At 70.6% G+C, this 57671-nt stretch carries 52 protein-coding genes (1 of these 52 running past the window's edge); 33 read left to right on the top strand and 19 right to left on the bottom strand.

Going from position 1 to position 57671, the window contains the following annotated elements; all coding sequences use genetic code 11:
• Positions 1-290, bottom strand: the start of a protein-coding gene (locus tag UG56_RS12840; protein WP_045548952.1) for a hypothetical protein. It extends 310 nt beyond the left edge of the window; only the first 290 of its 600 coding nucleotides appear in the window; it begins with the start codon at positions 288-290; its stop codon lies off the left edge, out of view.
• 116 nt (positions 291-406) lie between these two features.
• Positions 407-1306 (bottom strand): NADP-dependent oxidoreductase, encoded by a 900-nt coding sequence (locus UG56_RS12835; protein WP_218145209.1) that lies wholly within the window; start codon positions 1304-1306, stop codon positions 407-409.
• A 158-nt stretch (positions 1307-1464) separates the two neighbouring features.
• On the opposite strand from UG56_RS12835, the gene UG56_RS12830 reads away from it, so the two are divergent.
• Together UG56_RS12830 and UG56_RS28370 are read left to right on the top strand one after the other, a co-directional pair.
• Entirely contained in the window at positions 1465-1878 is a 414-nt protein-coding gene (locus tag UG56_RS12830) for a winged helix-turn-helix transcriptional regulator (protein ID WP_045548953.1), read from the top strand.
• On the top strand, positions 1875-2048 hold the full coding sequence (locus tag UG56_RS28370) for a hypothetical protein (RefSeq protein WP_177191474.1): 174 nt from the start codon (positions 1875-1877) through the stop codon (positions 2046-2048). The genes UG56_RS12830 and UG56_RS28370 overlap by 4 nt, the downstream gene beginning before the upstream one ends.
• Before the next feature lie 25 nt (positions 2049-2073).
• On the opposite strand, the gene UG56_RS28365 is transcribed toward UG56_RS28370, so the two are convergent.
• Positions 2074-2586, bottom strand: coding sequence for a hypothetical protein (locus UG56_RS28365; RefSeq protein WP_177191473.1), 513 nt, complete (start codon positions 2584-2586; stop codon positions 2074-2076).
• 517 nt (positions 2587-3103) lie between these two features.
• The gene (gene glnA, locus UG56_RS12820; RefSeq protein ID WP_045548954.1) at positions 3104-4525 is read right to left on the bottom strand and encodes a type I glutamate--ammonia ligase; all 1422 of its coding nucleotides are present in this window, start codon (positions 4523-4525) and stop codon (positions 3104-3106) included.
• A 212-nt stretch (positions 4526-4737) separates the two neighbouring features.
• On the opposite strand from glnA, the gene UG56_RS12815 reads away from it, so the two are divergent.
• Positions 4738-5211: an RDD family protein gene (locus UG56_RS12815; RefSeq protein ID WP_256206600.1), complete on the top strand. Its 474-nt coding sequence runs from the start codon at positions 4738-4740 to the stop codon at positions 5209-5211.
• A gap of 64 nt (positions 5212-5275) precedes the next feature.
• Positions 5276-6058 (top strand): DUF6612 family protein, encoded by a 783-nt coding sequence (locus UG56_RS12810; RefSeq protein WP_071327052.1) that lies wholly within the window; start codon positions 5276-5278, stop codon positions 6056-6058.
• 68 nt (positions 6059-6126) lie between these two features.
• Here the strand turns inward: UG56_RS12810 and UG56_RS12805 are convergent, their stop codons facing one another.
• The 3 genes from UG56_RS12805 to lipB all read right to left on the bottom strand — a co-directional run bounded on the left by UG56_RS12805 (position 6127) and on the right by lipB (position 8630).
• Positions 6127-6837 (bottom strand): DUF4191 domain-containing protein, encoded by a 711-nt coding sequence (locus UG56_RS12805; protein ID WP_045548957.1) that lies wholly within the window; start codon positions 6835-6837, stop codon positions 6127-6129.
• Between the two features lie 30 nt (positions 6838-6867).
• Positions 6868-7812, bottom strand: coding sequence for a lipoyl synthase (gene lipA, locus UG56_RS12800; protein ID WP_045548958.1), 945 nt, complete (start codon positions 7810-7812; stop codon positions 6868-6870).
• Between the two features lie 80 nt (positions 7813-7892).
• On the bottom strand, positions 7893-8630 hold the full coding sequence (gene lipB / locus UG56_RS12795) for a lipoyl(octanoyl) transferase LipB (protein ID WP_045548959.1): 738 nt from the start codon (positions 8628-8630) through the stop codon (positions 7893-7895).
• A 148-nt stretch (positions 8631-8778) separates the two neighbouring features.
• Between lipB and UG56_RS12790 the strand changes: the two genes are divergently transcribed.
• Positions 8779-9522 carry a hypothetical protein gene (locus UG56_RS12790; protein WP_045548960.1) on the top strand — a complete coding sequence of 248 codons (744 nt, stop codon included), beginning with the start codon at positions 8779-8781 and terminating at the stop codon, positions 9520-9522.
• A 61-nt stretch (positions 9523-9583) separates the two neighbouring features.
• Here UG56_RS12790 and sucB read toward each other — a convergent pair whose 3' ends face one another.
• Together sucB and UG56_RS12780 are read right to left on the bottom strand one after the other, a co-directional pair.
• Positions 9584-11404: a 2-oxoglutarate dehydrogenase, E2 component, dihydrolipoamide succinyltransferase gene (gene sucB, locus UG56_RS12785; RefSeq protein ID WP_071327051.1), complete on the bottom strand. Its 1821-nt coding sequence runs from the start codon at positions 11402-11404 to the stop codon at positions 9584-9586.
• A gap of 216 nt (positions 11405-11620) precedes the next feature.
• On the bottom strand, positions 11621-13147 hold the full coding sequence (locus tag UG56_RS12780; RefSeq protein WP_084101007.1) for a leucyl aminopeptidase: 1527 nt from the start codon (positions 13145-13147) through the stop codon (positions 11621-11623).
• A 77-nt stretch (positions 13148-13224) separates the two neighbouring features.
• Between UG56_RS12780 and gcvT the strand changes: the two genes are divergently transcribed.
• The 10 genes from gcvT (at position 13225) to UG56_RS12730 (ending at position 21796) form a co-directional block, all read left to right on the top strand.
• A complete protein-coding gene (gene gcvT, locus UG56_RS12775) occupies positions 13225-14367 on the top strand; it encodes a glycine cleavage system aminomethyltransferase GcvT (RefSeq protein ID WP_045548539.1) in 1143 nt (380 codons plus the stop codon).
• Between the two features lie 5 nt (positions 14368-14372).
• Positions 14373-14630 (top strand): hypothetical protein, encoded by a 258-nt coding sequence (locus tag UG56_RS12770; RefSeq protein ID WP_143055018.1) that lies wholly within the window; start codon positions 14373-14375, stop codon positions 14628-14630.
• Positions 14631-14660: 30 nt separating this feature from the next.
• The gene (locus UG56_RS12765; protein WP_256206599.1) at positions 14661-15494 is read left to right on the top strand and encodes a PhzF family phenazine biosynthesis protein; all 834 of its coding nucleotides are present in this window, start codon (positions 14661-14663) and stop codon (positions 15492-15494) included.
• A gap of 14 nt (positions 15495-15508) precedes the next feature.
• The gene (locus tag UG56_RS12760; protein WP_045548542.1) at positions 15509-16303 is read left to right on the top strand and encodes a thymidylate synthase; all 795 of its coding nucleotides are present in this window, start codon (positions 15509-15511) and stop codon (positions 16301-16303) included.
• Between the two features lie 22 nt (positions 16304-16325).
• Entirely contained in the window at positions 16326-16784 is a 459-nt protein-coding gene (locus tag UG56_RS12755; protein ID WP_045548543.1) for a dihydrofolate reductase, read from the top strand.
• Positions 16785-16955: 171 nt separating this feature from the next.
• A complete protein-coding gene (locus UG56_RS12750; protein ID WP_052693494.1) occupies positions 16956-17600 on the top strand; it encodes an HAD family hydrolase in 645 nt (214 codons plus the stop codon).
• Between the two features lie 9 nt (positions 17601-17609).
• Positions 17610-18251: a hypothetical protein gene (locus UG56_RS12745; RefSeq protein WP_045548545.1), complete on the top strand. Its 642-nt coding sequence runs from the start codon at positions 17610-17612 to the stop codon at positions 18249-18251.
• Between the two features lie 5 nt (positions 18252-18256).
• A complete protein-coding gene (locus UG56_RS12740; RefSeq protein WP_045548562.1) occupies positions 18257-19195 on the top strand; it encodes an LLM class F420-dependent oxidoreductase in 939 nt (312 codons plus the stop codon).
• A 16-nt stretch (positions 19196-19211) separates the two neighbouring features.
• Positions 19212-20099: a 4-hydroxy-tetrahydrodipicolinate synthase gene (gene dapA / locus UG56_RS12735; protein WP_045548546.1), complete on the top strand. Its 888-nt coding sequence runs from the start codon at positions 19212-19214 to the stop codon at positions 20097-20099.
• Between the two features lie 11 nt (positions 20100-20110).
• A complete protein-coding gene (locus tag UG56_RS12730; RefSeq protein WP_045548547.1) occupies positions 20111-21796 on the top strand; it encodes a ribonuclease J in 1686 nt (561 codons plus the stop codon).
• Between the two features lie 100 nt (positions 21797-21896).
• Here UG56_RS12730 and UG56_RS12725 read toward each other — a convergent pair whose 3' ends face one another.
• Positions 21897-22568 carry a lysoplasmalogenase gene (locus UG56_RS12725; RefSeq protein WP_045548548.1) on the bottom strand — a complete coding sequence of 224 codons (672 nt, stop codon included), beginning with the start codon at positions 22566-22568 and terminating at the stop codon, positions 21897-21899.
• Positions 22569-22644: 76 nt separating this feature from the next.
• Between UG56_RS12725 and UG56_RS12720 the strand changes: the two genes are divergently transcribed.
• The 4 genes from UG56_RS12720 to UG56_RS12705 all read left to right on the top strand — a co-directional run bounded on the left by UG56_RS12720 (position 22645) and on the right by UG56_RS12705 (position 29957).
• Positions 22645-25296 (top strand): DNA translocase FtsK, encoded by a 2652-nt coding sequence (locus tag UG56_RS12720; RefSeq protein ID WP_177191471.1) that lies wholly within the window; start codon positions 22645-22647, stop codon positions 25294-25296.
• Complete coding sequence (locus UG56_RS12715) at positions 25293-27293, top strand: helix-turn-helix domain-containing protein (RefSeq protein ID WP_052693496.1); 2001 nt, start codon at positions 25293-25295, stop codon at positions 27291-27293. The genes UG56_RS12720 and UG56_RS12715 overlap by 4 nt, the downstream gene beginning before the upstream one ends.
• A 244-nt stretch (positions 27294-27537) precedes the next feature.
• A complete protein-coding gene (locus UG56_RS12710; RefSeq protein WP_045548549.1) occupies positions 27538-28908 on the top strand; it encodes a glycoside hydrolase family 16 protein in 1371 nt (456 codons plus the stop codon).
• A gap of 32 nt (positions 28909-28940) precedes the next feature.
• Entirely contained in the window at positions 28941-29957 is a 1017-nt protein-coding gene (locus tag UG56_RS12705; protein ID WP_045548550.1) for a LacI family DNA-binding transcriptional regulator, read from the top strand.
• A gap of 10 nt (positions 29958-29967) precedes the next feature.
• Here the strand turns inward: UG56_RS12705 and UG56_RS12700 are convergent, their stop codons facing one another.
• Positions 29968-30690, bottom strand: a complete 723-nt coding sequence (locus tag UG56_RS12700; protein ID WP_045548551.1) for a response regulator — start codon at positions 30688-30690, stop codon at positions 29968-29970.
• The gene (locus UG56_RS12695) at positions 30687-32354 is read right to left on the bottom strand and encodes a sensor histidine kinase (RefSeq protein ID WP_045548552.1); all 1668 of its coding nucleotides are present in this window, start codon (positions 32352-32354) and stop codon (positions 30687-30689) included. The genes UG56_RS12700 and UG56_RS12695 overlap by 4 nt, the downstream gene beginning before the upstream one ends.
• A gap of 225 nt (positions 32355-32579) precedes the next feature.
• On the opposite strand from UG56_RS12695, the gene UG56_RS12690 reads away from it, so the two are divergent.
• From UG56_RS12690 to UG56_RS12645, 10 genes are all read left to right on the top strand, one after another.
• Positions 32580-33527, top strand: a complete 948-nt coding sequence (locus UG56_RS12690; protein WP_256206596.1) for a Bug family tripartite tricarboxylate transporter substrate binding protein — start codon at positions 32580-32582, stop codon at positions 33525-33527.
• On the top strand, positions 33524-34048 hold the full coding sequence (locus UG56_RS12685) for a tripartite tricarboxylate transporter TctB family protein (RefSeq protein WP_045548553.1): 525 nt from the start codon (positions 33524-33526) through the stop codon (positions 34046-34048). Before UG56_RS12690 ends, UG56_RS12685 begins: the two co-directional genes overlap by 4 nt.
• A 10-nt stretch (positions 34049-34058) precedes the next feature.
• A complete protein-coding gene (locus tag UG56_RS12680; protein ID WP_045548554.1) occupies positions 34059-35582 on the top strand; it encodes a tripartite tricarboxylate transporter permease in 1524 nt (507 codons plus the stop codon).
• Entirely contained in the window at positions 35582-36004 is a 423-nt protein-coding gene (locus UG56_RS12675) for a universal stress protein (protein ID WP_045548555.1), read from the top strand. Before UG56_RS12680 ends, UG56_RS12675 begins: the two co-directional genes overlap by 1 nt.
• A gap of 127 nt (positions 36005-36131) precedes the next feature.
• The gene (rimO, locus tag UG56_RS12670) at positions 36132-37535 is read left to right on the top strand and encodes a 30S ribosomal protein S12 methylthiotransferase RimO (RefSeq protein ID WP_218145213.1); all 1404 of its coding nucleotides are present in this window, start codon (positions 36132-36134) and stop codon (positions 37533-37535) included.
• A 10-nt stretch (positions 37536-37545) separates the two neighbouring features.
• A complete protein-coding gene (gene pgsA, locus UG56_RS12665) occupies positions 37546-38181 on the top strand; it encodes a CDP-diacylglycerol--glycerol-3-phosphate 3-phosphatidyltransferase (RefSeq protein WP_045548566.1) in 636 nt (211 codons plus the stop codon).
• A gap of 147 nt (positions 38182-38328) precedes the next feature.
• Positions 38329-40302, top strand: a complete 1974-nt coding sequence (locus tag UG56_RS12660; protein ID WP_052693498.1) for an ExeM/NucH family extracellular endonuclease — start codon at positions 38329-38331, stop codon at positions 40300-40302.
• A gap of 59 nt (positions 40303-40361) precedes the next feature.
• Positions 40362-40847 carry a CinA family protein gene (locus tag UG56_RS12655; RefSeq protein ID WP_045548557.1) on the top strand — a complete coding sequence of 162 codons (486 nt, stop codon included), beginning with the start codon at positions 40362-40364 and terminating at the stop codon, positions 40845-40847.
• A 60-nt stretch (positions 40848-40907) separates the two neighbouring features.
• Positions 40908-41195: a helix-turn-helix domain-containing protein gene (locus tag UG56_RS12650; protein WP_040754988.1), complete on the top strand. Its 288-nt coding sequence runs from the start codon at positions 40908-40910 to the stop codon at positions 41193-41195.
• A gap of 119 nt (positions 41196-41314) precedes the next feature.
• Positions 41315-41551, top strand: coding sequence for a hypothetical protein (locus UG56_RS12645; RefSeq protein WP_045548558.1), 237 nt, complete (start codon positions 41315-41317; stop codon positions 41549-41551).
• Here the strand turns inward: UG56_RS12645 and UG56_RS12640 are convergent.
• Positions 41548-42300: a DNA-formamidopyrimidine glycosylase family protein gene (locus UG56_RS12640; protein WP_045548559.1), complete on the bottom strand. Its 753-nt coding sequence runs from the start codon at positions 42298-42300 to the stop codon at positions 41548-41550. The two genes, UG56_RS12645 and UG56_RS12640, sit on opposite strands and share 4 nt — an antisense overlap.
• A 4-nt stretch (positions 42301-42304) precedes the next feature.
• A complete protein-coding gene (locus UG56_RS12635) occupies positions 42305-47119 on the bottom strand; it encodes an Lhr family ATP-dependent helicase (protein ID WP_071327050.1) in 4815 nt (1604 codons plus the stop codon).
• Positions 47120-47169: 50 nt separating this feature from the next.
• Between UG56_RS12635 and UG56_RS12630 the strand changes: the two genes are divergently transcribed.
• Together UG56_RS12630 and pdxR are read left to right on the top strand one after the other, a co-directional pair.
• Positions 47170-47748 carry a hypothetical protein gene (locus tag UG56_RS12630; protein WP_045551916.1) on the top strand — a complete coding sequence of 193 codons (579 nt, stop codon included), beginning with the start codon at positions 47170-47172 and terminating at the stop codon, positions 47746-47748.
• 40 nt (positions 47749-47788) lie between these two features.
• Positions 47789-49180 (top strand): MocR-like pyridoxine biosynthesis transcription factor PdxR, encoded by a 1392-nt coding sequence (gene pdxR / locus UG56_RS12625; protein WP_071327049.1) that lies wholly within the window; start codon positions 47789-47791, stop codon positions 49178-49180.
• Here the strand turns inward: pdxR and UG56_RS12620 are convergent.
• The 5 genes from UG56_RS12620 to UG56_RS12600 form a co-directional block, all read right to left on the bottom strand.
• Positions 49103-50413 carry an APC family permease gene (locus UG56_RS12620; RefSeq protein WP_045551687.1) on the bottom strand — a complete coding sequence of 437 codons (1311 nt, stop codon included), beginning with the start codon at positions 50411-50413 and terminating at the stop codon, positions 49103-49105. The two genes, pdxR and UG56_RS12620, sit on opposite strands and share 78 nt — an antisense overlap.
• Positions 50414-50535: 122 nt before the next feature.
• Entirely contained in the window at positions 50536-51372 is an 837-nt protein-coding gene (locus UG56_RS12615; RefSeq protein WP_045551688.1) for an SDR family oxidoreductase, read from the bottom strand.
• Positions 51369-52916 (bottom strand): class I adenylate-forming enzyme family protein, encoded by a 1548-nt coding sequence (locus UG56_RS12610; RefSeq protein ID WP_256206595.1) that lies wholly within the window; start codon positions 52914-52916, stop codon positions 51369-51371. The genes UG56_RS12615 and UG56_RS12610 overlap by 4 nt, the downstream gene beginning before the upstream one ends.
• On the bottom strand, positions 52913-54502 hold the full coding sequence (locus UG56_RS12605) for a succinic semialdehyde dehydrogenase (protein ID WP_071327048.1): 1590 nt from the start codon (positions 54500-54502) through the stop codon (positions 52913-52915). The genes UG56_RS12610 and UG56_RS12605 overlap by 4 nt, the downstream gene beginning before the upstream one ends.
• Before the next feature lie 8 nt (positions 54503-54510).
• Positions 54511-55851 (bottom strand): cytochrome P450, encoded by a 1341-nt coding sequence (locus UG56_RS12600; RefSeq protein ID WP_045550512.1) that lies wholly within the window; start codon positions 55849-55851, stop codon positions 54511-54513.
• A gap of 116 nt (positions 55852-55967) precedes the next feature.
• Between UG56_RS12600 and UG56_RS12595 the strand changes: the two genes are divergently transcribed.
• A complete protein-coding gene (locus tag UG56_RS12595) occupies positions 55968-57089 on the top strand; it encodes an NAD(P)-binding domain-containing protein (RefSeq protein WP_371264386.1) in 1122 nt (373 codons plus the stop codon).
• Positions 57090-57271: 182 nt separating this feature from the next.
• Positions 57272-57671: hypothetical protein (locus UG56_RS28685; protein ID WP_218145208.1), on the top strand; the 400-nt coding region annotated here is incomplete at its 3' end.

Genomic DNA, 57671 nt, shown 5'->3' with positions numbered 1-57671 from the left:
GTGGCCCCGATGGTGACGCGTTCGACGACGTTGCGGACGTGGATGTTCCGGCCGACGTTCGTGTCGGTGATGCTGACCACTCTCGGTGCACCGGTGGTGCGGACGTTGCCGGTGATCCTGGAAGTGGTGATCACGCAGCGGGCGTCGTCCGGGACGACCACGTTGCGGAACGTCCGGTGGTGGTAGCTGCCGTCGCAGACGAGGTCGGGCGGCAGCGCCTGGGCGCTGAGAACCGGCCCCAGCACGGGTGCGAGCGCGCCGATGAGAAGGAAGACGACGAGCTGCTTCATGTGAACCCTCCGAGTCCGGGCGATGTGTGTCTTCATCACGCGCCAACGGGAACATGTGTTGCACTGGCTCGCCCACGTTCCGGACAGCCGATCCGTACGTCCTGGAGCCGAAGGGTTCAGGGGATGAGGACGATCCGTCCGGACAGACCGCCGTCGGCCAGCCGCGCGTGGGCCTTTCCGGCAGCCTCCAGCGGATAGGCGTGCGCGACCCTGGGGAACAGCACGCCCCGGTCGGCCAGCCTGGACAGCTCGGTCAGCTGGGCGCCGTCGGACTGCACGCTGATGGCCTCGACGCGGATGCCGCGCTCAGAGGCCGGTTCGCTCCCGGGCCACAGGCCGGCGTAGGTGCCCGCGTCGCGGACCGCCGCGAGCGCGGACGGTCCCAGCCCCGCGGCGTCCAGCACGCCGTCGAAGCCTCCTGCTTCAGGGGTCTCTCCGCGTGCCAGGAAGTGATCGGCTCCGCGGGCGCGGACGAACTCCTCGGAGGCCGGGGAGCCGGTCCCGGTGACCTGCAGGCCCTGCTGGTGTGCCAGCTCCACCGCGTGCGCGCCGACGCCCCCACCGGCGCCGGTGACCAGCAGCCGCTGACCGGGGGCCAGATCGAGGAGGCGCAGCGCCTGCAGAGCGGTCGTCGCGTTCAGCGGCAGGGTCGCCGCCTGGGTGTCATCGAGGGTGGCGGGCGTCGGTGCAAGAGTGTCGGCGTCCAGTACGACGTAGTCGGCGTGGGTGCCCAGCGTCTTGTGGTGGCCGGTGGCCAGTGCGATGACGCGCTCACCGGTCGACCAGTTGACGCCGGGGCCCACAGCGTCGATCGTGCCGGCGACGTCCCAGCCCAGGCCGACCCTCCCTCGGCCTCCGAAGACGCCGGCACGCGTGGCGGCGTCCACCGGGTTGAGTGCGGCGGCTTTCACCCTGATGCGTACCTGCCCGTCGCCCGGCTCGGGCACCGGATGCTCGGTGATCTCGACCGCCTCGGGACCGCCGAAGCGGGAAACGGTCGCAGCGCGCATGGTCATGGTCTTCCTCCAGAAGTGGACGGTGGGGCACCCGGTGTTTGTCAGGCGACATCCTGTGACGCCGTTTCTTACTATTGGTGCGTAACCACATGATGAGTGAGAATGGAAGGCGCTACAAAAGGCACATCCGTGTGCGCAACCGGAAGGGAAGGTGCGTCATGCGTGCTGACGCGAGAGACGGGCGGACCGCCGCGGTGGCGGGTCCATGCGCCAGCTGGCCCGCGGAGCAGGGCGAGACGATCCGGCAGATCGTCGATCGCGCCGGGGACAAGTGGACCGTCTTCGTGATCGGCACCCTGGCAGAGGGATCCCTGCGCTACACCGACCTACAGCGTTCCATCCCGGGGATCTCCCAGCGCATGCTCACGCATACGCTTCGTCAGCTGCAGCGTGACGGCCTGGTCACCCGGACGGCCTATCCCGAGGTGCCCCCGCGGGTCGAGTACGCGCTGACCGATCTGGGTGCCACCCTCCTCGACGCCGTCGCTGCTCTGATCGACTGGGCAGGCACCCATCACGATGAGATCCAGCACAATCGTGCCCGCTTCGACGAGGCAGGCGTGCAGGGATGACCGACCGGGTGAAGGCGGATGCGGCGAGCGCGGACGACGGGGGCTCGCGTGCCGTCGTCCCCCTCGCCGCCTACAACCCCGCCTACAACCCCGCGAAGCATGCCGTGGTCGGCCTGGTGAAGGGCCCGGCAGCCGACCTCTCTCGATCGCCCCGGTGCTTCGGCGGATGACAGGTCTGGTGAGGCTGAGAGCCGGTCAGTGGGTTGGCGTGGGCCACGGACCAGTTGGGCCGACTGCGAAGGCAGGAGCGGCGATCACCGTGTCCGGCGCGGGGCTGGCCGCGATGCCGGCCTCGAGCAGAGCGCCCAGCCGTACGTCACAGTCGGGGCTCGCGCTCACCACGACCCCCTCGACGGTGCACCGGACCATCGTCGGCGCGCTGCGTTTGGCGAAGGTGTGGGCGTCGATCCGGCCCCGGATCCCAAGTCGGTCGACCCAGGCGACCGCGCCAGGAACCATCTTGAGTGCCAGCTGGGCCTCCCGCCGGGTGGCCGCCAGATCGGGCTCGGCGTCCGCGCACAAGCGCTCGGCCTGAAGCAGGCCGGCTGCCAGCGGTCGCTGCGTCGCTTCGGGGACGTCGAGGATGGTCTGCGCCGCTACCGCCACCGCGACCGCGAGCGACGTGCGGTCGTTCCCGCGCCGGCCCACGACCGAGGGGACGAGTGGCAGCAGCTGCTGGCGTCCGTCGTCGCTGGTGTGATCGTTCACCAGCCTTGCCAGATACGCGAGCAAGGGATGAGTGCAGGAGGGATGATCGCTCCACCGCTCACCGGCGAGGACCGAGGCGAGCTCCATGAAGCATGCGCCGCGTCGTGGCGTTCGATGCCGGCCACGTGACAGAACCGGGATGCCGTCGGGAATGCGTGATGGGTTCATCGCAACCTCCTACTCCGAGGATGCGCCGATGTGCTGGCGCGATCAACCTCTGGCACCCAGGAAGAAGACTGCTACGACGTCTGGCAGTCAGGGCTGGGACCATGACGTCGGTGTGAGCCTGGCCGCGTCGGCCCGCGGCGAGCAGGGGACACCGAACGCCGCGGACACCGCCAGGACGGACTACGAGGCATCGGTCCATCCTGCCTAGGGATGGGAGCCGTGCCGCGGTCGGTTGCTCGGACACCCCGCTCGTCCGGGTCGGCGGGAGGCACGTCCCCCGTGCGTACGGAACGGCCGAAGGCCCCGGGAAACCCCGGGGCCTTCGACGTCGGACAGCAGAGCGGTCGGCTCAGATGTCGTAGTAGAGCTCGAACTCGTGCGGGTGCGGGCGGAGCTGGATCGGGAGGATCTCGTCGTTGGTCTTGTAGTCGATCCAGGTCTCGATCAGGTCGGGGGTGAAGACGTCGCCCACGGTGAGGAAGTCGTGGTCGGTCTCCAGCGCCGACAGGACGGCACCGAGGGAGGTCGGCACCTGGTTGATCTCGGCCATCTCGTCCGGCGGCAGCTCGTAGATGTCCTTGTCGATCGGCGCGGGCGGCTCGATCTTGTTCTGGATACCGTCGATGCCGGCGAGGAGCAGGGCCGAGAAGGCGAGGTACGGGTTCGAGGACGGGTCCGGGAACCGGGTCTCGACGCGCTTGGCCTTCGGGTTGGTGCCGGTGATCGGGATGCGGACCGCGGCGGAGCGGTTGCGCGAGGAGTAGACCAGCGAGATCGGAGCCTCGAAGCCCGGCACCAGACGGTGGTAGGAGTTCACGGTCGGGTTGGTGAACGCGAGCACCGACGGGGCGTGCTTCAGGATGCCGCCGATGTACCAGCGGGCCATGTCGGAGAGGCCGCCGTAGCCGGTCTCGTCGTAGAACAGCGGCTCGCCGGCGTTCCAGATCGACTGGTGGACGTGCATGCCCGAGCCGTTGTCACCGAAGACGGGCTTCGGCATGAAGGTGACGGTCTTGCCGGCCTGCCAGGCGGTGTTCTTGACGATGTACTTGAACTTCATGACATCGTCGGCCGCCTTGAGCAGCGTGTCGAACTTGTAGTTGATCTCGGCCTGGCCGGCGGTGCCGACCTCGTGGTGGGCGCGCTCGACGAGCAGGCCGGAGGCCTCGAGGTTCTTGACCATCAGGTCGCGCAGGTCGGCGAAGTGGTCGGTGGGGGAGACCGGGAAGTAGCCGCCCTTGTAACGGGTCTTGTAGCCCAGGTTGTCCGAGCCGTCGGGGTTCTTGTCGGCACCCGAGTTCCACCAAGCCTCGACGGAGTCGATCTTGTAGAACGACTCGCCCTCGGAGGTGTTGTAGGCGACCTTGTCGAAGATGAAGAACTCCGCCTCGGGGGCGAAGAAGGCAGTGTCACCGATGCCGGTCGAGGCCAGGTACGCCAGCGCCTTGCGCGCGATGTTGCGCGGGTCGCGCGAGTAGGCCTCGCCGGTGATCGGGTCGTGCACGAAGTACATCAGCGCGAGGGTCTTCGCGGTGCGGAACGGGTCGATGTAGGCAGTCGTGACGTCCGGGTAGAGCGCCATGTCGGACTCGTTGATCGCCTGGAAACCACGGATCGACGAACCGTCGAAGGCCATCGGCTCCAGGTTGAACGACGACACCGGCACCGTGAAGTGCTGCTGAACGCCGGGCAGGTCGACGAAGCGGATGTCGACGAACTCGACTCCCTCGTCAGAGATGAACTTCAAGAGCTCGTCGTCAGTGCTGAACATCAATCCTCCTTGGCTCACCCGGGCGGGAAGAGCCAGATAGGTCTCTCGCGATCGAGGCCGGGACCTCATGGCCCCGACCGTGCCACGCAAACTACGAAGGGACGGTTGCACAGGAGTGTCGCAAATGTTTCAGGCATGTAACAGGTTGTGTGATTTGATCGGCAACCATCCCGATCTCATCCCTCAAGACGTTGCCGCCTACTCTTGCCGGTGTGACCAGTTCCGCCACCCCTGTGACGCCTACTCTGCCTTATCCCACCGCGAGCTGGGGCAGGCGCGTCCTGGCGCTCTTCGTCGACTGGCTCGCCTCGTCGCTGGTGGCGTCGGTCTTTCTCGGCGTACGGGCGCTGCCGTTCGGGTCGTTGCTCGCCGGTGTCGACCCGCGGCCGAGCGACAACCTGTGGATCCTGGTCGTCTTCATCGTCCAGACCGCGCTCTTCACCACGCTGGGCGGCGGCTCGTTCGGCAAGCTGGTCACCCGGCTGCGTACGGTGCGGGTGACCGCGGGTGAGCCGGACGCTCGACCGCTGGATCCGCTGCGGAGCATCGCCCGTCAGATCCTGGTCGTGCTCGTCGTTCCTCCGTTGGTCTTCCGGCCCGATCGGCGCGGCCTGCACGATCTGGCGGCCGGAACCGCGACCGTCACACTTCAGACCTATCGACACGTGTTTCGTCGGGTGGGTTGAGAGGCTTCCGCAGGTAGGTTGGAGCGGTCAGCCGCAGGCAGCGGCAAACACGAAGGGAAGCTCAATGACGCTCAACCGTACTCTCGGGCCACGTGGCCTCTGGCGCCGCGCCGCTGTGGCGGGCGTGCTGGCCGTATCGCTCTCGGGCCTGGTGGCCTGTGGTGGCGGTGGTGGGGCCGGCGGCGCCAGCGAGGGTGACTCGGTCTCCGCCGAGGACATGACCGCGGTCATGAAGAAGGCCACCGACATCGACACCGCCCACTTCACCACGAAGATGGACGCGAAGGCCTCGGGCCAGACGGTCTCGATGACCGGCGAGGGCGACATCCAGAAGGAGCCGCCGGCCCAGCACTCGAACATGAAGATGAGCGGCGGCTCGATGGACATGGATCTCGAGACGATCCTCGTCGACGAGAAGATCTACATCAAGGGCATGATGGGCGACTCGTGGATGACCGCGAGCGCCGACGACCTCGCCAAGATGGGCGGCACCAGCCTGGAGTCGATGAGCAACCCGCTCGCCTTCTTCGAGGGGATGGAGGAGTCCATCAAGAGCGCCAAGTTCGAGGGCGAGGAGAAGCTCGACGGCACCGACACCAAGCACTACAGCTTCACCGTCGATTCCGCGGCGCTCGCCAAGAGCCTCGGTTCCAAGAGCACCAGCAGCCTGCCCAAGACGATCGACCAGGACATCTGGGTCGACGGCGACGGCAAGCTCCGCAAGGCCGACGTCGGCATGGGTGAGATGGGCACAGTCGAGATGGTGCTGTCCAAGCACGGCGAGGACGTGACCATCGAGGCGCCGCCCGCCGATCAGGTCACCGACATGCCGAACCTGGCCGGCTGACCACCCGTTCGGTACGCAGCAGGGCCGGTCCCCGAGAGGGGACCGGCCCTGTGTCGTCTCGCGAACCGTCAGCGGCCGCGGAGGTTGCCGCGCATGCCCTTCATCGAGGTCGGGACGGGGCCCTTCGGGATCGGCATCGCGCCGCGGGTGGCGTCGACGGCCTTGAGGCGGTTGAGGATGTCGGTGATCTCCGGGCCGGCAACCTGGCGGCCGAGCTTGGTGACGTGCTTGGTCAGCTGCGGCAGCGGCACCTCGTCCTCGCCGTTGCCGGCGACGACGGTCGTGATCGGCACGTCCGAGAGGACCCGGGCGTGGCTGCGCTTGGTGCTGGCCAACAGCGAGCGGACCTTGCTCGGGCTGTTGCCCTCGCCGACCAGGACGACGCCCGGAGGGCCGACCACGCGGTGCACCAGCGTCTGGCTGCGCGGCTCGACACCGACGGCCTGGGTGACGGTCCAGCCACGGCGGAGCATGGTCAGCGCTGCGTACGCGCCGCCGACCTGGCCCTCGAGCCGGGAGTACATCACCTTCTGGGCACGTCGCGAGAAGACCACCAGCGCGGCCAGGACACCGGCCAGGAGGGCGCCGATGATCGTGAAGATCCAGGAGAAGACGCCCTCACCGGGCAGGAGCCAGAAGATCACGCCGGCGACCGCGGCGACGACCACGAAGATCGAGCCCAGGATGAGGCCGATCTTGGGGTCTGACTGCTTGGTGAGCTTGTAGGTCTCCACCATCTGCTGGCGGCGACTCATGCTGCTCGGGTCGGTCTGGGACATCTTCCTCTTTCAGTTCTCGTACGCAGGGACTCAGGCCACGGAGGAGGCGTCGCGCGCCTCGATCGCCTGACGGTACAGCCGACCGGCCCGGTAGGACGAACGCACGAGCGGTCCGGACATGACACCGGAGAAACCGATCTCCTCGGCCTCGGCCTGGAGCTCGATGAACTCCTCGGGCTTGACCCAGCGCTCGACCGGGTGGTGACGCACGCTCGGGCGCAGGTACTGCGTGATCGTGATCAGCTCGCAGCCGGCCGCGTGCAGGTCGCGCAGCGCCTCGGAGACCTCTTCACGGGTCTCACCCATGCCGAGGATCAGGTTGGACTTGGTGACCAGGCCGAAGTCACGGGCCTGGGTGATCACGTCCAGGGAGCGCTCGTAGCGGAAGGCCGGGCGGATCCGCTTGAAGATCCGCGGGACGGTCTCGACGTTGTGGGCGAGCACCTCGGGGCGGGACTCGAAGACCTCCTGGAGGAGCTCCGGGATGCCGTTGAAGTCGGGGATCAGGTTCTCGACGCCGGTGTCCGGGTTGAGCTCGTGGATCTGCTTGACCGTCTCGGCGTAGAGCCAGGCACCGCCGTCGGCGAGGTCGTCACGGGCGACACCGGTGATGGTGGCGTACTTCAGGCCCATCGTCTGCACGGACTCGGCCACCCGGCGCGGCTCGTCGCGGTCGAGGTCGGTCGGCTTGCCGGTGTCGATCTGGCAGAAGTCGCAGCGGCGGGTGCACTGGTCGCCACCGATGAGGAAGGTGGCCTCGCGGTCCTCCCAGCACTCGAAGATGTTGGGGCAGCCGGCCTCCTGGCACACCGTGTGCAGGCCCTCGGACTTCACCAGCGCGGTGAGCTCCTTGTATTCCGGCCCCATCTTCGCTTTGGTCTTGATCCACTCCGGTTTGCGTTCGATCGGAGTCTGCGCGTTGCGGACCTCGAGACGGAGGAGCTTGCGACCTTCTGGGGCAGGAGCTTGAGTCACCCCACCAGCCTACGCCGCGTGGGGGCGGAACCCCGAAGCCAGGAGGTTACTGGACGGTCACTCCGCTTCCGCGTCCGGACTCAGCCCAGGCTGGGGGAGAGCAGCGGGACCCGCGGTGTCTTGGCGGGGTCCGGCTTGGGCTCCAGGCTCGGGCCCTGCTCGTAGTCGCGCCAGGAGAGCATCTCCGCGATCTGCTCGTGGAGCACGGGCATCGCCTCGGCGTTGCCGATCTGCCGGCCCGCCTCGATCGAGAGGGTGGTCACCCCGGCGTCGGAGATCCCGCACGGCACGAACCGCTCGTACCACCCCAGGTCGACGTCGCAGTTGAGCGCGATGCCGTGCATCGTCACGTGCTGGCTGACCCGCAGCCCGATCGCCCCGACCTTGCGCTCCAGGCGGCGTACGCCGTCCGGGGTCTCGCCCGCGGGCAGCCACACGCCGCTGCGGCCGGGGACCCGGTAGGCGGTGACGCCGAACGCGGCACAGGTGCCGATCATCGCCTGCTCCAGGCGGCGTACGAAGTCGACGACCTTGACCTTCTCGGGCAGCCGCACGATCGGGTAGGCGACGATCTGGCCGGGCCCGTGGAAGGTGACCTCGCCGCCGCGGTCGACGTCGATCACCGGCGCGCCGCCGGGATCCGCGGGACGGTCCTCCGGCTTCGTACGCTTCCCGGCGGTGTAGGTCGGCGGGTGCTCGAGCAGCAGCACGGTGTCGGGCTCTTCGCGGTCCACGACGCGCTGGTGGATCTGCTTCTGCAGCTCCCAGGCGTCCAGGTAGTCGATCGTCCCGACCTCAACGAAGCGCAGCTCAGTCACACCCGCGATCGTACGCCGGGCCGGATAACGGTTTGGCGACAACCCCACGGGGGTAAAGGGATTGTGCGCAGAATGCGTTTGTTTTCGACTGGCCGCGCTCGGGAGCGTTCGGTCTTCGGATCAGTTCGAAAGGCACACAGTGCACACCATGAAGTACGGTCGCCGACTTGCCGCGGCCGCGATCGCGCTGAGCGCGACTTTCGCCGTAGCAGCGTGCGGCGAGAGCTCCGACCAGACTGCGGATTCCCCCGATGCTGCCGCTGCCGAGGGGCCGGGGTTCGAGGCCGGCGACAAGCTGTCGAAATCAGAGGCGGACGAGCTCATCGACACTGCGGCCGACGCGATGTCGACGATTCATGTCGAGATGGGCGTCGACGCCGTCGAGGACGGAGCCAGTGTCAGCGCGACCAGCGTGGGTGACTACCAGCGCGAGCCAGTGATCTCCCAGACGAAGCTGACGGTGGACGAGGCCGACGGTCAGACCGTCATGGAGATCATCGTCATCGGCGAGACGACCTACGTGCGGATGGACGGCGACAAGGAGTGGATGAAGGACGACGGCATGTTCAGCGGGCTGGTCTCCGCGCTGGTGCCGAGCCCATACACCCTGTTCGAGAGCCTGAGCGGAGAGGTGGCTGACGACACGATCACCTATGTCGGTCAGGAGGAGGTCGACGGCGCAGATCTCGCTCACTACTCGTTCGCCGTCGACGAGGACGTCACCGGAGAGGGCGACGGCACTCTCGATGGCTGGTTCGACGCGGACGGCCAGCCGATCCGACTGGCGATGGCCATGGTGAAGGACAACGAGATCACGATGGACTTCAGCAAGCACGGCGAGAAGCTCACCGTCACCGAGCCGAAGGCCGAGGAGCTGACGGACGGCGCCTGAACGTACGTCGCAACGAGAGTCGCCCCGGAGCCAACGGCTCCGGGGCGACTCACTGTGAGGCTCAGAGCTCGAACTGAGCAGCCTCGAGACGCTTCTTCACGTCCTGGAGGAAGCGGCCGGCGTCGGCACCGTCGACCAGGCGGTGGTCGTAGGTCAGCGCCAGGTTGACCATGTAGCGCACCGCGATCGTCTCGCCGAGGTCCGGGTCGTCGATGACGACGGGGCGCTTCACGACCGCACCCGGGCCGAGGATGGCGACCTGCGGCTGGTTGATGATCGGGGTGTCGAAGAGCGCACCGAACGAACCCAGGTTGGTGATCGTGAAGGTGCCGCCGGAGAGCTCGTCCGGGGTGATCTTGTTGTTGCGCGTGCGGTCGGCCACGTCGGCGATCTTCTTCGCGATGCCCGCGATCGACAGGTCACCGGCGTCCTTGACCACCGGGGTCAGCAGACCGCGGTCGGTGTCGACGGCGAAGGCGATGTTCTCGCGGTCGTAGTAGGTGACCGTGCCGGCCTCGACGTCGATCCCGGCGTTGAGCTTCGGGTGCACCTTGAGCGCGTCGATCGCAGCCTTGGCGAAGAACGGCAGGTAGGTCAGCTTGACGCCCTCGCGCTGCAGGAACCCGGCCTTGTTGGCCTCGCGCAGGCGGGCGACGTTGGTGACATCGACCTCCATGACCTGGGTCAGCTGAGCGGCGGTGTGCAGCGACTCGGTCATCCGCTCGGCGATCACCTTGCGCAGCCGCGAGATCTTCTCGGTGGTGCCACGCAGCGGCGACGGGGCCGCGGGCGCGGCGGCCGGGGCGGACGAGGCTGCCGGAGCCGCGGCTGCCGGGGCAGCGGCGGCGGGAGCCGACTTGGCAGCGGCCGCCTGGAGGATGTCCTCCTTGCGGATGCGGCCACCGACACCGGAACCCTGGACGGTGTCGAGGTCGACGTTGTGCTGGGCGGCGAGCTTGCGCACCAGCGGGGTCACGTAGCCACCCGGCTGGATCGCCGGCGAGCTCGCGGTGGCCGGGGCGGCGTGAGCGGGGGCCGCCGGGGCAGGAGCCGGAGCAGCGGGGGCGGGAGCAGCCGGAGCCGGGGCCGGAGCGGCAGGCGCGGGCGCCGGCGCAGCGGCGGCCGGGGCGGGCTCGGGGGCCGGGGCGGGAGTCGGCTCGGGGGCCGGCTCGGGGGTGGGCTCGGGAGCCGGGGCGGCGGGAGCAGGCGCGGCCGCGGGGGCAGCGCCGGCGTCACCGACGAGCGCGAGCACGGCGCCGACCTCGACGGTCTCGTCCTCGGCGACCTTGATCTCGAGCAGGGTGCCGGCGACCGGCGAGGGGATCTCGGTGTCGACCTTGTCGGTGGAGACCTCGAGCAGCGCGTCGTCGACGGCGACGGTGTCGCCGACCTGCTTGAGCCAGCGGGTGACGGTGCCCTCGGTGACCGACTCACCCAGCGCGGGGAGGGCGACCTCGGTGGCGTTGCCACCGGCAGCGGGCGCCGGAGCGGCAGGCGCGGCGGGCTCGGCCGGAGCTGCGGGCTCGGCCGGGGCAGCCGGGGCAGCCGGCGCCTCGGGCTCGGCGGCCGGGGCAGGAGCGGCAGCCTCGGGCTCGGCGGCGGGAGCGGCAGGCTCCGCGGGAGCGGAGTCGGCGCCGGCCTCGTCGGCCGCGCCGATGACGGCGAGCAGGCCACCGACCTCGACGGTGTCGTCCTCGGCAGCCTTGATCTCGAGCACGGTGCCCGCGACCGGCGAGGGGATCTCGGTGTCGACCTTGTCGGTGGAGACCTCCAGCAGGGCCTCGTCGACCGCAACGGTGTCGCCGACCTGCTTGAGCCAGCGGGTGACGGTGCCCTCGGTGACGGACTCGCCGAGTGCCGGGAGAGTTACTTCGGTGGCCATGGGTTCCTTCGTTCTACGTCTGTTCGTTGCTCTACTTGAATGTCCGGACACGCGCGCCACCACGACCGAGCTCGATGGCCCGGTGAGGAGAAGGACGCATCGGTCTGGGCCGACACCTGCCCGACGCACGCATGATGCCGCCGGAAGCGCGGCCAAGGGCGTCGATCACGAGCCCCATCTTGTCACTACCCCCGCAGTGCTGTGTCAACCGGACCACTACTGATCGGTAGCCATCTCGCGTACGTAGTCCACCAGTGTTGCCACCGCCACACCCGTGCCTCCGGGAGTGAGATGGCCCGAGGCGCCCCCACTGTTGAAGGAGGGCCCGGCGATGTCGAGATGGGCCCAGGGGAGACCGCCGGTGAACTCGCGCAGGAACGCTGCGGCGTACAGCCCACCGCCCCAGCGGATCCAGTCGTGCTGGTTGAGGTCGGCCACCTTCGAGGAACGGATTCGTTCGTCCATCCATTCCGGGATGGGCATCGGCCACATCTGCTCGCCCGCGACGTCGGCGGCGGCGAGGATGCGGTCGACGATCTCCTCGGAGCCGAGGACGCCGCTGACCCGGTCGCCCAGCGCCATCACCATGTGGCCGGTGAGGGTGGCCACGTCGATGATCACGTCCGGGGAGACCTCGCTCGCCCGCACCAGGGCGTCGGCGAGGATCATCCGCCCCTCGGCGTCCATGTTGGAGACTTCGACCGTCGTGCCGCCGTAGTGGGTGACGACGTCGCCGGGCCGGTAGGAGGAGCCGGAGACCATGTTCTCGGCCATCGGTACGAACGCGGAGACCTTCACCGGCAGCCCGAGGCGGGCGATCGCGAAGGTCGCCTGGGCGACGGCGGCCGCACCGGCCATGTCGGACTTCATCGTGGACATCGAGCTGCCCGGCTTGATCGTGAGGCCGCCGGAGTCGAAGGTGATCCCCTTGCCGACCAGCGCGATGTGGCCGCGCGCGTCGTCGGGGGAGTAGGTCAGCTCGACCAGACGCGGCTTCGCCTCCGAGCCCATACCGACGGCGAGGATGCCGCCGCAGCCGAGCTCGGCGAGCTGCTTCTCGTCGTAGACGGTCGTCTCGACGCCCTCGACCAGGCCGGCCACGTGCTCGATGGCCTCGGCGAACGCCGGGGGAGTCAGGTCGGCGGGCGGCACGTTGACCCACTCGCGGGTGCCGGCGATCGCCTGCGCCAGGATCTGCGCCTCCTCGAAGGCGGTGACCGCGTCCGTACGCCGCGCGATCCCGCTCAGGAACGCGACGTCGCTCGGTCCCTTGCTGTCCTCGCCCGACTTGCCACCGCCCGACTTGTAGGAGGTGAAGGTGTAGCCGCCGAGGAGGTAGCCCTCGGTGACCGCGCGCACCAGCTCGGGGGTGTCGGCGGGAAGGGCCACGGCGACGGAGGTCGCGTTGGGCACCGAGCGGGCGGCGGCACCGGCGGCGCGGCGTACGGCATCGGGTGAGTAGGTGCCGTCCGCGCCGGCCTTCCCGAGGCCCACCAGCACCAGGAGCTGGGCGCCGATCTCTCCGCCTGCGGGCAGCCGGGTGACCTCGCCGGCCTTGCCGCTGACGCCGAGGGTGGCGAGCATCCCGCGCCACCGGCGGCCGTAGGCGGCCTTGACGTCCTCCGCGCCGGCGGTGACCTCGACATCCTTCGCGCCCTGGCCGATACCGACGACGACCGCCTCGGCACGAGTCTTGGCAGGAGAGGCGGTACGCAGCGTGTAGGTGATGTCAGGCAGGGTCACGCAGTGCAGTGTAGGTGTGGCACGCCCGGAGGGGGCGCGGACCGGGTTGTGTCGGTGAGGTGCGATAAGTTCGCAGCATGGCTGATGAGACCTCCACGGGGGGCGGGTCGGAGCTGCTCCAGTCCCCTCTGCACGAGAAGCACCAAGGACTCGGTGCGAAGTTCGGTGAGTTCGGCGGCTGGTCGATGCCGCTGGAATACACCGGCGTCGTCAAGGAGCACACCGCAGTCCGTGAGGCCGTCGGGGTCTTCGATGTCAGCCACCTCGGCAAGGTCATGATCAGCGGCCCGGGTGCGGCCGCCTTCGTCAACGCCTCCTTCACCAACGACCTCGGCCGGATCAAGCCCGGCAAGGCGCAATACACGCTCTGCTGCGACGAGGAGACCGGCGGCATCGTCGACGACCTGATCGCCTACTACCGCGACGACGAGCACGTCCTGATCGTCCCCAACGCCGCCAACACCCCCGAGGTCGTGCGCCGGCTCGAGGCGGCCGCCCCCGAGGCGATCACCCTCGCCGACCACCACCGCGACTACGCGGTGCTCGCCGTCCAGGGGCCGAAGTCCGACGAGCTGCTCGAGGCGGTCGGTCTGCCGGCCGGGCACGAATACATGTCCTTCGTGGAGGCCGCCGCTCCCGACGTGCTCGGGGACGAGATCGGCGTGGTCGTGTGCCGCTCGGGCTACTCGGGCGAGCGTGGCTACGAGCTGATCGTCGCCAACGAGGCCGCCGGCGCGCTCTGGGACGCGCTGCTGTCCCGGGGCGAGGAGCTCGGTGCGGTGCCGTGCGGCCTCGGCGCCCGCGACACCCTGCGCACCGAGATGGGCTACCCGCTCCACGGCCAGGACATCACCATCGACGTCACGCCCAACGAGGCCGGGCTCGGCTGGGCCGTCGGCTGGAAGAAGGAAGCCTTCTGGGGCCGCGACAAGCTCGTCGCCGAGAAGGAGGCCGGCCCGAAGCGCGCCCTGCGCGGCATCGTCGCCGTCGGCCGCGGCATCCCGCGCCCGCACATGACCGCGTCGCTGACCGCGGACGTACCGGTCGGCGAGGTCACTTCCGGCACCTTCTCGCCCACGCTGAAGAAGGGCGTCGGCCTGGTGCTCGTCTCGACCACGGTCAACCCCGAGGCCGAGATCGGCATCGACGTACGCGGCCGGCGCGAGATCTTCCAGCTCACCAGACCGCCCTTCGTCCCTTCGCACGTGCGGGAGGGTTGAGAGACATGAGCATTCCTGACGTCCCGTCCGTGTTCAAGCAGCCGTCGGCCGCCGACCGGCCGTGGTGGTGGCAGCTCGTCGACGCCTCGGGTGCCGAGGTGCCGGTCGACGGCGAGCTCGCCGGCCAGCGCTTCGCCAACCAGAGCGACGCCGAGTCGTGGGTGGGCGAGGTCTGGCAGGAGCTCCTGGACGCGGGCGTGGCTGCGGTCGTGCTGTTCGAGCACGACCGCCAGGTCTACGGCCCGATGAAATTGACCGCCTGACACCGTCTCCCGATGGCTAGGCTCGGCGGCGTGAGCGCCTATGAGTTCCGCCAGGTCGACGTCTTCACCCACGAGCCGCTGCTGGGCAACCCGGTAGCGGTCGTGCACGGGGCCGACGACCTCAGCGACGAGCAGATGGCCGCCTTCGCGCGGTGGACCAACCTCTCCGAGACCACCTTCCTGGTGGCTCCCACGGACCCTGCGGCCGACTACCGGCTGCGGATCTTCACCGTCAGCGGCGAGCTGCCGTTCGCCGGCCACCCGACGCTCGGGTCCGCCCACGCCTGGCTGGAGGCGGGCGGGAAGCCTCAGGGCACCAACGTGGTGCAGGAGTGTGGCGTCGGGCTGGTCGAGCTGCGCAGTGACGGGCGGATCGCCTTCGCGGCGCCCGAGCTGATCCGGGGCGGCGAGGTCGACGAGGAGACCCTGGAGGCCGTCGCCGAGGGCCTGCGGATCGGGCGGGGCGACATCGTGGACGCCCGGTGGTGCGACAACGGCCCGGGCTGGGTCGGGGTGATGCTCGCCGACGCGGAGACCGTGCTCGCGATCACGCCCGACCACGCCGCACTCGGGGATCACAAGGTCGGGCTGGTCGGCCGCTACCCCGAGGGCAGCGAGTGCGCGGTCGAGGTCCGGGCGTTCTACCCGGCCGACGGCGTCGCCTTCGAGGATCCGGTCACCGGGTCGCTCAACGCCGCGCTGGGTCAGTGGCTCGCGGGATCACAGCTCCCGGAGGCGTACGTCGCCTCCCAGGGCACCGTCATGCATCGGCGCGGTCGCGTCCATGTGGACCGCGCGGCCGACGGAGCGGTGTGGGTGGGCGGAGACACACTGACCACCATCCGTGGCACGGTCGAGCTCTGACCTAGGCTGGAGCCGTGCAGTCCTATCTTGATCTGTTGACCCGCATCCTCGACGAGGGCGTGGAGAAGTCCGACCGCACCGGGACGGGCACGATCAGCGTCTTCGGTCACCAGACCCGCTACGACCTGGCCGAGGGTTTCCCGCTGCTGACCACGAAGAAGGTCCACACCCGGTCGGTCTTCGGTGAGCTGCTGTGGTTCCTGCGCGGCGACACCAACGTGCGCTGGCTCCAGGAGCGCGGCATCACGATCTGGGACGAGTGGGCCGACGAGAACGGCGACCTGGGCCCGGTCTACGGCTACCAGTGGCGCTCCTGGCCCGCGCCCGACGGCCGCCACGTCGACCAGATCGCCCGGATCATCGACCAGATCAAGCAGGACCCGGACAGCCGCCGTCACGTGATCAGCGCCTGGAACCCGGCCGACATCGACGACATGGCGCTGCCGCCCTGTCACACGCTGTGCCAGTTCTACGTCGCCGACGGCAAGCTGAGCCTCCAGCTCTACCAGCGCTCCGCCGACGTGTTCCTCGGAGTGCCGTTCAACATCGCCTCCTACGCCCTGCTCACCCACATGGTCGCCCAGGTGACCGGCCTGGAGCCGGGTGAGTTCGTGCACACCCTCGGCGACGCCCACCTCTACAGCAACCACCTCGAGCAGGCCCGCCTCCAGCTCACCCGCGAGCCGCGGCCGCTGCCGAGGCTGCGGCTCAACCCGGAGGTCAAGGACATCGACGCCTTCGAGCTCGAGGACATCACGGTGGAGGGCTACGACCCCCACCCCGTCATCAAGGCCCCCATTGCCGTCTGAGGCAGGGTCGGAGCGCGTCGTCATGGTCGCCGCCGTTGCCGACAACGGAGTCATCGGCAACGGGCCCGACATCCCCTGGAAGATCCCCGGTGAGCAGGCCGAGTTCAAGGCGATCACGATGGGCCACACTCTCGTCATGGGCCGCACCACCTTCGAGTCCATCGGTCGGCCGTTGCCGGGCCGTACGACCGTCGTCCTGACCCGCGACAAGAACTGGGCGTACGACGGCGTCCTGGTCGCCCACGACATCGAGTCGGCTCTCGCCATCGCCGCGGGGGAGCAGGGCGACACCGTCATCGCCGGCGGCGCGCAGGTCTACGAGGCCGCTCTCCCGTACGCCACCGAGCAGGTCATCACCCGCGTCCATCTCGAGCCGGTCGGTGACGTCCTCTACCCGGCCTACGACGAGGCGGAGTGGGTCGAGACGAAGCGAGAGCCGCACGAGGCGTACGACCGCGTCTTCTTCGCCCGCGCCGACTGAGCCCGCGCTGTCCTGGGCAAGCGCCGTTGATTCCACCGGGCAGGACACCCTGCAGTCCGCTATGACAGAGGGTCCGAGCTTGTGAACTGTTCACAAGCTCGGACCCTCTGTCATAGCGAAGGGTGATTCGTTGTTCCCGCCATGGGTCATCCAGACCTAAGGTTTCCGACCGTGCCCCTCGTCGCCTTGGATCTCGACGGAACCTTGGTCGATCAAGCGTCCGCAGCGAGACGATGGTCGAACGACTTCGTCCAAGCGTGGGGCCTCCCGGCTGGGGAGGTCGACACCGTTGCCGAGGCGCTGACGGCGCGTCGACCCAAGGGGGAGGTATTCGGTGCGCTCGTCGAGCGGCTCGGGGTGCCTGCGGCAGCCGACGAGATCTGGCTGGACCATCGCTCGAAGATGCCGTCGTTCGTCGCCGTTTCCGACGATGATCGGCGCGCCCTCATCGACCTCAAAGAAGCAGGTTGGACGATCGGCATCGTGACCAACGGCATGGCCGACAACCAAGAGGGCAAGATTCGCCCGACCGGGCTCGATGCGCTCGTCGACGGATGGGTCGTGTCCGACACGGTCGGTGTCCGGAAACCACATCCCGCGATCTTCGAGTCGCTCGCCACCAGGCTCGGCTGTACGCTCGAGGGTTGGATGATCGGTGACAGCCTCGAGCTGGATGTCGCTGGTGGAGCTGCAGTCGGACTGAGAACCGCTTGGATCGGTGACGGATCCGATCCTGCGGGGTTTCGACCGGACCTGGTCGTCGACTCGGTCGCGGCAGCGGCATCGCACATCATCGATGTCGGTGCTCACGCTTAGGTTCGTCCCATGTGGATCTCCACGCAAGACGCCGTAGCCCGGCTCGCCAGGGTTCACCTCCTGGGCGAGAACCAGGCGAAGCGCGTGCTGCGCGCGGGCCTGGCGGGGCCACGTCACCGGGTCGGATCGGCCCACTTCTACGACGAGGAGGGCCTCGACGAGCTGCTGGCTCGACCGCGGTGTCCCGACGAGTCGCTCGACCGCTGGCAGCCGTTCATCGTCCGCGTCGGCAGGCAGCGGCCAGTCGACCTGAGCGGCACATGGGTGGAGCAGGCGGCGGTGATCGCGTCCGGCTGGCGCCTGCCGCTGCTGACCGCGTTCCAGATCGACGCCCGGAAGCCGATGCCGCTCGTGGCGACGCTCGGAGCCTGGGCGGTCTTCACCGCCGACCTCGTCGGCCTCGACGGGGCAGACCTGCGCCTCGAGCCGCCGGGGGAATGGTCCTCCGAATTCGACCGTACGTGGCTCCCGATCGAGAACGGCCCGACCTGGACGATCTGGGGCGCGCCGGTGACCACGCCACCCCGAGCCGACCCCTTGAGCGTCTACTACCCGGAGCAGGTCGAGGCCGAGCGCGAGCACCGGACGCTCTACTCCACGGCACGTCACAGAGCCCTCGCACGCACGCTCTTCAGCCCACCTCTAGAGTGAAGACCATGGAGCTGCGCATCTTCACCGAGCCCCAGCAGGGGGCGTCCTACGCCGACATCCTCGCGGTCGCCCAGAAGGCCGAGGAGCTCGGGTTCGGAGCGTTCTTCCGCTCCGACCACTACCTGAAGATGGGGTCGGTCGACGGGCTGCCCGGGCCGAGCGACGCCTGGACGACGCTCGCCGGCCTGGCCCGTGACACCAGCACGATCCGCCTCGGCACCCTGGTCACCTCCGCGACCTTCCGCCTCCCCGGGGTCCTGGCCATCCAGGCCGCCAACGTCGACGACATGTCCGACGGCCGGGTCGAGCTCGGCCTGGGTGCGGGCTGGTTCGAGGAGGAGCACGAGGCGTACGGGATCCCGTTCCCGACCCTGGGGGAGCGGTTCGACCGGCTCGAGGAGCAGCTGGAGATCATCACCGGGCTGTGGGCGACCGAGCCGGGGGAGACCTTCAGCTTCGAGGGCAAGCACTACTCGATCAAGGAGAGCCCGGGTTTGCCCAAGCCGGTCCAGACCCGCGGCCACGCCGGCTCGATCCCGGTGATCGTGGGCGGCGGCGGCAAGAAGCGTACGCCGACCCTGGCCGCGACCTTCGCCGACGAGTTCAACGCCGCGTTCGTCTCCGTCGAGGAGTCCCAGGCTCTCTTCGAGAACGTCGGTCGGTTCATCGAGGCGGCCGGCCGTGACGACTCGATGATCTTCTCGGCCGCGCAGGTCCTCTGCGTCGGTCGCGACGAGGACGAGATCGCGCGCCGGGCGCAGGCGATCGGACGCGAGCCGTCCGAGCTGCGTGAGAACGGCCTGGCCGGCACCCCCGACGAGCTGGTCGCCAAGATCAAGCGGTTCGAGGACGCCGGCGCCAGCCGGATCTATCTGCAGGTGCTCGACCTGGGCGACCTCGACCATCTCGCCCTCGTAGCCGACGAGGTCCTGCCGCGCGTCTGACGATAGTCTGTACGCCATGACTGATGCTCCCTTCGGCACCGTGCTCTCAGCACTCGTCACGATCTTCAACGACGACGGCTCGGTCGACCTGGAGCAGACCCAGAAAGTCGCCAAGCACCTGGTCGATCACGGCCACGACGGCATCGTCGTCTCCGGCACCACGGGCGAGTCGCCGACCACCACCCCGGCCGAGGACGGCGAGATCCTGGCCGCGGTCAAGGACGCCGTCGGCGACCGCGCGAAGATCGTGGCCGGCATCGGCACCAACGACACCCGCACCACCCTGCAGCTGGCCAAGCAGGCCGCGTCGATCGGCGCGGACGGCCTGCTCCTGGTGACGCCCTACTACAACAAGCCGGGCGAGCGCGGCATCCGCGAGCACTTCCGCACCGTCGCCTCCGCGACCGACACCCCGGTCATCCTCTACGACGTCCCCGGCCGCACCGGCTCCCCGATCACCCTCGACACCTATCGCGAGGCGATCACCTGGGACACCGTCGTCGCGGTCAAGGAGGCTGCCGGCGACTTCCCGCGCGGCACCCGCCTGCTCGACCTCGGCTACTCGCTCTACTCCGGTGACGACGCGCTCACCCTCGCCTGGCTGGCGCACGGCGCCGTCGGCGTGATCAGCGTCGCCGCCCACGTGCTCGGCGACCAGACGCGGACGATGATCGACGCCTTCGCGGCGAGCGACATCGAGACCGCCCGCAAGACCTATGCGCGGATGCTCCCCGCGATCGACGCCATCATGGGCGTCCCGAACTACGGAGCCACCACTGCCAAGGCCGCTCTCGAGCTGACCGGCGTGATCGACAACCGCAACGTACGAGGGCCGCTGGTGGCGCTCGACGACGACGAGGTCGAGGCGCTGCGAGCCGGGCTGGAGGCCTCTGGCCTTCTCTAGAAGGAATGCCTTTGTCACACCCACACCCGGAGCTGACCGAACCCGGCAAGCTCCCCAAGGGCGGCCTGCGGGTCACCCCTCTCGGTGGCCTCGGCGAGGTCGGCCGCAACATGACCGTCTTCGAGTACGACGGCCGACTGCTGATCGTCGACTGCGGCGTGCTCTTCCCCGAGGAGCAGCAGCCCGGCGTCGACCTGATCCTGCCCGACTTCGGTCCGATCCGTGGCCGTCTCGCAGACGTCGAGGCGCTGGTCCTGACCCACGGTCACGAGGACCACATCGGCGCGACCCCCTACCTGCTCCGTGAGCGTCAGGACATCCCGCTGGTCGGCTCCGAGCTGACCCTGGCCCTGCTCGGCTCCAAGCTGCGCGAGCACCGCCTGCGCGAGACCGTCCAGCACAAGGTACGCGAGGGCGACACGATCACCTTCGGGCCGTTCGAGCTCGAGTTCGTCGCCGTCAACCACTCCATCCCGGACGCGCTCGCGGTCGCGATCCGCACCGGTGCCGGACTGGTGCTGCACACCGGCGACTTCAAGATGGACCAGCTGCCGCTGGACGGCCGGATCACCGACCTGCGCGCCTTCGCCCGGCTCGGCGAGGAGGGTGTGGACCTGTTCCTCACCGACTCGACCAACGCCGAGGTGCCCGGCTTCACGACCGCCGAGAAGAAGATCGCCCCCGCGATCGAGCAGGTCTTCCGCGAGTCCGACCAGCGCATCATCGTGGCCTGCTTCGCCTCCCACGTGCACCGCGTCCAGCAGGTGCTCGACAGTGCCGTCGCACACGGGCGCAAGGTGGCGTACGTCGGTCGGTCGATGGTCCGCAACATGCAGATCGCCTCCGACCTCGGCTACCTGCACGTGCCCGAGGACGTGATCGTCGACGCCAAGGAGCTCGCCGAGCTGCCGCCGGAGCGCGTCGTGATGGTCTCCACCGGCTCGCAGGGCGAGCCGATGTCGGCGCTGTCGCGGATCGCCAACGGCACCCACAACTTCGTGCACATCGAGCCGGGCGACACCGTCCTTCTCGCGAGCAGCCTGATCCCGGGCAACGAGAACTCGGTCTACCGGGTGATCAACGGCCTGGCCCGCCTCGGCGCCAACGTGGTCCACAAGGGCAACGCCCTGGTGCACGTCTCCGGCCACGCCAGCGCCGGCGAGCTGCTCTACTGCTACAACATCGTCCGGCCGCGCAACGTCATGCCCGTCCACGGCGAGGTGCGCCACCTGCTCGCGAACGGCGACCTGGCCCGCCAGACCGGTGTGGAGAGCGTCGTCTACGCCGAGGACGGCGTCGTCGTCGACCTCATCGACGGCAAGGCCGAGATCGCCGGCAAGGTCGAGTGCGGCTACGTCTTCGTCGACGGCACCACCGTCGGCGACGTCACCGAGTCCGAGCTCAAGGACCGCCGGATCCTCTCCGAGGAGGGCTTCGTCTCGATCATCGTCGTGGTCGACTCCGTCAACGGGGTGGTGTCGAGCGGACCCGAGATCCACGCCCGCGGCCACGTCTGGCCCGAGAACGCCTTCGACCCGATCAAGCAACCGATCGTCAAGGCGGTCAACCGCGCCATCTCCGAGGGCGCGACCGACACCTACCAGCTGCAGCAGGCCATCCGGCGTACGTTCGGCCGCTGGGTCTCCAGCACCCATCGTCGCCGCCCGATGATCATTCCGGTGGTTATTGAGGCCTGAGTGGGGGCGGATGTTCACCGAGGTAACTCGGTGAACGCCCACCTCCCTCGTGGAACTCCACGAAGGAAGCGACACTCGACCGAGTTACCTCGGTCGGCATTCACAGCGCCAGCAGCACTCCAGCCGTGATCAGCGCCTGGCCGACGTGGTAGGTCACCATGATCGCCAGGTTGGTCAGGCGCGGCGGCTGGTTGCCGTGCTCGGCCAGGTTGAGCCCGATGAGCGTGTCGCTGACGACGAAGATCAGCGCACCGGCAGCGACCCAGACGCTGCCGGTCAGCCAGCCGAGCACGAGCATGGCGCTGATCACCAGGGAGTACGCCACCAGGGCGGCGGCCATCGGCCGGCCGCCCATCTGCACGGCACCGCCCAGGACGCGGCGCATCGGGAGCCCCAGTACCAACGCGACCGCAAGACCGGCCCAGGACCACGCGGGGGCGTCCAGGCCGAGGCTGAGGAAGGTCACGGCGTACGCCAGGTGGCCGACGAAGAAGAACCCGACGCCGCCGAGGAAGTGCCGCGTGGAGGGCCCGTTCATGGAGATGTCGCCGAGCATCCCGAAGAAGAGCGCCGCGACCAGCCACCACGCGGCCGGGTCGCCGTCCCCGCTCGACCCGACGAGCCCGACGAGCACCGTCAGCGCGATCAGGCCGACCATCACCAGCGGCTTGGTCAGGTAGCGGCGCCGGCCCCAGGACAGCCAGACCAGGGTCCAGTCGGCCGCGGCGTCGGCGGCGGTGAGGAGGGCGACGAGGACTGTCAGGCTCTGCATGGCGGCAAACTACACCGCTGCAACACACCCCCATGGGGTCCCGGAGCCAGGCCGCTTGGTCAAATACCCTGCTTGTATGGCGACCCGTACGTCTTCCCCGCCGGGTTCGCGGAGCTCGACCACCACCAAGAGCACCCGTCCCCGGAGTACGACCACGACAAAGCGAGCAACGGCCACGAGCCGGGCTCGCTCCAAGGCAACGCCGGCCAAACGCCGCCCTGCCGCCAAGAAGAAGACGACGAACCGTACGCCACCCCGTGCCGTACGCAGCGGGCCCAGCCCGATCGCGGTCCTCTTCGACGCCATCTTCTCGACCATCGCGAGCCTGTGGCTGGCGATCGCCGGGGGAGTGGCGGCCGTCTTCCGTGTCGGTGGCCAGGCGGCCAGCGACCTCGAGCCGGAGCACCGGCGTGACGGCGCCGGCCTGTTCCTGATCGGCCTCGCCGTCCTCGTCGCCGCCGGCGTCTGGTTCCAGCTCGGCGGGCAGTTCTTCGACGTCGTCCGCATCGCCGTGGCCGGCGTCGTCGGCAAGATCGGCTGGCTGGTGCCGGTCGGGCTCGTCTTCGCCGGCGGCCGGCTGATGCGCGACCCGGTCAACGCCGCCCCGGTCGGCCGGCTGGCGATCGGCTGGTCCGCGTTCCTGATGGCGACGCTCGGCATCGTCCAGATCGCCAACGGCAACCCGCAGCCCACCTCCGGCGACAGCAGCGAGCTGCAGTGGGCCGGCGGCGCGATCGGCTACGTCGTGGCCAGCCTGCTGCTCGATGTGCTGCGCTCGACGGCCGTCGTCGTCGTACTCCTGTCCCTCCTCGTCGTCTTCGGGGTCCTGGTCATCACCGGGACGCCGCTCTACCAGGTGCCGAGCCGGCTGGTGGCGCTGCGCGACCGGGCGCTCGGCCTGACGCCGCCCGAGGAGCTGAGCGAGAGCGGCACCAACATCCGGCGGGTCCGCCGCAGCGGCAAGCTCTTCGCCGACGACGACACCTTCGACCCGGAGGGCTTCGAGCCCTACGAGACGCCTCTCCTCGAGGAGGAGAAGCCGAAGAAGAAGCGGAAGAAGGACGGGCTCGACATCGCGCTCGCCCTCGACGAGGACACCGACGCCGACACCCAGCCGGACGAGGCGGTGCCCAGCGACGCCGCGGGCCTCATGCCGGCCGTCTCCGAGTCCTCGCCGAAGCCTGGCCAGAAGCGCGACCTCGAGCCGCCGCCGCACGCCGAGCTGCCCCAGCGCGTCGAGCAGCTGATGCTCGCCGGCGACGTCGCCTACACGCTCCCGGGCAGCGACCTGCTCAAGCCGGGCTCGCCGCACAAGGCACGCTCCAAGGCCTCCGACGACATCGTCAGCCGGCTCCAGGCGGTGCTGGAGGAGTTCAACATCGACGCCGCGGTCACCGGCTACACCCGTGGCCCGACGGTGACCCGCTACGTCGTCGAGCTCGGCGCCGGGGTCAAGGTCGAGAAGATCACCGGGATCCAGAAGAACATCGCCTACGCGGTGGCCTCCGCCGACGTACGCATCCTCTCGCCGATCCCCGGCAAGTCCGCGGTCGGCGTCGAGATCCCCAACTCCGACAAGGAGATCGTCACCCTCGGTGACGTGCTCCGCTCCAACGCCGCGCGCGGCGACCACCACCCGATGGTCACCGGCGTCGGCAAGGACGTCGAGGGCGGCTTCGTGGTCGCCAACCTCGCCAAGATGCCGCACCTGCTGGTCGCGGGTGCGACCGGCTCGGGTAAGTCGTCCTTCATCAACTCGATGATCACCTCGGTGCTGATGCGGGCCACGCCCGACGAGGTGCGGATGATCATGGTCGACCCCAAGCGGGTCGAGCTGAACTCCTACGAGGGCGTGCCGCACCTGATCACGCCGATCATCACGAACCCGAAGAAGGCCGCCGAGGCGCTGGCCTGGGTCGTACGCGAGATGGACATGCGCTACGACGACCTGGCCAACTTCGGCTTCCGTCACGTCGACGACTTCAACAAGGCCGTCCGGGCCGGGAAGGTGCAGGTCCCGCCCGACTCCGAGCGGGTCCTGTCTCCCTACCCCTACCTGCTGGTCATCGTCGACGAGCTCGCCGACCTGATGATGGTCGCCCCGCGCGACGTGGAGGATGCGGTCGTACGCATCACCCAGCTGGCCCGCGCGGCCGGTATCCACCTGGTGCTGGCCACGCAGCGGCCCTCGGTCGACGTCGTCACGGGTCTGATCAAGGCCAACGTGCCCTCACGGCTCGCGTTCGCGACCTCGTCGCTGGCCGACTCGCGCGTCATCCTCGACCAGCCCGGTGCGGAGAAGCTGGTCGGTCAGGGTGACGGGCTGTTCCTGCCGATGGGCTCCTCCAAGCCGATCCGTGTGCAGGGCTCGTGGGTCTCCGAGTCGGAGATCAACGCGGTCGTGAAGTCGGTCAAGGGCCAGCTCGAGCCGTCCTACCGCGACGACGTGACCGCCCCGGCGGAGTCGAAGCGGGTCCTCGACGACGACATCGGCGACGACATGGACCTGGTCATCCAGGCGATCGAGCTGATCGTCTCGACCCAGTTCGGGTCGACCTCGATGCTGCAGCGCAAGCTGCGGGTCGGGTTCGCCAAGGCCGGCCGCCTGATGGATATCCTCGAGTCGCGCGGCGTGGTCGGTCCCTCCGAGGGCTCCAAGGCACGCGACGTACTCGTCAAGCCGGACGAGATCGACGGCGTCATCGCAACGATCCAGGGGGAGATGTGAGCGAGAAATCACCGGCGGTCGAGACCGTCGACCCTGCCGCCACCGCCGAGGCCACCGACTCTGTCGAGCCTGACGAGTCTGTGGAGCCTGCTCAGTCTGCTGAGGCCCATGAGTCTCATGACGTCGACGTCGTCGAGGTACGCCGCAACGGCCGCCTCGCGCTCGTGGTGGCGCTCGCGTCGCTGCTGGTCGGTCTCGCCTTCGTGCTGCGCGGCGGCATCGAGGGCTACCTGGTCGGCCTGATCCTGCTCGTCGTCGCGGCGGTGCAGGGCTGGACGGCCTGGGACTCCCGGATGCCGCTGCTGCTGGTGGACGAGCAGGGCGTACGCCTCCGCTTCGGCCAGACCTGGCAGGGCATCCCCTGGTCGAAGATCGAGTCCGTCGAGCACACCCCGCGCCCGGAGGGCATCGAGCGGTTCTGGAAGGACGGCCGTATCGGCGTCCTGCTGCACGACGAGGAGGCGATGCTCGACGAGCTCTCGCCGACCGCGCGGCGCCAGGCGATGCTCACCGAGCGCCTCTACGGCCTCCCGTTCTCGCTCCCGCTGGGCCTCTCCACCCGCGTCCTGGGTGCCGGTGACGACGTCACGGAGGCCATCGCCATCGTCGCCGCCGACGGGGTCGAGGTCGTCGAGATCGATCCCGCGCTCGACGCCGAGGAACCAGAGTCCGACGCCCACGAGAACACCGACGAAGGCACCGCCGAGGCCGCTGCCGAGGCCGCTGCCGAGGCCGCCGACGAGGACGTCGACCGCGTCGTCGGCGGTCGCGTGGACGACGGTGACACCGCGATCCGCCCGCCCCTGGCGCAGCAGGCCGGAGACACCAACCCCCGGATGCTCCGGGTCTTGGACGAGCCTGATATCAATGCCGCAGACGTGGCGGACGAGGCGGGGCAGGACCAGGTGGATCGGGACACGGAGCAGGACGAGACGACGCCGAAGGCCGACCCCGAGCCCGCGAAGAGCGAGGCGAAGGCGGAGCCGGTCGCGCCGCTGCGCGAGCCCTCGACGGCGGTCCGGGTGGACGTACGCTACGTCCCCGAGGAGCCGCAGGAGACCATCGCCGTCCACGGCGCGAACGCCCTCCAGCTCGACCCGGCGGAGATCGAGTCCGCCCTCGAGGCCGACGCGGATGTCGAGGTCGCGGATCCGGTTGCCAGCGAGGCGGCCGAGGACCCGGAGCCCGAGGGCGTGCGTACGCTCGGCGAGCCCGGCGAGGGCGTGAAGGCGCTCTCGATCGACGGTGCCGACGACCAGGTCACCGAGGTCGTGCCGACCAAGGTTCCGGAGATCGGTGCCGAGATCGCCGCGGCCCGCCGCCGGCTCGCCCTGGACATGGACGGCCTGGCCGAGTGGACGCGGATCCGTCCGCACGTCATCGAGGCGATCGAGGTCGACGACTTCGGCCCCTGCGGCGGCGACTTCTACGCCCGCGGCCACCTGCGCACGCTGGCGCGTGTCCTGGGCATCGAGGTCGCGCCGCTGCTGCGCACCTACGACGAGAAGTACGCCTCCGGCCCGGTCAGCCCTCGTGCCGTCTTCGAGGCCGAGCTCGCCCACAGCGCGGCGATCCGCCCGGTCCGCCGGATGCGTGGCGGGCCGTCCTGGTCGGTCCTGGTCGCCGCGGTGATGGCGGTCATCCTGGTCTGGTCGGTCGCCCGGCTGGTCATCGACGGCACCCAGCACGAGCCCGAGGCCGGGGCGATCCAGCTCGACGGCTCGGCCGGCACCGACAGCCCCTACGGCAAGTCCTCGCCGGTTCCGGTGACCATCTCCGCCGCCGGCGGCGCTGCTCACGTGGTCGTGCGCGACTCCCGCGGCAAGGTCGTCTTCAGCGGCGACCTCGCCTTCGGTGAGTCGAAGCAGCTCCAGGTCACCCCGCCGCTGCGCGTCCAGACCTCCGACGGCTCCCTCAAGGTCGCCGTCGGGGACGGCAAGTCCCGCGCCCTCGGAAAGACCGGCGAGGCCGCCCAGCGCACCTACACCGCCAACTAGCAGCGCACCCCGCGTCAGACCCGCCGAGTCGGCTCGTTCTGACGAGATTTCCCGCCGAGTCGGCTCGTCATGACGGGCCGACTCGGCGCTGGTCTTGGTCAGGACGAGCCGACTCGGCACGGGATCTTAAAGAGTTCGTCGTTTGGTGACACCGGTCACACCGTCCCTGTCACCATGACACCCGAGAGAGCGCTCTCACGAGTCGACAGGACTCGACGCTCGTTCATTCGGAAAGCGAGTCAACATGAGAAGTCTCAAGGCATTGGGGGCCGCGGCCATCGCGGCCGGCGTGGTCGCCGTGGCGATCCCGCTGACATCGTTCGGCCAGGCGTCGCAGGCCTCGGAGCCGGGCACTCCGGCGGGCTGGACCAAGGTGTGGAGCGACGACTTCACCGGTGCGGCCGGGTCGCGGATCAACACCAACAACTGGATCTACGACATCGGCCACTCCTACCCCGGCGGCGCCGCCAACTGGGGCACCGGCGAGATCGCGTACCACTCCGACAGCACCCAGAACGTCTACCAGGACGGCAACGGCAACCTCGCCATCAAGCCGATCCGCGACAGCGCCGGCAACTGGACCTCCGGCCGTATCGAGACCACCCGGACCGACTTCCAGCCGCCGTCGGGCGGCGTGCTCCGCGTCGAGAGCCGCCTCCAGATGCCGAACGTCACCGGCGCGGCCGCCCAGGGCATCTGGCCGGCGTTCTGGATGCTGGGTGAGCCGTTCCGCGGCAACTACTGGAACTGGCCGGGGATCGGCGAGATCGACATCATGGAGAACGTCAACGGCGCCAACCAGGTCTGGGGCACGCTGCACTGCGGCACCTCGCCCGGAGGCCCGTGCAACGAGACCACAGGCCTCGGCGGGACCATCCAGGGCTGCCCGGGCTCGACCTGTCAGTCGTCGTTCCACACCTATGCGATGGAGTGGGACCGCAGCACCAGCCCGCAGCAGATCCGGTTCTACGTCGACAACACGCTCTACCACACGGTCCGCTCGGACCAGGTCGACGCGACCACCTGGAACAACGCGACCAACCATGGCTTCTTCATCATCCTCAACGTCGCGGTCGGTGGCGGCTGGCCCGGCAACCCCACCTCGGCGACCGCCTCCGGGGTGCCGATGCTGGTGGACTACGTCGCGGTCTACTCCAAGGGCGGCGGCACCACCGAACCGACCGACCCGCCCACCTCGGGGAACCGCGACGCCTACTCGACCATCCAGGCCGAGTCCTACGACGCCCAGAGCGGCACCCAGACCGAGGCGACCACCGACACCGGCGGCGGCCAGGACGTCGGCTACCTCGCGAACGGCGACTGGTTGCGCTATGACGGCGTGAACTTCGGCTCGAGCGCTGCCCACACCTTCTCCGCCCGGGTCGCCTCCGGTGCGGCGGCTGGGGTCAGCGGTCTGGTCGAGGTACGCCTCGACAACGTGAACAACGCCCCGATCGGCAGCTTCTCGGTGGCCAACACCGGAGGCTGGCAGAGCTGGCGTACGGTCCCGGGCAGCATCAGCGGCGTGACCGGCACGCACACGGTGTTCCTGCGCTTCACCAGCGGCCAGCCCGCCGACTTCGTCAACGTCAACTGGTTCACCTTCTCTCGGTGACCGGCGGCGCCCGGAGGCGATAGGTTCCACTCATGAACGAGACCCCGGCCGGCCGGCCGACGCTGGAGACGGTGGCCCGGGCGGCCGGGGCCTCGCGAGCGACCGTCTCGCGCGTCGTCAACGGCTCCACGACGGTGCGCCCCGACGTCGCCGAGAGCATCCGCCGGGCCATCGCCGACCTCGGCTACGTGCCGAACCCGGCGGCGCGGAGCCTGGTGACGCAGCGTACGGACTCCATCGCGCTGATCCTGCCCGAGTCCGCCACCCGGGTCTTCTCCGACGACGCCTTCTTCCCAGGTGTCATCCGGGGTGTCGGCGAGGTGCTGGAGAAGGCCGACAAGCAGCTCGTCCTGCTGCTCGCCTCGACGCAGTCGAGCCACGACCGTATCCTGCGCTACGTCCACGGGCGCACCGTCGACGGCGTCGTGCTGGCCTCGATGCACGGCGCCGACACCCTGCCCGAGGAGCTGCGGGCGGCAGGCGTCCCGGTCGTGACCAGCGGGCGGCCGCTGGGCGAGGCCACGGTGCCCTACATCGACGTCGAGCACGCCAGCGGGGTGGAGGCGGCGATGCGCCACCTCGTCGGCCTCGGCCGGCGCCGGATCGCGACGATCGCCGGGCCGCAGGACATGGTCGCCGGGCGCGAGCGGCTGGCCGGCTACCTCTCCGGTCTCGAGGCGCTGCCGGGAGCCGTGCCGCTGGTCGAGGAGGGTGACTTCATGCGCCAGTCCGGGATCGACGCCATGGAGCGGCTGCTGGAGCGTGATCCCGACATCGACGGCGTCTTCGCGGCCTCCGACCTGATGGCCGACGGCGCCCTGCGTACGCTGCGGCGGCTCGGCCGCCGGGTCCCCGACGACGTGGCGGTGATCGGGTTCGACGACGTCGAGGCGGCCCGGTTCACCGACCCGCCGCTGACGACGGTCCACCAGCCGATCCACGAGATCGGCACCCGCCTCGCCGAGCAGATCCTCCGCCTGGTGGCGGGGGAGGAGGTCGAGGCGTCCGTGGTGCTCCCGACGCATCTGGTGGTCCGCGAGTCCGCCTGAGCGCGGCGTCCTAAGGCGTGGCGCGGTAGCGGCGTTCGGGGCGCCCGGCGGTGCCGTAGTTGAGACGTACGCCGATCCGGCCCGTGCTCGCGAAGTGCTCGAGATAGCGGCGGGCGCTCACCCGCGAGACCCCGATCGCGTCGGCGCACTCGGTGGCGCTGAGCTCGCCGGCACTCTGCAGCGCGGCCAGGACGGCCCGGGCGGTCTCGGCGCTGAGCCCCTTCGGGAGCCGCTCGCGGGCCTCACGGGCACCCTGGTGGCTGAAGACCTCGTCTATCCCGGCCTGGACCTCGTCGCGGTGCTCGGTACCCTCGGAGCCCTCGGCCCGCTGCCCGATCCGGGCGAGCGCCTCGCGGGAGCGGCGTACGTCGTCGAGCCGGGCGGCCAGGTCCTCGAACGGGAACGGCTTGACCACGTAGTGCGCCGCGCCGCCGGCCGCGGCGGCCCGCACCGTGTCGGCCTCGCGGGCGGCGGTGATGACGATGACGTCGACGTCGTCGCCTCGCCCGCGCAGCCGGCGCAGCAGCTCGATGCCGCTGAAGTCGGGGAGGTGTACGTCGAGCAGGAGCACGTCGGGGGAGAGGCGGGCGGTCTCCTCGAGCGCCTGCCCACCGGTCGCGGCCACGCCGACGACCCGGAACCCCTCGACGCGCTCCACGAAGCGGGTGTGGATCGAGGCCACCATGAAGTCGTCCTCGACCACGAGCACGGTCAGCTCCGGTGTGGACGTCATCGGGCCTCCTCAGGGGCAGTGGTGGTGGGTGGGGCGAGAGGGACGGCGCCCGGCAGGGTGGCGATGAAGACGGCTCCGGGGCGCTCCTCCGACCCGCTATTCTCCACCTCGACCTCGCCGCCGCGCGTGCGGCACACCAGCTGCACCAGCGCGAGCCCCACGCCACGTCCGCTGGCGTCGCGCGGCTTCGTGCTGAAGCCGCGCCGGAAGATCTCGGGCAGCCGCTCGGCGGGCACCCCGCCGCCGGTGTCGGAGACGCGTACGGTCACGGTCTGCCCCGCGGCCGTCAGCCGTACGCCGACCCGGCCGTCGAGCGGCCCCACCAGCGCGGCGGCGTCGACGGCGTTGTCGACCAGGTTGCCGAGCACGGTCACCACGTCGGCGGAGCCGTCGGGCGTGAGCCGGGGCAGCGAGCTGGTGGCGTCCAGGTCGATGCTGACCCGCCGCTCGGCGGCCAGGCTGGCCTTCGCGATGAGCAGGGCGGCCACCGCGGGGTCGTCGATCCGCGAGGTGATGTGGTCGCTCAGGGCCGCCCGGCGTGCGGTCAGCCCGGTGACGAAACGGCCGACCTCGGCATACTCCTCCAGCTCCAGCAGCCCGGTGATGGTGTGCAGCTGGTTGCTGAACTCGTGGGTCTGTGCGCGCAGGGTCTCGGTGACGCTCTCGCGGGCGTTGAGCTCGCTCTGCAGGGCCACCAGCTCGGTGCGGTCGCGCAGCGTGGTGACGGTGCCGGCGGGTCGGCCGGCGTGGTGGACGCGGTTGCGGTTGAGCACGAGCACCCGCTCGCCGGCCACCAGCGGCGCGTCGTGCACCTCCTCGGAGCCGCTGAGCAGGGCGAGGGTCTCGGTGGGCAGGTCCAGCTCGTCGAGCCGGCGCCCGGTCGGGTCCGCGGTCAGCCCGAGCAGGTCCCGGGCGCTGTCGCTCATCAGGCTGACCCGGCCGTCGGCGCCGACGGCCAGCACCCCCTCGCGGATCGAGCGCAGCAGGCCCTCACGGTGGTCGGCGAGGGCGGCGATGTCGCGGGGCTCCAGCCCACGCGTACGCCGCTTGATCAGCCGCGCCAGCAGCCATGACCCGAGCAGCGCGAGCGCGAGACCGGCCAGCAGCACGGTCACCGCGTCGGCCCAGGTGCGGGCGAGGCGCTCGGTGAGAGGCGGGTAGTCCTCGGTCACCACGACCACGCCGACCGGATGCGGTGCCTGCGGATCGGTCCCCGTCGTGCCGCCGCCGTAGACCGGCACCTGGGCGGCGATCGCCCGGCGGCCGGCGTCGACGATGTCGCCGGACCAGGCGCGAGTCGTCTCGCTCCGGCCGAGGGCCAGGGTCTCACCGACCCGGGTGGGGTCGGTGGCGACGAGGATCGTGCCGTCGAGCCCGGTGAGGTAGGCGGTGTCGGCGCCCGCGTCCGCGGCGCGGGTCTGCAGGTAGAAGCCCAGCGCCTGCCGGTCGGGTTCGCTGGTCAGCCCGTCCTGGACCGCGGCGATCCCGGCCAGGCTCTCCGCGGCGGCGCGCAGCCGGTCCTCACGGGAGTCGCGGAAGTCCGCGTCGCTCTGCCGCAGTGACACGATGCTGGTCGCCACGACGACGAGCAGCAGCACCGAGAGCTGCAGCAGCAGCACCTGGCCGGCCAGCGAGAGGTGGCGGCGCGATCCCTGTGACCGCAAGTTACACAACCTCCTTTGGTTGCCGAACGGTGACGGGGGTCACCCTGGGCTGTGACCATCGCCACTGACCGTTTCATTCCTGAGTCTGGAGGCCAGACGTTGTCGACGCCGACATCGCAGTCCCCGCCCGATCCGAGCCGGCCGCCGCTTCCGCCGCAACAGCAGCAGCGGCGATCGCGTCGGGCAGCGAGCATACGCCGTACCCGCGCCCTGACCGTCGTGCTCGTGACCTGCCTGCTCGCGGTGGCATCCGCCTGTGGCGTGACCCGTGGCGAGGAGTCCCGCGACCTCGACATGTGGATCCCGAACAGCCCCGGCGGTGGCTACGACCAGACCGGCCGGGCGGCCGTGGGCGTCCTGGACCGCGACAACCTGACCGGCGGCGACATCCAGGTCACCAACATCCTGGGCGCCGGCGGCTCCGTGGCGATGTCCCGCCTGATGAGCGAGGAGGGCAACGGCAACCTGCTCATGACCATCGGTCTGGGCGTGGTCGGCTCGACGTACTCCTTCGGTGTGGACGCCCGCCCGCAGGACGCCACCCCGATCGCGCAGCTCATCGAGGAGCAGGAGGGTGTGCTGGTCCCGGCCGACTCGCCCTTCAAGACGATCGACGACCTGGTCAAGGCCTGGTCGGCGGACCCCGATTCCGTCGTCGTCGGCGGCGGGTCCTCGCCCGGCGGCCCCGACCACCTCTTCCCGATGCAGCTGGCCAAGGCCGCCGGCATCGACCCCAAGGAGGTCAAGTACGTCCCCTACGACGGTGGCGGCCCGCTCACCAGCGCGCTGCTGGGTCACAAGATCGAGGTCGGCTTCTCCGGTCTCGCCGAGTTCGAGGGCCAGGTGGAGGCCGGGGAGCTGCGCGTCCTCGCGGTCTCCGGCGACGAGCGCGGCACCGGCGTCTTCGCGGACGCGCCCACGCTCACCGAGAGCGGCATCGACCTGGTCTTCCTCAACTGGCGCGGCATCCTCGCTCCGCCGGGGATCAGCGACGAGCGGCGCCAGGAGCTGATCGACCTGCTCACCCGCATGCACGACTCGAAGCAGTGGCAGCAGGCGTTGAAGGACAACGGCTGGACCGACGCCTTCGTGACCGGCGACGACTTCCACGACCTGCTCGTCGAGCAGGACAAGCGCGTCGCGACGACCCTGAAGGAGCTGGATCTGCTGTGAGCGTCCACGAAACGCAACCGGCCGCGACCGAGCCCGGTCGCCGCCGGATCGACGTCGGCCAGTACGGCCTGGCCGCGTTCATGATCCTCGTCGGGATCTACACCGTCGTCGACGCCGCCGGCCTCGAGGTCGGCTTCGCCGACCCGGTCGGCCCCCGCGTCTTCCCGTACGTCATCGGTGCGGGCCTCGTCGTCGTCGGTGCGCTGCTCGCCGTCGCCACCGCGCGCGGCTCCCAGCCGGAGCCCGAGGAGGGCGAGGACGTCGACCTGAGCTCCTCGGCCGACTGGGTCACGGTCCTCAAGCTGGTCGCGGTGCTGCTGTTCACGGTCGCCACCGTGAACCTGCTCGGCTGGGCGATCTCCGGCGCGGTGCTGTTCGCCGGCGCCGCCTGGGCCCTCGGCAGCCGGACGTTCGTGCGCGACGTGATCGTCGGGCTCGTCCTGGCGATCGGCAGCTGGTACGCCTTCTACGTCGGTCTGGGCATCCCGCTCACCCCTGGCGTACTCGACGGGATCCTGTGAGGACTGACTGATGGAGAACTTCGAACTGCTCATGGGCGGACTCGAGTCCGCCCTGACCCCGATGAACCTGCTCTACGCCGCCATCGGCGTGCTGCTGGGCACCTTCGTCGGCGTGCTCCCCGGCATCGGGCCGGCGATGGCCATCGCGCTGCTGCTGCCCGTGACGTACCGGCTCGAGCCGACCAGCGCGTTCATCATGTTCGCCGGTCTCTACTACGGCGGCATGTACGGCGGATCCACCACCTCGATCCTGCTGAACACACCGGGGGAGTCCGCCTCGGTGATGACGGCGCTGGAGGGCAACCGGATGGCCCGGGCGGGGCGTGGCGCGCAGGCGTTGGCCACCGCCGCGGTCGGCTCGTTCGTCGCCGGCACCATCGGCACGATCCTGGTGGCCTTCTTCTCGCCGGCACTGGCCGACGTGGCCGTCGACCTGGGTGCGCCGTCGTACTTCGCGCTGATGGTCCTGGCGCTGGTCATGACCACGACGGTGCTCGGCACCTCGGCGCTGCGCGGGTTCGCCGCGCTGTTCCTCGGCCTCACCATCGGCCTGGTCGGTCTCGACCTCAACACCGGCCAGCCGCGGCTCACCTTCGGGGTCACCCAGCTCGTCGACCGGCTCGACATCGTGGTCGTCGCGGTCGGCATCTTCGCTCTCGGTGAGGCCCTGTGGGTCGCCGCCCACCTGCGCCGGAAGCCGACCCACGTGATCCCCGTCGGGCGCCCGTGGATGGGACGCGAGGACTGGGGCCGCTCGTGGAAGCCGTGGCTGCGCGGCACCGCCTTCGGGTTCCCGTTCGGCGCGCTGCCCGCGGGTGGCGCCGAGATCCCCACCTTCCTCTCCTACCTGACCGAGCGGAAGCTCTCCAAGCGCGGTGACTTCGGCCGCGGCGCCATCGAGGGCGTCGCCGGTCCGGAGGCGGCCAACAACGCCTCGGCCGCCGGCATGTTCGTGCCGATGCTCGCCCTCGGCCTGCCGGTGACCGCCACCGCCTCGGTGATGCTCTCCGCGCTCCAGGGCTACGGCATCACCCCGGGGCCGCAGCTGATGACCGACCACGCCGACCTGGTGTGGACGCTGCTGGCCAGCCTCTTGATCGGCAACACCCTGCTGCTGGTGCTCAACCTGCCGCTGGCGCCGCTGTGGGCCCGGCTGCTGCGGATCCCGCGGCCGCAGCTCTACGCGGGCATCCTCTTCTTCGCCTGCCTGGGTGCGTACGCCACCAACCTGGACCCGTTCGACATCGGGCTGCTGGTCGCGTTCGGCCTGCTCGGGCTGCTGATGCGCCGCTTCGGCCTGCCGGTGCTGCCGCTGATCCTGGGCGTCATCCTGGGACCGCTGATGGAGAGCAAGCTGCGCGAGGCGCTGACGATCTCGGGCGGTGACTACGGTGGGTTGCTGAGCGAGCCGCTGGCGGTGGTCATCTACGTCCTGATCGCGTTGTTCATGCTGGGCCGGCCGTTCATCGCCCGGGCCCGGGCACGGGCCGAGCAGTCGGCCGTCGTCGAGGAAGAGAAGGAGCTGGTGGACTGATGAGTGAGACTCCCGCAGGTGGCTGGGTCGTCGTGGCCTGGGCGCCCGACGTCTACGGCGCGGTCGCGCTGGACTGGGCGCTCGCCGACGCCGAGCGCCGTGACCGTGGCGTCGTGGTCGTCAACGCCTCCCGGGGCGACGCCCTGGTCGACGAGCGCTTCGCCTTCGAGGAGCAGCTCGGCGAGCTCGAGCGCCGGCTCACCGACTCCGGCCGGCCCCACGAGGTCCGGCAGTCCATCGACCCGGACGTCGCCGGCGCGGTCCTCGACGCCGCCGAGCAGCTCGACGCCCGGCTGATCGTGGTCGGTCTGCGGCGGCGTACGCCGGTGGGCAAGCTGCTGATGGGCAGCGTCGCCCAGCGGATCCTGCTCGGCGCGGCCTGCCCGGTTCTGTCCGTCAAGCCGGGCTCGGTCCCCGACTGAACCCTCCGGTCCGGCGCGAGGGTTCGGTGTCCGGGGCGTGTGCCCGTCATACTTCACGGTGATGAGCACTGCCACCGAACCCTCCGCCGAGACCGCTCCGACCGATCAGCAGGCCGACCAGCCGCTCGTGTCGGTCGCCATGGTGACCCTCGGGTGCACCCGCAACGAGGTGGACTCCGAGGAGCTCGCCGGCCGGCTGACCGCCGGGGGCTTCCGCCTGGTCGCCGACCCGGACGAGGCCGACACGGTGGTCGTGAACACCTGCGGGTTCGTCGAGCAGGCCAAGAAGGACTCGGTCGACACGCTGCTCGAGGCCGCCGACCTCAAGGAGACGGGGAAGGCCCAGGCGGTCGTCGCGGTCGGCTGCATGGCCGAGCGCTACGGCAAGGACCTGGCCGCCGAGCTCCCCGAGGCCGACGCGGTGCTCGGCTTCGACGACTACCCCGACATCGCCGCCAAGCTCCGCTCCATCCTCAGCGGCGAGACCCACCACCCGCACACGCCCCAGGACCGGCGCCTGCTGCTCCCGATCTCCCCGGTCGAGCGCGACGCCTCCGCCATCTCGGTCCCCGGCATGGCGGCCGTCGACCAGGTGCCCGGTTTCGCGGGACGTACGCGGCTCGACGACGCCCCGTGGGCGCCGCTGAAGCTCGCCTCGGGCTGTGACCGCCGCTGCACCTTCTGCGCGATCCCGCAGTTCCGTGGCTCGTTCGTCTCGCGGCGCCCCTCCGACGTGCTCCACGAGGCCCAGTGGCTGGCCCAGCAGGGCGTCAAGGAGCTCTTCCTGGTCTCGGAGAACTCCACCTCCTACGGCAAGGACCTCGGCGACATCCGGCTGCTCGAGACGCTCCTTCCCGAGCTCGCCGGCATCGACGGCATCGAGCGCGTACGCGTCTCCTACCTGCAGCCCGCCGAGACCCGGCCCGACCTGCTGAAGGTCATCGGCACCACGCCGGGGGTGACCCCCTACTTCGACCTGAGCTTCCAGCACGCCTCCAACGCCGTGCTGCGGCGGATGAAGCGGTTCGGCGACCCGGAGAGCTTCCTGGGCCTGCTCGAGCAGATCCGCGGCTATGCGCCCGAGGCCGGCGTACGGTCCAACGTCATCGTCGGCTTCCCCGGCGAGACCGAGGAGGACCTCGAGATCCTCACCGACTTCCTGGTCGCCGCCCGGATGGACGTCACCGGCGTCTTCGGCTACTCCGACGAGGAGGGCACCGAGGCCGCCGGCTTCGACGACTCGCTCAAGCTGGACGAGGACGAGATCCGTGCCCGCGTCGAGCACGTCAACGAGCTCGTCGAGGAGCTCACCGCCCAGCGGGCCGAGGAGCGGATCGGGGAGCAGGTCGTCGTGCTCGTCGAGGAGGTCGCCGACGGCGAGATCCTCGGCCGGGCCGCCCACCAGGGTCCCGAGGTGGACGGGATGACCTCCCTCGAGGGCGACGTCGAGGGCGTACGTCCGGGTGATCTCGTGACCGCCACGGTCATCGCCTCCGAAGGCGTTGACCTGGTCGCCTCGGTGAACGGTTAGGGTGCAGCCCGTGAACGAGCAGCCGCAGAATGCCGACGCCGTCGTCAAGACCAGCAACTGGAACATCCCCAACGCGCTGACCACGCTGCGGATCATCGCGGTGCCGTTCTTCGCGTGGGCGCTGCTCGCCGACGGCGGTGACAACCCGACCCTGCGATGGGTCTCCTTCGTGATCTTCGCGCTGGCGATGATCACCGACAAGATCGACGGCGACCTGGCCCGCAAGCACAACCTGGTCACCGACTTCGGCAAGATCGCCGACCCGATCGCCGACAAGGCGGTCACCGGGATGGCCTTCATCGGGCTCTCGATCGTCGGTGACATCTGGTGGTGGGTGACCGTCATCGTGCTGCTGCGCGAGTGGAGCGTCACGCTGCTGCGGCTCTCGGTGCTGAAGCGGATCGTGATCGCGGCCGACCAGCTCGGCAAGATCAAGACCACCGTCCAGGCCGTCGCGCTCGGCGGTCTGCTGCTGCCGCTGCCGCACGGTTCGGCCCACGGCGGCGCCTTCGGTGACGCCCTGGTGTGGGAGCTGCTCTTCTACGCCTTCCAGATCTGCCTGGCCGTCGCGGTGGCCCTGACGATGTGGTCCGGGTTCCAGTTCTTCCAGGGCGTGTGGAAGCAGCGCGCGTCGCTCCGATCCTGAATTTCGGGTAGTTGTAACTCCGTTACCGGACGTTCATCGAAGATCCCCGCGAAGAAGGTGTACGCGGCGTTATTGTCGCCGTTCGGTCGGTGCTGAATCGGGCAGACCGCCGATCGCCCTCTACCTTCCACACGCGGGGAGTCACCCATGTTCTCAGCACGTCAGGTGCTCGGTTCGATGGTCGGCCTGACGGCCGCCGTCGCAGGCATCGGCGCGGTCGCCATCCCGACCGCGCGCGCCGCCACGGCTGCCGAGGCCGTCGCCATCGCCGACATCCAAGGCACCGGCACCACCAGCCCGCTCGTCGGCCAGACGGTCACGACCAGCGGCATCGTCACTGCCGCCTACCCCTCGGGCGGGTTCTTCGGCTTCTACCTCCAGACCCCCGGCACCGGCGGGTCGCTCGACCTCGGGTCCCACGACGCCTCCGATGCGGTCTTCGTCTACCAGCCCCGCTCGGCCGGTGCCGTCACGGTCAAGCCGGGCGACGCGGTGACGGTGACCGGTGCGGTGACCGAGTACGTGGGGCTGACCGAGGTGTCCGTGCCCGCGGCCACCGACATCGTCACCGACGGCACCGGGACGATCGAGCCGGTCGTCTCGCAGTGGCCGGCGACCGACGCGCAGCGGGAGTCGCTGGAGGGGATGCTCTTCGCGCCCCAGGGCGACGTCACCGTCAGCAACACCTACGGCGTGGAGAACTTCGGCGAGCTCGGTCTCGCCCACGGCGACCACCCGCTGCTCCAGCCGACCGAGGTGGCCCGGCCCGGGTCCGCCGAGGCGGAGGCCGTCAGGGCCGACAACGCCGCCCGCGGGATCGTGCTCGACGACGGCTCCTCGACCACGCTGCGCCCGCCGACGAGCCGCACCATCCCCTACGTGTCCAACACCGCCCCCGTCGTGGTCGGTGCCCCGGTCGACTTCCGCGGCCCGGTGATCTTCTCCGAGGGCGGCTCGCCCTCGGCGCCCACCTACCGCCTCCAGCCCACCCAGGTCGCCACTGCGGACCCGGCTTCGTGGCCGGCTGACTTCGGCAACGTACGCAGCGACGCCCCGGACGAGCGCAAGATCGGCCGTCGCGCCGACCTGAAGATCGCCTCGTTCAACGTGCTCAACTACTTCACCACGCTGGGCGACGCCGACGACGACAACGTCGGTGACGGTGGCTGCACCGCCTACAAGGACCGCTCCGGTGACGGCAACAGCGTCAGCGGCGGCTGCGACCAGCGCGGTGCCTGGGACCCGGCCGACTTCGGTCGCCAGCAGGCCAAGATCGTCTCCGCGATCAACGCGCTCGACGCCGACGTCGTCGGGCTGATGGAGATCGAGAACTCCGCGCGCCTGGGCGAGACCCCCGACGAGGCGACCAACTCGCTGGTCGCCGCGCTCAACGCGGCCGCCGGCCGCAAGCTCTGGACGGCCAACCCGTCCTCGGCCGAGCTGCCCGACGCCTCCGGCGCCGACGTGATCACCAACGCGATCATCTACAAGCGCGCGGCCGTACGCCGCATCGGCGAGGCCCGCGCACTGGGCGACCAGAGCGGCGACGACCAGGCCTTCGGCAACGCCCGCGAGCCGATCGGGCAGGTCTTCAAGCCCGCCGACGGCGGCGCGCCGTTCCTCTTCGTGGTCAACCACTTCAAGTCGAAGGGCTCGGCCGGTCCGTGGCCGGGCGACGGCGACACCGGCGACGGTCAGGGTGCCTCCAACGAGTCCCGGGTCCGGCAGGCCACCGCGCTGGTCTCCTGGGTCTCCTCGATCCGCGCCGAGACCGGCGTCACCGACGTCGCGCTCGCCGGCGACTTCAACTCCTACACCCAGGAGGACCCGATGCAGGTCCTCTACGAGGCCGGCTTCGCCGACTCCGAGACGCTGAGCGGCAACGAGGAGTACAGCTACTCCTTCTCCGGCCTGTCCGGCTCGCTCGACCACGTGCTCCTCAACCGGCACGCCCAGCGCCGCTTCACCGGCTCCGACATCTGGGGGATCAACTCGGGCGAGTCCGTGCTGCTCGAGTACAGCCGCTACAACTACACCGGCGCCGACCTGCACACCGACTCGCCGTACCGCTCCTCCGACCACGACCCGGTCGTCGTCGGGCTGACGCGCACGGCGGGGTAGGCGACACGACCCGCGCGGCCCGGTCACCGATGTGGTGACCGGGCCGCTACCTTGTCCGTATGGCAGCAGTCGATGATCTCCATGCCGCTCTGCGGGACGCCGGCGCGACCCTGGCGACCGCCGAGTCCCTGACCGCCGGACGCCTCGCGGCCATGCTCACCGACCCGCCGGGAGCGTCGAAGACGTTTCGCGGGGGTTTCGTGACGTACGCGACGGAGCTGAAGCACATCCTGCTGGGTGTCCCCATCTCGGTGATCGAGACGGTCGGGGTGGTCTCCGCGGAGTGCGCCGCGGCGATGGCCGCGGGCGCGCGGGAGCGGTCGGGCTCGACGTACGGGCTCGCGACCACGGGGGTGGCCGGGCCCGAGGAGCAGGAGGGAAAGCCCGTCGGGACGGTCTATCTGGGTGTTTCCGGTCCGCACGGTGAAACAACGGCCCGTCTCGGGCTGTCGGGCTCGCGCGCAGAGATCCAGCGTGATACGTGTTTGTTCGCTGTTGATGAACTACTCGGACTACTTCGGCGGGAACATCGAAGGGTCAGGTAGCGTTGGAGCCAGACGTCACCCAGATGTCGGTGACTTGTGACCTGTAGGAGGCTGACCGCAATGGTGCTCTTCCGTCGACTTCTCGGCGAGGTGCTTCGTGCCCAGCGGCTCGAGCGTGGGATGACCCTGCGCGAGGTCTCCGCAGAGGCGCGTGTCAGCCTCGGCTACATCTCCGAGGTCGAGCGTGGCCAGAAGGAGGCCTCCTCCGAGCTCCTCGCCTCGCTCTGCAGCGCTCTCGATGTCGCCCTCTCCGACGTGCTCCGCGACGTCTCCGACGCCGTGGCCCTCGAAGAGGCCACCATCCTGCGGATGCCTGTTCGCGCCGCGGCCGACGCCGCAGCGGCCTGATCTTCCCCAATCTGGAGGATCTCTCGTTGCCGGTGTCTCACAGCGCGCGTTTCCGTCTCCTTGCCTGATGTGGACCCACCACGGGTCCGCGCGGTTCATGGGGAGATGGTGCAATGCGCATGGCTGTCGAGAACGAGCGTCCAGACCTGGCGATCCCGGCGCCACGGCCCGAGGGTGACTCGGTTTCTCCCGACCTGCTCGAGGCCGAGCTGTTCGGGCTGGAGGAGACGCTGAACATCCTTCGCGACGAGTTCACCTCGGTCGCTCCCGGCGAGCGCGCCCACGTCGCCCGCCACATGCGCGAGACCCGGGTCCGGATCGCCCAGATCCGGATACGGCTGCTGCACGGCCGCTAGGACTGGCACGTGCCGCAGTAGTAGGCCGGGCGCTCCTTGCTGAGCGGGCCGACCTTGGCCACGGTCACGGTGCCGCCGCAGCGTCGGCACGCCCGGCGGCCGTAGACCCACATCTGCCGGGAGCGCGACCAGTCGGCCTGCATCAGGTCGCGGGTGCGCTGCAGGATCCGGGGGAGTCTGTCGCCCGCCTCGGCGACCGTACGCAGCGGGTTGATGCCGGCGATGAAGCAGGTCTCGGCGGCGTAGATCGTGCCGATCCCGGCGAGGTTGGTCTGGTCGCGAAGCGCCTCGAAGAGCGGCCGGTCCGGCTGCCGGGCGAGGCGTTCGAGGGCCGTGTCGGCGTCCCAGGTGTCGGCGAGGATGTCGGGGCCGAGGTGGGCGACCGGACGTTCCTCCTGGTCGCGGGGGAGCAGCTCGACGATGCCGAGGAGGAAGCCGACGGCCTCCTTCTTCTCGGTGCGGAGCACGACCCGTGCCTGGAACGCCGGCTTCGGCCAGCGCTGCCCGGCTTCGAGGACCCGCCAGGACCCCTCCATCTTCAGATGGGTGTGGAGCGTCCACTCTCCGGTGCGATGGTCGATCCGGGTCAGCAGGTGCTTGCCGCGGGTCACCGTCCCGAGGACCGTGCCGCCGGAGAGGTCGGCCGTGGCCAGCTGCGGGACCCGGAAGTCCGTACGCGTCAGAACCTGCCCCGCCAGCCCCTTGTCGAGGGAACGGGCGGTGCGGAGGACGGCGTCGCCTTCGGGCACGTCGTCACCTGCTCTGCGCGGTCAGGCGCAGGCCGCGCGGGGTGGCGATGAAGCCGGCGTACTGGAGCGCCTGCCGCAGCGGGGTCTCACCCGAGCCGAGCAGCGGGGCGCCGTCGGCCTTCTCGACCGTCAGCCGTCCCAGGGCCCCTCGCCGGACGGCGTCGGCCAGCGCCTCGGCGCCCGGCTCGAGGAGGTTGGGATCCTCGGACCAGGTCAGCAGCGTGCGGCCGCCGCGCTCGACGTACATCGCCAGCTCGCCGTCGACCAGCACCACGATCGCGCCCGCCTTGCGGCCCGGCCGGTGGCCCTCCTCGGAGGCCGGCCAGGGCAGCGCGGCGCCGTAGGGGTTGGCGGGGTCGGTTGCGGCGAGCGCGAGAGCGACGGGCTTGTCGCTCGGCTCGACCCGGGAGAAGGTGCGCAGCCGGTCGACCGATCCCGCGGTGCCGAACTGGGCGGCACCCAGGCCCTCGACGAAGTAGCCCCGCCGGGCCCTTCCGGACTCCTCGAAGGCGCTGAGCACCTTGTAGACGGCGGCGAACCCTCCGGGCGTGCGCTCGGACTGGACCGCGCCGCGGGTGACCACGCCGTGGCGTTCCAGCAGCCGCTCGGCGGCCGCGTGGGCGCGCTTGGTGGGGTCGGGATCGGGCTCGGGAAGGATCGTCCAACGTCCGGCCGTCTCCGGGAGGCTCGCTCGCGCCGGCATCCGGGCGCCGCCGGTGTAGCGGCCACCGCGGGCCCTCGGCGGCGGCCTCCGGGAGCGGTGCGACGGCGTGCCGGAGCGGGTCAGCGCGCGCAGCGGGAGCAGGGTGTCGTTGCTGACCCGGCCCGACCAGACCAGCTCCCACAGGGCGGCGCTGAGATCGGCGTCGCTCGGGGTCTTGTCCTCGTCTGTCATCACCGTGCGGGCGAGCTGGTGGAAGAACCAGGCGCCACCGGGCTCGAGGGCTTCGAGGAGCCGTTCGGCGAGCGGGCCGGATGGCATCTCGGCGGGTGGTGGCAGGGTCAGCTCGGCGGTGTCGGCCGGGTGCAGCGAGACCCAGCCGTCGGTGCCGGGCAGGGTGCCGTGGCCGGCCCAGAGGACCTCGCCACCCGCGGTCAGCTCGTCGAGGAACGCGGGCTCGTAGTCGACCACCCGGGCGGGCAGGATCAGGCTCTCCAGTGCGCTCGCCGGGACCGGGCAGCCCGCCAGCTGGTCGACGACGCTGAGCACGCCGTCGACCCCGCGCAGCGCGCCCTTGCGTACCGATGTCTTCTGCCACGCCGGCAGGAACCTGCCCAGCGCCGCCGGCTCGACCGGCTCGACCTCCTTGCGCAGCCGGGCCAGCGAGCGCCGGCGCAGCATCCGGAGCACCTCGGCATCGCACCACTCCAGCCCGCTCCCGCCCGGCCGGAACTCCCCGTCGAGCACCCGCCCACGCGCCGAGAGCCGCGCCAGGGTGTGCCGCACGACCGCCTCGCCCAGCCCCAGCCTCGTGGCCACATCGGCAGCCGTGAACGGCCCGTGCGACCGCGCGTAACGCGAGACCAGGTCGCCCACCGGATCTTCGACCGGCTCGGTGAACGCCGACGGTACGCCCGGAGGAACCGCCACCCCCAGCCCGTCCCTCAGCCTGGCCACGTCCTCGACCACCGCCCACCGAGCCTCCCCGGCCACCCGCACCTCGACCACCCGCCGAGCCGTGGCGAGGTCATCGAGCACAGCCGAGACGTCGGCCCGGTCGGCCGAGGCGTCGCGTACGTCGGTCGAGGCGTCGGCCCGGTCAGCCGAGAAGTCGCTCGCGTTGGTCGAAAGGTCACTGCGGTCGGTCGAGGCGTCACTCCCGTCGGCCGAAACGTCAGTCCCCGACGTCTCGGCCGACGTACGTGACGCTTCGCTCGACGCGGCTGACGTCTCGGCCGACGTACGTGACGCTTCGGCCGACGCGGCTGACGCCTCGGCGAGGGTGGTGCGGGCGGTGATCTCGTCGAGGGTGAGGGGGCCGATGGTGCGGATGAGGTCGGTGATGCCTTCGGCGCCTCGAGCCTTCCTCCCGGGAGCGAGGCGCTGGAGCTCGGACTCGACCTCGGCGAGGACGTCGGGGTCGAGGAGCTCGCGGAGCTCGGCGCGGCCGAGGAGCTCGGCGAGGAGACCCTGGTCGAGGGTGAGGGCGGCGGCGCGGCGCTCGGCCAGCGGGGAGTCGCCCTCGTAGAGGAACTGGGCGACGTAGCCGAACAGGAGCGACTGGGCGTAGGGGGAGGGGGTCGGGGTGGCGACGTCGACGATCGCGATCTCGCGCCGTTCGATGCGCTGGAGGAGGCCGACGAGGGAGGGGAGGTCGTAGACGTCGCGGAGGCACTCGCGTACGGCTTCGAGAACGATCGGGAAGCTCGGATACTGGGAGGCGACCTCGAGCAACGCGGCCGAGCGCTGCCGCTGCTGCCACAGCGGCGAGCGGCGGCCGGGGTCACGGCGGGGGAGGAGCAGCGCCCGCGCGGCACACTCGCGGAAACGGCTGGCGAACAGCGCCGACCCGCCGACCTCGGTGGTGACCAGGTCCTCGATCTCGTCGGGCTCGAAGACGATGATCTCGCCGGTCGGCGCCTCGGCGTCGGTGTCGGGCAGCCGGATCACGATGCCGTCGTCGCTGTCGATCGCCTGCCCGTCGACCCCGTAGCGCTCCCGGATCCGGGCGTTGATCGCCAGCGCCCACGGCGCGTGGACCGGGCGGCCGTAGGGGGAGTGGACCACCAGCCGCCAGTCGCCCAGCTCGTCGCGGAACCGCTCGACGACGATGTTGCTGTCGGAGGGGAGGACATTGGTGGCCTCGGCCTGTTCGTGCAGGTAGGTGACCAGGTTGGCGGCCGCGTAGGCATCGAGGCCGTCCTCCTGCGCCCGGGCCTCTGCCTTCGCCCGCGGGAGCGCGCCGAGCTCACGGGTGTAGGCGCCGACCGCCTCGCCGAGCTCGGCAGGCCGGCCGAGCGAGTCGCCCTTCCAGAACGGCAGCCGTCCCGGGACTCCCGGCGCCGGCGTCACCAGCACCCGGTCGTGGGTGATGTCCTCGATCCGCCACGACGTCGCCCCCAGCGCGAAGACGTCGCCGACGCGCGACTCGTAGACCATCTCCTCGTCGAGCTCACCCACCCGCCGGCCGGCACCCTCACCGGCGATGAAGACGCCGAAGAGCCCGCGGTCGGGAATGGTGCCACCGCTGGTGACCGCCAGCCGCTGCGCTCCCGGACGTCCGGTGACCGTCCCGGCGACCCGGTCCCACACGATGCGCGGGCGCAGCTCGGCGAACTCCTCGCTCGGGTAGCGCCCGGCGAGCAGGTCGAGGGTCGCGTCGTAGGCGGAGCGGGGGAGGGTGGCGTACGACGCCGTCCTCCTGACCAGCGCGAACAGCTCGTCGACGTCCCAGGTGTCGAGGGCGGTGGCGGCGACGATCTGCTGGGCGAGCACGTCGAGCGGATTGGCCGGCAGGCTCATCGACTCGATCAGCCCGGCGCGCATCCGCTGCACCGAGACCGCGGTCTGGGCCAGGTCGCCGCGGTGCTTCGGGAAGAGTACGCCGCGGGAGACCTCCCCGACCTGATGACCGGCCCGCCCCACGCGCTGGAGCGCGGAGGCGACGCTGGGTGGTGACTCGATCTGGACGACGAGGTCGACCGCGCCCATGTCGATGCCGAGCTCGAGGCTGGAGGTCGCCACCACCGCCGGCAGCCGGCCGGACTTGAGGTCGTCCTCGATCAGCGCCCGCTGCTCCTTCGAGACGCTGCCGTGGTGGGCCTTGGCGATCACCGGAGCCGCGCCATAGGACTGGCCGGACTGAGCCATGACCTGCGCCGGGGGAGCTGTGCCGGGTCGGGTGGTCTCGACAGGCTCGACCACCGCGGGCCCCGGCGGCCCGGTCTGGAAGACCCGGTCGGAGGCGATCTCGTTGAGCCGCGCGGTCAGCCGCTCGGCGATCCGGCGGGAGTTGGCGAAGACGATGGTCGAGCGGTGGGCGGTGACCAGGTCGGCGACGTGCTCCTCGACGTGGGGCCAGATCGAGGAGGCCCGCTGCGGGTCGTCGTCCTCGTCCTCGCTGTAGGGGCTCGGCGCGGTCATGTCCTCGACCGGCACGACGACGCTCAGGTCCCACCGCTTCTCGGCCGGCGGTGCGACGATCTCGACGGGCTGGGCGCCTCCGAGATAACGGGCCACCTCCTCCAGGGGGCGCACGGTCGCCGACAGCCCGATCCGCTGCGCCGGCTTCTCCAGCAGGGCGTCGAGGCGCTCCAGGGTCAGGGCCAGGTGGGAGCCACGCTTGGTCGCCGCGACCGCGTGCACCTCGTCGACGATCACCGTCTCGACGTTGCGCAGGGTCTCGCGCGCCTGGCTGGTCAGCATCAGGAACAGCGACTCGGGCGTGGTGATCAGGATGTCGGGAGGAGCGGTCGTCAGGCGCCGCCGGTCGGCCGCGGCCGTGTCGCCCGACCGCACCCCGACCCGCACCTCGGGCGCCTCCACGCCCAGCCGCTCGGCGGTCTGCCGGATGCCCACCAGCGGGCTGCGCAGGTTGCGCTCGACGTCGACGCCGAGCGCCTTGAGCGGGGAGATGTAGAGGACCCGGCAGCGGTCCGACTTCGGTGGCACCGGCTCGGTCAGCAGCTTGTCGATCGACCACAGGAACGCGCTGAGCGTCTTGCCGGACCCGGTGGGCGCCACCACCAGCGCGTTGCGTCCGGCCCCGATGGCCTCCCAGGCACCGGCCTGCGCCGCGGTCGGCGCCGCGAAGGCAGCCGCGAACCACGTACGTGTCGGGTCGCTGAACCGCGCCAACGCCTGAGAGGTGTCGGTCATGAGGACAAACCTAGTCGCGACCACCGACACTCAGCGGCCACACTGACCTCATGCATCTCATCAACCTCTTCGGCCCACCGGCGGTCGGCAAGATGAGCGTGGGCAGGGAGATCGCGGCACGTACGCCCTACCGCCTCTTCCACAACCACGCCACGATCGAGCCCTTGCTGGAGGTCTTCGACTGGGAGATGCCGTCGTTCGGGGTGCTCAAGGCCGAGTTCCGGCGCCGGGTGATCGAGGAGGCGGTGGCCTCCGAGCTCCCGGGCCTGATCTTCACCTTCGTCTGGGCGCTCGACCTGCCCGAGGACACGCGGGCGGTCGAGACGCTGATCGCCCCGGTGGCCGCGGCGGGAGGGCGGATCGACTTCGTCGAGCTGTACGCCGACCTGCCCACGCGCCTGGGCCGCGAGGGCACCCCGGAGCGGCTGGCCGCGAAGCCGTCCAAGCGCGACACCGAGTGGGCCCGGGCCAACGTCGTGGACTGGAACGAGCGCCACGAGCTCTCCACCGGCCCGGAGGTGCCGTTCCCGCTGGACCTCCCGCACACCGTGGTCGACAACACCCGCCTCTCCGCGGCCGAGACCGCCGAGGAGATCATCACCCGCCTCGGACTGCCGACCGATCCCTGAACCTCGCGCGCCAGGCGCTCAGGTGTGGTCCAATCCCGCTGTGGACCTCGCGCTTGACCTGACCGACCGCGCGGTGAGATCCGCGTCGCTCTACCGGGCGCTGCGCGACGCGCTCGGCGACGGCAGGCTGAAGGCCGGCGACCGGCTCCCGGCCAGCCGCGCGCTCGCGACCGACCTGGGCATCTCCCGCACCACCGTCGCCAACGTCTACGAGCGTCTGGTCGCCGAGGGGTTCCTGGAGTCGCGCGTGGGCGCGGGCACGTACGTCGCGGCCGCCGCCGGCACTCGCGCGGCCAGCGCCCCGGGGTCCTTGAGGCCACGCCCGGGCTGGCGGTGGACGCCGCGGCCGACGAGCGCGGAGGCGGCGGTCCCGGCGTACGACCTGCGCGTGGGGATCCCCGACGCCGAGCTCTTCCCGTTCGACACCTGGCGGCGGATCCTGGCGGCGGAGTCGCGGCTGCGCGGCCACAGCCCCGGCGCCTACGCCTCCCCGGCGGGTCTGCCGAGGCTGCGCGAGGCGCTGGCACACACGGTCGCCTACCACCGTGGGGTACGCGCCGACCCGGACCGGATCGTGGTCACCAGCGGCACCCAGCAGGCGCTCGACCTCGTCGCGCGCGTGCTGCTCGAACCCGGTGACGTCGTCGCGGTCGAGGACCCGGGCTACTCCTCCGCGCGAGACCTCTTCGCCTCCCACGGCGCCCGCGTGGTCCCGGTCCCGGTCGACGAGGAGGGCCTGATCGTCGAGCAGATCCCCGAGCGGGCCCGGCTCGTCTACACGACCCCGAGCCACCAGTTCCCGCTCGGCGTACGCCTCTCCCTCCCACGCCGCCGAGCCCTGCTCGCCTTCGCGAACACCCACGACGCGGGCATCGTCGAGGACGACTACGACAGCGAGTTCCGCTTCACCGAGCGCCCCCTCGAACCCCTGCACGCCCTCGACGACCAGGGCCGGGTGATCTATGTCGGCACCTTCTCCAAGTCGCTGCTGCCGAGCCTGCGCGCCGGCTACCTGGTCGCCCCGGGCGCCCTCGTCGACAGCCTCCTGGCCGCCAAGCAGCTCGGCGACGGCTTCGGCCCCGTCCAGCCCCAGGCCGCCCTGGCGCGCTTCCTCGAGGAGGGCCTGCTCGCCCGTCACGTACGCAAGGCGTCCAAGACGTACGCCGAGCGCCGCTCGATCCTCCTGGAGACCCTCGACACGTGGCCGGTCGAGGTGCTCCCGTCGGCCGCCGGGCTGCACCTCTCCGCCTACGCCGACCTCCCTGCCGACTTGTCCGAGCGTGCCGCGGCCGAGGGCCTGGCGCTGGACACGATCTCCGCCCACCGTCTGCTGGCCGGTCGTGACGGGCTCTTCCTAGGCTACGGAGCCGTCCGGACAGAGAGCCTCCCGCACGGGCTGGAGCTCCTGGCCAGGCTCGCCGGCTGGGCGTGAACGGCCTCGTCGGGAGCTGGCCAGCGACCACACCAGACCGGCGCCGCCGCACACGACCGGACCGAGCAGATGAGCGCCGGTGAGGCCCAGCAGGATCAGCGCCGCGACCAGCGAGCAGACCGCCGCCCACCACGACCGTGAACCCCGCGGGAGCAGCCGCAGCGCGGCCGCCGCCCCCACCACGTAGAGCAGCGAGAACGTCCCCGAGGCCATCAGCAGCGCCGCATCGGTCGAGGCACCGGCGACCCAGGTCAGCGCGAGCGTGCCGAGCGCGACCCCGCAGATCGCGAGCAGCGAACGCCGCGGGATCGCGCCCGGCGGGTCGGCCAGGACCTTCGGCAGGCCGCCCTCACGGGCCAGCGACGCGCCGAGTCGTGAGCCGCCCGCGAAGTAGGCGTTGATCGCCCCGATGGTCAGCAGCACGGCGACCACGGCGGTCACCGGGCGCGCCGGCTCCCCGAAACCCAGGACGAGCAGGTCCGCCAGCGGAGCGGCACCGGAGGTGGACCCGAGCGCCGCCACCGTCGCGAACGCGATCCCGAGGTAGAGCACCGTCACGACCACCAGTGCGATGGCCGTCGCCCGGCGGATGTCGCGCGCCGGGTTGTGGTAGTCGGCCGAGAGCGAGGAGAGGATCTCCCAGCCCGCGAACGCCCACACCAGCATCGCCGCGGCCGTGCCGACCGAGCCCCACCCGTGCGGTGCGAACGGTGTCAGCCGGCCGAGCTCGGCATGCGGCAGCGCCACCACGACCGCCACCGCGAGCAGGAGCGCGATCGCCCCGGCGATCCCCAGCTGCACGCCTCCGGAGACCTTGATCCCGAACCAGTTCATGACGGTGACCAGCACGATGATCCCCGCGGTCGCGGCGAGGGACATGGTCTGGCCCCCGCCGAAGGCGTCGGCGACGTACGCCCCGCCGAACCCGGCCGCGACCGGCGCCCCCACGCCGATGGTCAGGTAGAACGCCCAGCCCACCATGGTCGCGACGTGCTGGTTGAAGGCGAGCCGTGCGTACGTCGCCACCCCGCCGCCGTCCGGGTGCCGCGCCCCCAGCGCGGCGAAGGTCCCGGCCAGCGGCACCGAGAGCACGATCAGGGCGAGCCAGGCGACCAGCGAGGCCGGTCCGGCCTCGCTCGCCGCCAGCGCGGGCAGGGAGATGACACCGGTGCCGAGCACCGCACCGAGGGTGAGGGCCGCGCCCTGGGGCACGGAGAGTCCGTCGTTCTTCACGAGGAAAACGCTAGTGAGCGCGGACCCCTCCGGGCCCGGCCAATCGGCCGCTCGTCTCCTGGGCCAATCCTGGGCCAATCCTGGGCCAATCCTGGGCCGATCCTGAGCCGATCCTGGGCGGCTCAGCCCTGACGTACGTTCCTCCGCACCCGCTCCTCGTACGCCGCCCGGGCCGCCGGGTCGACGCCCGCGAGCAGCTGGGAGGCGTTGGTGGCCCGGTCGACGAAGTCCTGGAAGCGGCGCGGCATCGCCTGGGTGATCTTGGTCAGCGCCTGGGCCCAGTTGGGCACCCAGACCTCGGGCCGCGGCTCGCGGATGACCGACTCGATCGCCTCGGCGACGTCCTCGGCGGTGACCGGCTTCATCCCCTTGGCGGGTGGCACCCCGTCGGCGAGCTCGGTCTGCACGACCGACGGCAGGACGAGCGAGACGTCGACCCCCGCCGGTGCCAGCTCCATCCGTAGCGCCTCGGAGAAGCCGACCACGGCGAACTTCGAGGCCGAGTAGGTCGCGGCATCTGGCACCGGCACCCGGCCGACGGCCGAGGCGACGTTGACGATGTGGCCGTGGCCGCGCTCGACCATCGCCGGGGCGACCGCCTTGATCCCGTTGATCGGGCCGTGCACGTTGACCTCGAAGATCGCCCGGGTGAGCGCGTCCTCCTCCTTGAGGACCGGCCCGAGCGGCATGATCCCGGCGTTGTTGACCAGCACGTCCCACGGCCCCAGCTCCGCGACGGAGTCGAGGAAGCTGCGCCAGGAGGCGGGCTCGGTGACGTCGAGCCGGGCCGCCACGACCTGCGATCCGAACGCGTCCACGACGTCGGCGAGCAGGTCCGGATCCAGGTCGCCCACCGCCACCTTCGCCCCGGCGCGCGCCAGCCGCTCGACGGTGGCGCGGCCGATGCCGCGGGCGCCTCCGGTGACGATGACGGCGGATCCCTCGATCTGGCGTGTCATGACTCTCCTTCGCTGGTGCGGACCATGCTGCGTACGGCTTTCCGGTCGGTCTTGCCGACGCTGGTGACGGGCACGGCGTCGAGGATCCGCACCTCACGGGGGTACTTGTGGGCCGCGAGCCTCGTCTTCGCGAAGGCGATCAGCTCCTCGGGAGTGGCCCGCGACCCCGGATGGAGGGCGACGACCGCGACCACCTCCTCGCCGCGCTGGGCGTCGGGACGGCCGACGACCGCGGCGGCGGTGACGGCCTCGTGGGCGAGGAGCGCGTCCTCGACGTCGCGGGGGAAGACGTTGAACCCGCCACGGATGATCAGGTCCTTGATCCGGTCGTCGACGTAGAGGTAGCCGTCGGCGTCGAAGTGGCCGATGTCGCCGGTGTGCAGCCAGCCGTCGACGACGGTGGCCGCGGTCTGCTCGGGGTCATTCCAGTAGCCCTGCATCACCCCGGGACCGCGCACCCAGATCTCACCCTCCTCACCGGTGGGAACCGGTTCCCCATCAGCGCCGGCGATGATCACCTCGGCGTGCGAGAGCGGCTTGCCGACGCTCCCGGGCCTCGACTCCTCGATGGTCGAGGCGGCGATGACCGCGCTCGACTCGGTGCAGCCGTAGCCCTCCAGGATGGTCACCCCGAAGGCCTCCTCGGCCTTCTCCCGCAGCGCCGGCAGCAGCGGCGCTCCGCCGCTGCCGAAGGAGCGCAGCGAGCTCAGGTCGTAGTCCTGGTAGGGCTGGTCGAGCAGCATCTGCAGCATCGACGGCACCACCGTGCTCGACTCGACCCGGTGCTCCTGGGCGAGCTCGAGCCACCCCTTGGCGTCGAACCAGCGCTGCAGCACCGAGCTCTGCGGGCGAGAGGAGTGCATGCCGCTGATGACCACGATCAGGCCGTACGCATGGGAGAGCGGCAGCGGCAGCAGCCACCGGGTGTTGCCCTGGCTCTCGCCGACCCGGTGCAGCGCGTGGCCGGACTCCCACAGCCCGCGGTGGCTGAGCATCACGCCCTTGGCCCGACCGGTGGTGCCGCCGGTGTAGAGCAGCGCCGCGAGGTCGTCGTCGCCGCGGGGCGCGATGTCGATCGGGTCGGCCCTCTCCAGACTCTCGTACGCCACCACCCCCGCCTCCTCGACGCCTCCGGCGACGATGACGGCGAGCTCGAGCCCCTCGGAGGCCGCCCGGATCAGCGGCAGCAGCTCGGGCGTGACGATGGCCGCCCTGGCCCCGGAGTCCTCCAGGATGTGGCGCAGCTCGGGTGGGGTCTGCAGGAAGATCACCGGCGTCACGACCGCGCCGACTCGCCACAGGGCGCGGTAGCTGACGAAGACCTCCGGGGTGTTCATGGTGAGCACCACGACCCGGTCGCCCGGCTCGATCCCGAGCTCCCGCAGGCCGCCGGCGACCCGGGCGGACCGCTCGGCGATCTCTGTGGAGGAGTGCCAGGTGCCTTCGAAGAAGACCATCGGGTGGTCGCCGTGGCGGGCGTAGGACTCCTCGGCCAGCACCGCCAGGTTGTGCTTCCCCGGCTCGCTCATCCCCCTCTCGGTCATCGCAGCCCCATCTTCCGCAGCGCCTTGAGCTGTCCGTTGCCGAGCTTGACGAACTTCTCCACCGTCTGCCCCTTCAACGGCCCGATCGGCCCCATCCGGGAGGCGGCCACGGTCTGGGCGTCGGTGAACTTCCGGATCCCGTCCGCGCCGTGGCGGCGGCCGAGCCCGCTCGACCCCATGCCACCCATCCCGGCCTCGATGCTCCCGGCCGCCAGGGCGGCGCCGTCGTTGATGTTGACCGCGCCCGCGCGGATACGGCGGGCGATCATGTCGGCCTCGCGTACGTTCTTGCTGAACACGCTCGCCGAGAGCCCGGCCTCGCCCTGGTTGGCGATCCGGACCGCATCCTCGTCGCTCTCGGCTCGGTAGAGCGCGAGGACCGGGCCGAAGGTCTCGCCCAGGCACAGGTCCATCTCGTCGGTCACGCCCTCGAGCACGGTCGGAGCGAAGGCGAAGGGGCCGACCTCGGCGAGCGGCTCGCCGCCGGCGAGCACGGTCGCACCCTTCGCGACCGCGTCGGTGACGTGGGCGGTGACCTTGTCGAGCTGCGCCTGGGAGGCCAGCGAGCCGACGTCGGCCGAGTAGTCGAAGGTCTGCCCGACCACCTGGCCCTCCGTCTCGGCGACCAGCGCCTGGCGGAACGTGTCGTAGACGTCCGTGTGCACCACCACGCGCTCGATGTGGACGCACATCTGGCCGGTGTTGGCGAAGGCCGCCATCACCGTACCGCGCGCGGCCTGGGCGAGGTCGGCGTCGCGGCGGACGATGAGCGGGTTCTTCCCGCCGAGCTCGAGGGACGCGCCGATCAGCCGGCCTGCTGCCCGCTGGGCCACGATCCTCCCGGTGGCGGTCGAGCCGGTGAAGGCGATGTAGTCCACGTTGTCGATGACCGCCTCGCCGGTGGCCGCTCCCGGCCCGGTGACGACCTGCCACACGTGCTCGGGCAGTCCCGCCTCGGCCATCAGTGCCCGCGCCCACAGCAGCGTCAGCGGCGCCTGCGGGTCGGCCTTGCTGAGCACGGCCGATCCGGCGAGCAGGGCCGGGATGGCGTCGCCGACGCCGAGATAGAGCGGGTAGTTCCACGGCGAGATGATCCCGACGACCTGCTTCGGCACCCGCACCTCCTTCACCGAGGTGACGCCGGGGATGGCCCCGCGGACGCGTTTGTCGGCCAGGTAGGAGGCGCCGCGGCGGGCGTAGTGACGCGCGATCGTGCCGACCTGCAGGATCTCCTGCCAGGCGTGGAACCGGGCCTTGCCCATCTCCCACTGGATCAGGTCGAGCACCTCGTCCTGGCGCTCGACCAGCAGGTCGTGGAAGCGGAGCATCACCTCGGCCCGGTCCTGGAAGTCGAGGGTCGCCCAGTCGGGCTGCGCCGCCCGCGCGGTGGCCGCTGCCTCGGCGACGTCCGCGGCGGTGACCGACGGGACCGGCGCGGTCGGCCGGGCGTCGTAGGGCGCGACGGCGGTCAGCGTGCCGTCGCCGCCGGAGACCGGAGCCGACACCCATCGGGTCCAGGAGGCGAGCCGGGCCTCGTCGATCCATCCGGGACGTACGCTCTCGGCTTCCGACGTCGTCGTGGTCATCGATCTCCTCAGATCCGGGTCAGGTGGATGGGGTTGCCGTCCTTCGGGAACGGCAGCGAGCTGTTGTCGAGGGGTGCGCGGTAGCCCGGGGAGACGCTCCACCGGTAGTCGCGCAGGAGCCGGTGCAGGATCGACTTGACCTCCAGCCCGGCGAAGTGGAGACCGATGCACTTGTGCACACCGCCGCCGAACGGCTCCCACGCCATCCGGTGGCTCTTGTCCTCACGGCGGTGCGGCGCGAAGCGCTCCGGGTCGAAGACGGTCGGGTTGGTCCAGTAGTCCTCCATCATGTGGCTGAACTGGACCCCGACCATCACCGCGGTGTCGGCCGGGATGCGGACGCCGAGGAGGCGGGTCTCCTTGACCGTACGCCGGATCAGCGCCGGCACCGGGGCACGCAGCCGCAGCGCCTCCTTCATCACCAGGTCAAGGCTGGTGAGGCTCTCGATCTCGGCCATTGCGGGGGCAGGGCCGAGATCGAGAGCCTCCTCGCGGCAGCGCTGCTGCCACTGCGGATGCTGGCCCAGGTACTGCAGCATCGTCGAGGTGGTGATGGTCGAGGTGTCGTGCGCGGCCATCATCAGGAAGATCATGTGGTTGACGACGTCGTCGTCGCTGAACCGCTCGCCGTCGTCGGTCTCGATGTGGCACAGCACCGAGAAGATGTCGTCGGTCCGGTTGGCGCGTTTGGCCGGGAGATAGTGGCGCAGGAAGCTCTCCAGCACCTTCCGTCCCCGGAACGCGCGGCCCCAGCGCGTGAACGGCACATCGGCACGTACGACGCCCGCGGCCGCCTGCACGCAGGCGATGAACGCCTTGTTGACCCGGTCCATCTCGGCGCGGCTGGTCTCGGCGGCGCCGCCCATGAAGATGTCCGCGGCGATGTCGAGGGTGAGCTGTTTCAGTCTGGGATAGGCCTGGAACGCCTGGGCGCCGGCCCAGCCGCGCATGCCCTGCTCGATCGCCGGGTGCATCGCGGTGGTGTAGGCGGCGAGCCGGTCCCGGGTGAAGGCCTCCTGCAGGATCCGGCGATGGGTGTGGTGCTCCTCGAAGTCGAGCAGCATCAGGCCACGGTCGAAGAAGGGGCCGACGATCTGACCCCACGCCGGCCCGTTGGCGTACGCCTTGTCCTTGTTGCGGAGCACCGCCTCGCAGGCGTCCGGCCCGAGCGCGACCACCCCGGTCTCGCCGGCCCGGAAGAACGGTGAGACCGGGCCGTACGTCTCCCACTGGTGCCGATAGAAGCCGACCGGGTCGCGCGAGTAGTCCAGCAGCCGGCCGACCCAGGGGAGGCCGCGGTCGCCGGGCGCGAGTCGTGGGATCTCGCGAAGCGTCTCGGTCGCTGTCATGGTGCCTGATCCATCGTGTCCGACCTCCCGATCCCGAGTCTCAGTCGAGGGTAGTCAAGTAGAACGTGTTCCCGCAGCATTCCGTGGGTATGGAATTTTTTCGGTGCGTTGTTGAGGTGTCTGTGGAGAGCTACGAATCAGTGGTGATCGGTGCCGGCCAGGCCGGGTTGTCGGCGTCCTACCACCTCAGCAGGCTGGGCGTACGCCATGTCGTGCTCGACGCCGAGCGGCGCCCCGGCGGCGCCTGGCAGCACCGCTGGGACTCGCTGACCATGCACGACGTGCACGGCGTGGCCGACCTTCCCGACGGGCGGGCGCCGGGGGACTCCGGCGAGCGGGCCAACGTCGCAGTGCCGAGCTGGTTCGGGCTCTACGAGTCCCTGCACGATCTTCCGGTGGAGCGTCCGGTCTCGGTGACGTCGGTGACCTCCGTCGGAGACCTGCTCGCGGTGCACTCCGCCGACGGGCGGACCTGGTTCACCCGCACGCTGGTCAATGCGACCGGGACCTGGACGCGGCCGTTCGTCCCGCACTACCCGGGAGCCACGAGCTTTCTCGGGGAGCAGGTGCACACCCACGACTATCCCGGTGCTGCTCACTTCGTCGGGAAGCGTGTCGCGGTCGTCGGTGGGGGAGCCTCGGCGGTGCAGTTCCTCGGCGAGCTCGCGCCGCTCACCTCGGTGCTCTGGATCACCCGGCGCGAACCCGTCTGGCGCTCCGACTTCGACGCCGATCGCGGGCGGGAGGCGGTGACGCTGGTCGCGGAGCGGGTCGAGGCCGGGCTGCCGCCGGCCAGCGTCGTCAGCGTCACCGGGCTCTCGTTGCGGCCGCAGGAGCAGGAGGCCGCGCGGCTCGGGGTCTACGAGCGCCGGCTGCCGATGTTCTCGCGGATCGAGCCGTCCGGGCTGCGCTGGGAGTCCGGCGCCTTCGAGCCGGTCGACGCGATCCTGTGGGCGACCGGGTTCCGGCCCGCCATCACGCATCTCGCGCCCCTCCATCTGCGCAGCTCACACGGTGGGATCCCGCTGCTGCGCGAGTCCGCGGACGTCCAGACGGCTGTCACTGCTGCGTACGATCCTCGCGTCCAGCTCGTCGGCTATGGGCCGTCTGCGAGCACCATCGGGGCCAGTCGTGCCGGGCGTGCTGCTGCGCTCGCTGTTCGGCGGCAGCTGGGTGATCCTCGGGCGGCAGAGGGCGTGCTCTCGGGTGATGGACGGATGGTTACGTCGGGCGGGTAGGCCGGTGCTGCCCGGTGGTCGAGCTTGTCGAGACCACCTTGTGCGGGACGGTTCTTCGATGCGGGTGTGGGCTGCCGACCCGGTCTTGAGGGTCTTCTCGGGCTGGACAGCTGTCGTGGGCGTCCTGCGGGCGCTGCCGGGTGTTGTGGCGACCTGGTGTATCGCGGACCGGTGATGCCTCGGTGGTCGAGCTTGTCGAGACCACGCCCGCGTGTGACTGTTGCTGCGTGGCCGGTGTGGGCCGCCTACCCGTTCTTGAGGTCTCGATCTGGTCCGGCGTCAAGGACGCTCTGCGGGCGCTGGCGTCGTTGGGTGCTGCAGCAGCTTGTGTGTCGCGGACCGGTGATGCTCCGGTGGTCGAGCTTGTCGAGACCGCCCTGCGCGTGACCGATTCTTCGTGGCTGGTGTGGGCCGCCGACCCGCTTTCGAGGGTCTCGATCCGGTCCGGCGGCAAGGAAGGCCCGCGGGCGCCGGCTTCGCCGGCCGTTGCTGCGACCTGGTGTGTCGCGGACAGGTACCGCACCGGTGGTCGAGCTTGTCGAGACCACCCTGCACGTAACCGTTCTTCAGGGCTGGTGTGGG

It is taken from the genome of Nocardioides luteus (genome assembly GCF_000960475.2).
Classification (GTDB): Bacteria; Actinomycetota; Actinomycetes; order Propionibacteriales; family Nocardioidaceae; genus Nocardioides; species Nocardioides luteus_A.
The sequence above is the reverse complement of the archived record's forward strand: the minus strand, read 5'-3'. Positions and strand labels throughout refer to the sequence as shown.

Excerpts from the sequence above, each read along its gene's own strand:
- UG56_RS12675 (WP_045548555.1), top strand. The coding sequence starts at position 35,582 with ATGAGTGAGACTCCCGCAGGTGGCTGGGTCGTCGTGGCCTGGGCGCCC.
- UG56_RS12770 (WP_143055018.1), top strand. The coding sequence starts at position 14,373 with ATGAGCATTCCTGACGTCCCGTCCGTGTTCAAGCAGCCGTCGGCCGCC.
- UG56_RS12700 (WP_045548551.1), bottom strand. The coding sequence starts at position 30,690 with ATGACGTCCACACCGGAGCTGACCGTGCTCGTGGTCGAGGACGACTTC.
- glnA (WP_045548954.1), bottom strand. The coding sequence starts at position 4,525 with ATGTTCAGCACTGACGACGAGCTCTTGAAGTTCATCTCTGACGAGGGA.
- UG56_RS12790 (WP_045548960.1), top strand. The coding sequence starts at position 8,779 with ATGAAGTACGGTCGCCGACTTGCCGCGGCCGCGATCGCGCTGAGCGCG.
- UG56_RS12655 (WP_045548557.1), top strand. The coding sequence starts at position 40,362 with ATGGCAGCAGTCGATGATCTCCATGCCGCTCTGCGGGACGCCGGCGCG.
- UG56_RS12615 (WP_045551688.1), bottom strand. The coding sequence starts at position 51,372 with ATGACACGCCAGATCGAGGGATCCGCCGTCATCGTCACCGGAGGCGCC.
- sucB (WP_071327051.1), bottom strand. The coding sequence starts at position 11,404 with ATGGCCACCGAAGTAACTCTCCCGGCACTCGGCGAGTCCGTCACCGAG.
- UG56_RS12830 (WP_045548953.1), top strand. The coding sequence starts at position 1,465 with ATGCGTGCTGACGCGAGAGACGGGCGGACCGCCGCGGTGGCGGGTCCA.
- UG56_RS12610 (WP_256206595.1), bottom strand. The coding sequence starts at position 52,916 with ATGACCGAGAGGGGGATGAGCGAGCCGGGGAAGCACAACCTGGCGGTG.
- UG56_RS12600 (WP_045550512.1), bottom strand. The coding sequence starts at position 55,851 with ATGACAGCGACCGAGACGCTTCGCGAGATCCCACGACTCGCGCCCGGC.
- UG56_RS12805 (WP_045548957.1), bottom strand. The coding sequence starts at position 6,837 with ATGTCCCAGACCGACCCGAGCAGCATGAGTCGCCGCCAGCAGATGGTG.
- dapA (WP_045548546.1), top strand. The coding sequence starts at position 19,212 with ATGACTGATGCTCCCTTCGGCACCGTGCTCTCAGCACTCGTCACGATC.
- UG56_RS12660 (WP_052693498.1), top strand. The coding sequence starts at position 38,329 with ATGTTCTCAGCACGTCAGGTGCTCGGTTCGATGGTCGGCCTGACGGCC.
- UG56_RS12635 (WP_071327050.1), bottom strand. The coding sequence starts at position 47,119 with ATGACCGACACCTCTCAGGCGTTGGCGCGGTTCAGCGACCCGACACGT.
- UG56_RS12630 (WP_045551916.1), top strand. The coding sequence starts at position 47,170 with ATGCATCTCATCAACCTCTTCGGCCCACCGGCGGTCGGCAAGATGAGC.
- UG56_RS28370 (WP_177191474.1), top strand. The coding sequence starts at position 1,875 with ATGACCGACCGGGTGAAGGCGGATGCGGCGAGCGCGGACGACGGGGGC.
- UG56_RS12645 (WP_045548558.1), top strand. The coding sequence starts at position 41,315 with ATGGCTGTCGAGAACGAGCGTCCAGACCTGGCGATCCCGGCGCCACGG.
- UG56_RS12755 (WP_045548543.1), top strand. The coding sequence starts at position 16,326 with ATGGTCGCCGCCGTTGCCGACAACGGAGTCATCGGCAACGGGCCCGAC.
- UG56_RS12605 (WP_071327048.1), bottom strand. The coding sequence starts at position 54,502 with ATGACCACGACGACGTCGGAAGCCGAGAGCGTACGTCCCGGATGGATC.
- UG56_RS12710 (WP_045548549.1), top strand. The coding sequence starts at position 27,538 with ATGAGAAGTCTCAAGGCATTGGGGGCCGCGGCCATCGCGGCCGGCGTG.
- UG56_RS12740 (WP_045548562.1), top strand. The coding sequence starts at position 18,257 with ATGGAGCTGCGCATCTTCACCGAGCCCCAGCAGGGGGCGTCCTACGCC.
- UG56_RS12725 (WP_045548548.1), bottom strand. The coding sequence starts at position 22,568 with ATGCAGAGCCTGACAGTCCTCGTCGCCCTCCTCACCGCCGCCGACGCC.
- UG56_RS12835 (WP_218145209.1), bottom strand. The coding sequence starts at position 1,306 with ATGACCATGCGCGCTGCGACCGTTTCCCGCTTCGGCGGTCCCGAGGCG.
- UG56_RS12680 (WP_045548554.1), top strand. The coding sequence starts at position 34,059 with ATGGAGAACTTCGAACTGCTCATGGGCGGACTCGAGTCCGCCCTGACC.
- UG56_RS12720 (WP_177191471.1), top strand. The coding sequence starts at position 22,645 with ATGGCGACCCGTACGTCTTCCCCGCCGGGTTCGCGGAGCTCGACCACC.
- UG56_RS12810 (WP_071327052.1), top strand. The coding sequence starts at position 5,276 with ATGACGCTCAACCGTACTCTCGGGCCACGTGGCCTCTGGCGCCGCGCC.
- UG56_RS12705 (WP_045548550.1), top strand. The coding sequence starts at position 28,941 with ATGAACGAGACCCCGGCCGGCCGGCCGACGCTGGAGACGGTGGCCCGG.
- UG56_RS12650 (WP_040754988.1), top strand. The coding sequence starts at position 40,908 with ATGGTGCTCTTCCGTCGACTTCTCGGCGAGGTGCTTCGTGCCCAGCGG.
- gcvT (WP_045548539.1), top strand. The coding sequence starts at position 13,225 with ATGGCTGATGAGACCTCCACGGGGGGCGGGTCGGAGCTGCTCCAGTCC.
- UG56_RS12745 (WP_045548545.1), top strand. The coding sequence starts at position 17,610 with ATGTGGATCTCCACGCAAGACGCCGTAGCCCGGCTCGCCAGGGTTCAC.